We start from the raw sequence: 48,229 nt of genomic DNA, 5'->3' as shown, positions 1-48,229 counted from the left end.
TGCGAGAACGAGTGAAACGTTATATTCTTCCAGAAAAAAGAAAACGGCCCAAAAGTAGGACCGTTCGAATTTCAAAAACTCGGTACACCATTAAGTCAAAGCATGCTTAACTGAATGGTGTTAGCTCTTGGGCGGCTTTTAATAAAAACACAGGTGTTTCTATTTTAGGTTAACATGTAAAACAATCCCTTCTTCCTACTCCATTTTATTAAATCCAATAAAGGACATATGTCCTTAATATTAGAATTTTGCATCTAAATAGTGATAAAAACACGTGATTTTGTAGTTAAATGTTGCAAAAAAGTTTCTAATTATGTCTATATTTATGCAGTAAAATTGTCACACAATGGTATAATCTTAATCGTTCGTTCAGCCTTATAACATCGTTTTTGTACTCTCGGTAATAAGGTCCGCGCGCATGACGCAAGTCGCGAAAAATTGAACGAGCCCGCAATGAATACATTGCGCAACACAAAAAACCGTTGAACAAGAGTGCACAAAAAAGGTTAATACCCGACATGAAATCATTAAAGAAATCTGCAATAGCGACAATTATTAACGCTGCACTACTATCTGCTGCTGGCACATCTATTTCAGCATTCGCCGCTGAAGAAGAAACGGCTAAAAAAAGCAATCAACTAGAAGTTATTCAAGTTACCGCCCGTAAACGCGTAGAAAATGCACAAGAAGTACCAGTAGCAGTATCTGCACTACAAGGTGATAACCTTGATGCGTATAGCTCAGCTGGTATGGATATTCGTTTTTTAAATGCGAAAATTCCAAGTTTATCTATTGAGTCTTCATTTGGTCGTTCATTCCCACGCTTTTACGTTCGTGGTTTAGGTAATACCGATTTCGATTTGAATGCATCACAACCAGTATCACTTGTTGTTGATGAAGTAGTTCAAGAAAATGCAATTTTAAAAGGCTTCCCAGTATTTGATGTTGAACGCGTAGAAGTATTACGTGGACCACAGGGAACTTTATTTGGACGTAACACGCCAGCTGGCCTTGTTAAGTTTGATACTGTTAAACCAAGCCAAGAATTTGATGGTTATGGCTCTGTTTCATACGGTAGCCGTGGCGCTGTAGACACAAGTGGTGCTGTAGGTGGTGCTTTAACTGACCGTTTATCTGCTCGTGTTTCATTATTATGGCAAGATAAAGACGATTACATTGATAACCAAGCGCCAGGCTTTGAAGCTAAAGACGAGCAAGGTGGTTACACTGAAAAAGCGGCACGTGTTCAGTTTTTATATGAAGGCGATGATTTTACTGCTTTATTAAACTATCACACACGTGACTTAGATGGCTCACCAATTGCCTTTCGTGCGAATGTAATTAAAACGGGTACTAATGAGCTAGTAGATAACTACGAAAGTGATGTTGTTTATCAAGATGCGGCATCTCGCTCTACTCAACAAGTAGAATCTGAAGGCGCGAGCTTAAAGCTTGAGTGGGAACTTAAAAACCACACAATCACTTCAATTTCTGCATGGGAAAGCGCTGAAATATACTCGCGTGCTGATATTGACGGCGGTTACGGCGGCTTCTCAATAGATGGAGTTCCAGTTGCTATGGGACCAGGTTCTATTCCATTTTCTAATGAAAGTGCTGATGGCATTCCAGAGCACGATCAGTTAACGCAAGAGCTACGTTTATCTAGTAACTTTGATGGTGATTTAAATTATCAAGTAGGTGTATTTTACTTTGATGAAGAGCTAACGATTGAAAACTTCAGCTACGATACATTCTCAACACCTAATGCTGGTGCTTTAAATGGTTATGTTCGCCAACAACAAGACACAACTGCATGGGCTATATTTGGTTCTGTAGATTATACTTTTTCAGATGATTTAAAAGTAACAGCGGGCCTTCGTTACTCTGATGATGATAAAGATTTTGTAGCTGATCGTACACTTAGCCCAATTGGTGGCGGTGCATTACTTGTAGAGCGTGATGTTAGTGACGACCATGTTAGCTGGGATTTATCTGCAAACTATAAAGTAAACGACGATGTTAACTGGTACGGCCGTGTAGCAAACAGCTTCCGCGCACCTAGTTTACAAGGTCGTATTTTATTTGGTGATGACGTTACAACAGCTGAGTCAGAAACGGTAACATCGTACGAGACAGGTATTAAATCAGACGTGCTAGACGGCCAAGGCCGTGTAAATGCTACTGTGTTTTACTACACGATGGACGACCAACAGCTTACTGCTGTAGGCGGTGGTGCTAACTTTAACCGTTTAGTTAATGCTGATAAAACGACTGGCTATGGTTTTGAGTTAGATACGCAGTGGGTATTAAGCGATGAGTTTAATGCAACGTTTAACTTAAGCTACAATAAAACAGAAATTAAAGATAACGATTTAGCTGTCGCTGTTTGTGCTCAATGTACTGTAACTGACCCAATTAATGGTTCTGGTCTTGCTGTACTTGATGGTAATAGCTTACCGCATGCTCCTGAGTGGATCTCTAACTTTACGCTTCGCTACACTAAAGAACTTGCCGATGGTAACTTCTTCGCAAGCGGTGATATTTCTTATCGCAGTAAAATCAATATGTTCCTTTACGAATCAGTAGAGTTTGAAGGTAAAGAGCTTATTGAAACAGGTCTTCGTACAGGCTACACATGGTCTGAAGGCGATTACGAATACGAAGTTGCTGCTTTTGTCCGTAACTTATTTGACGAACAACAAGTTATTGGCGCTGTAGATTTCAATAACAATACAGGTATTGTTAACGAAGAGCGTTATGTTGGTGCTGAATTTAAAGTTAACTTCTTCTAGAGATAACCTTAAATTATATTAATTTTTAAAAGCCTGCCTTGTGCAGGCTTTTATGTTTTTATAAAGCTGGTAAAGTAGCGTTAATTAATTTAAAGAGATAAAAAGATGGCTGGATTTTGGAATTACCGTGTAATTTTTTGTGAAGCAACGAAAGACGAAGCAGCGCAATATCAAATACATGAAGTAGAATATAACCTAAATGGTAAAGTAACTAACTGGTCAGAAACTGGCGCAGCCCCTTTTGGAACAACCTTAGATGAGTTGAAAGATGACTCCGAGCGTTTAAAAACTGCATTTGATAAACCAGTACTTAAAGTTGTACGTAAAACGCGTGGCTACGAGCTTGTTGATGTTGAAACGGGTGAGGAAGCAACGGGTGAGCCGCCAGCAGGCTTAACGCAATAACTGCATTTATATAAAAGGTGCTTAAGGCGCCTTTTTTTATTGTCAAAATTTAGCTCAAGTTAAATAAGGAATGAGGATGACTTTAAAAGCAATATTATTTGATATGGATGGCACATTAGTTGATTCAGAAAGCATGCACTTTGTATGCTGGAGTAAATTACTTAAACCCTACGGCGTTAGTTATTTAGAAAATGATTTTTGTCAGCGCTTTTCGGGACGGCCCACTTTAGAAGCCGCAATCGAAATTAAGCAAGAGCATAACTTATCGGTAAGTGCACAGTTTTTAGCAGATGAAAAATACCGTTTATTTGGTGAATATGTAGTAACACATTTACCGCCACTGATGCCATTTACAGAGCAAACATTGAAAGCTGTAAAAGCGAGTGGCTTAAAAATGGCGCTAGTAACAGGCAGTGCTAAAAGTGAAGCTATGCCAATACTGAAAGGCTTAGGGTTTTATGAGCTGTTTGATACGGTGGTTACAAAAGATGATGTAACTAATCCTAAACCTGCAGGGGACCCATATTTACTGGCACTTGAGCAGATAAATATACAGGCAGGCAATGCAATTGCTGTTGAGGATACTTACACAGGGGTAACAGCTGCTAATAATGCTTTGTTACGTGTTGTAGCCATTGCCAATAGTCATACTAAAGATCACGACTTTAGCCAAGCTACCTATCAAATGAGCAACTTAGATGAGTTTTGGCAATGGGCGCAATCTCAACTATAGTTTAAGCCAACTTTTACGTGCTTGGATGCGCCAATGCTTACTATTAAACACCTGCTTTTAATTGTTATTGTACTTTTTACGCAATGCATAAGTGCAGCACAACCGTCTGTTTTACTGGCTAAAGTATATGACGAAACGAAGCATTATGATGTAAGTAAATATTTAGTCAGTGAAAAATATGATGGCGTAAGAGCTATCTGGACCGGCACGGAGTTTGTCACTCGTAAGGGTAATATTATCAATGCGCCAAGTTGGTTTACAGCGCCATTGCCAAATGTATGGCTTGATGGTGAGCTGTGGACTAAACGTGAGCACTTTTCTGCGCTTAGCGGCATAGTCAGAACTAAAAAACCTAATAATCATGATTGGCAAACTATTACTTATAAAGTATTTGATATGCCAGATAAAAATCTCCCTTTTAGCACTCGCTATAAAAACTATAATGAGCTTATCACTAGCCTAAACTCGCCGCACATTAGTGCTGTAGTTCAATATAGCTTTACAAATAATGAGCAGCTTACAGAGTATTTTGAGAACATAACTAAGCAGGGTGGCGAGGGCGTAATGCTTCATTTGGCCAGCGCGAAGCACAGCAATGGAAGAAGTAATGCATTACTAAAATTAAAACCTTATTTAGATGCAGAAGCGGTTGTAATTGCACACTTACCAGGCAAAGGTAAATATCAAGGTATGTTAGGGGCATTAAGGGTAAAAACAGCGCAGGGGCAGGTATTTTCTATTGGTACTGGGTTTAATGATGCACAGCGCTCCATCCCACCGGAGATTGGTAGTACTGTAACGTACCGATTTCATGGCTTAACAAAAAATGGGTTACCGCGTTTTGCCAGTTTTTTACGGGTCAGAGATAGTTTATAACATTTATAAATTTTACAAAGTGTGCTAAATTGCGCGGCCTTTTTGGTAATGTGTGGTGAAGTATGTTTGTAGGTTTTGATTACGGTAGTTCTAATTGTGCTATGGGTGTAATGAGCGAGGGTAATGTTCAATTAGTACCGCTAGAGCAAGGAAAACATTACTTACCGTCTACACTTTACACTCATCACAGCGCGTTGGTTGTTGATTTTGTTGCTAAGCATTTACATGGCACAGCCCATGAGCATGATTTTTTAACGCAGCGCCAAGCATTATTAAATACCTTACCTCGTATTAAGTCAGACCTTGATTTACAACCTTCAGATGAAACCCTATTTATTGGTCGTGAAGCGATTAGCGAGTACGTGCAGTTTCCTGAAGAAGGCTATTTTGTTAAGTCTCCTAAATCATTTTTTGGTGCAACAGGTTTAAAGCAAGGTCAAATTAACTTTTTTGAAGATATCGCAACCGCGATGATCTTAAAAATTAAGCAACGCGCTGAGCTCTCTTTAGATAAAACACTTACACAAACAGTAATTGGTCGCCCAGTAAACTTTCAAGCTGTGGGTGGTGAGCAATCAAATCAACAAGCGGTCGGTATTTTAGAGCGTGCTGCTAAACGTGCTGGTTTTAAAGACGTAGAGTTTTTATATGAGCCACTTGCTGCGGGTATCGACTACGAGAGTGATTTAACTCAGGATCAAAAAGTACTCGTTATTGATATTGGTGGTGGTACAAGTGACTGCTCATTTGTACAAATGGGCCCAAGCTTTAGAGGAAATAGTCAGCGCGATAGCGATTTTTTATCTCACAGTGGTAAACGTGTTGGCGGAAACGATTTAGATATTGCTTTGAGCTTTCATGGTTTAATGCCGTTATTGGGTTTAGGCAGTACGTTTAAATCAGGTCTACCTTTGCCTAATCAAGCGTTTTGGCAAGCGTGTAAAATTAACGATGTAAACTTACAAAGCCAATTTTATAGTGAAAGCCATACCCGAGAGCTAAACGCACAATTACGTGATGTAAGTGCACCTGAGCTTTATAAGCGCTTAATACATTTACAGCAAAACAAGCAAGGCCATCAGTTAGTGCAACAAGGTGAAGCGGCTAAAATAGCACTTTCGTCTGCTAGTGTGTTTGATTGTGATTTAAGCTTTTTAGATAGTGGGCTGAATAAAAATGTATCTGTAAGCGATTTAGCTGTTGCCGTCGAGAGTAGTATTAGCCAAATAGTTACTTTAGCAAAACAAGCAATCAGCGACGCTGCGACCACGCCAGACATTATTTACTTAACAGGCGGTAGTGCACAGTCACCATTGATTAAAGCGGCTTTAAGTGAGCACTTAGGTAATATAAAAATGGTTAACGGGGACCACTTTGGTAGTGTAACTGCTGGCCTGACTAAATGGGCCAGCATGCTTTATAAATAACCTAGATTACAATTGAGGTTTAAAGATCTATTTGTCGGGTTGCGAGGTATTTTTCGTAATCTGGCAATGTACGTTCAAGCTCTACATCCATAAGCGGTGAGCTTAATAACATATCTGCACTTACCTCATTACACGCCACCGGAATATTCCAAACAGCGGCTAAACGCAGCAGTGCTTTAACATCAGGGTCATGAGGCTGTGATGCTAATGGGTCCCAAAAAAATATCAAAACATGTATCTCATGTTCAGCTATTTTAGCGCCAAGTTGTTGATCGCCGCCCATAGGGCCACTTAATAGCTGAACTACATCAAGTCCCGTGGTTTTTTGAATTAAATGCCCTGTAGTACCTGTACCATATAAAGTGTGCTTACTTAGTATTTCTTTGTGCTTTTCACACCATAATTTTAATGCTGCTTTTTTACCGTCGTGGGCAACTAAAGCAATATTTTTTTGTGCGGGAAGAGATTGTGTTTTTTGTTCCATGCTGATTCTTTTTTATTAGTTAGCTTAAACTCTGGGTAATAAATCTCTTAACCAAAGTGCAGGTTAGTTAAAATAATAGATTGATAGCAAGGGCTATAAATACAATGCCGGTGATCCTATCAATCCAAAGTTGGCTATTTGGGTTACGTCTAAAAAACTGTGCAATTTTGTCGCCAAAATAAATATACGTGCAGTCAATCGGAAAAGCAAAAATAGGGTAAAGCAAGCCAAAAAAAGCGAGTTGAAAAGTAGCAGATGAAAGCGTTGGATCTACAAATTGCGGAATAAATGCAATAAAAAACAGCGCCACTTTAGGGTTTAGTACTTCAGTCATCATTGCTTGAAACATGACATTACTTTTTTTACTGGTACTTATATGCGGTTTATCGGTTTGCTTGTCATCAGATATAGGCTCTGGCTGCTTTAGCGTGCCTTTAATCATCATAAGCCCCAAATAACATAAGTATGCTGCGCCTACATATTGCACTGCGGCATAGGCACTTGGGGAAGCTTTTAGGACTGCGCTTAGGCCTACAACAGCAAATAGAGTATGAATAACCCCACCTAATGCAAAACCAAAAGCACTTTGCATACCGGCGCTTCGACCATTAGCAAATGTTTGTGCCATCAAAAATGCATTTGATGGCCCAGGTGCTACAGCCATTAAAAAGCTGGCTAATAAAAACGAGACTAAAAAATCAGGATTGATCATTGAGCGCTTTTAGTTGGGTGCAAAGTATGTGCTTTTTTGCTCATTAAAATAAGCCAAAGCGGAACTAGCAATAATAAGTGAAAAGCAATCAACCACGGTGTGCTTAGCCCTAAATATTGGGTTAAAACGACAAGTATACTTGCGCCACTCATTTGCATAGCACCGAGTAATGCAGAGGCTGTGCCTGCTTGTTTAGGAAAGCTCGACAGAGCCATACCTGCAGCAGAGCCTAAACTTAAAGCAAACCCTAATGCAGCAATTAAGATAGGTAGCATAAGCGCAAATGCTGTTTCTATACCGCTAAGGGCTAACATTAAAATGCCTGAGGAAACCAGTACACTCACACCGACACGCAAAGCACGTTGGCTATTTCGTTTAATGTAGGTTGGTAAAATAAAACTTGCGACAATACTTATTACGGCATTTAACGTAAACCAAAAAGTAAAGTCGGCTACGGTGCCGCCTAAATGTGTAATAAGCCAGCCTGGTGCGAGCGTTACATACACTAATATGGCCGACATTGAGACCATACAAATTAGGCTATTAAACAAAAATACCGGTGTTTTAATAATCGGTGTAAAGCGACGTAAATCTAAAATATGCCCCTGATAATGACTATCAGCAGGACGAGTTTCTCTAAAAAAGAATAGGGTAACAATAAGGCCCAAAATAGCAAACGCGGTTAAAAACATAAAGTTCATACGCCAGCCAAACTGTACGGTAAGCCAAGCCCCTAAAATAGGTGCCATTGCCGGAATAAAGCACACAATCCCGTTAAGGTAGGTAATCATTTGTCCGCTTCGTTCACTACCATATTTATCACGCACTATCGCAAATGCGACAACAAATGTGGCACACGCTCCAAACCCCTGAAAAGCACGTGCTATTAGTAATATCTCAAAAGAAGGCGAGTAATAGGCAAGTAATGCTGAGCCTGCATATAAACTTATACCCACTATAGCCACTGGCTTTCGGCCAAACCTATCGGCCAAAGGCCCCGCAATTAATTGGCCTAAACCTACTGTTAGCATAAAAATAGCAACGGTTTGCTGAACTTGTTGTTCTGTAACTGCAAATTGTTCTGCAATAGTAGGAAAAGCGGGTAAGTAAATATCGATTGCCATAGGGCAAAATATAACGAGTAACGCTAGGATAAGTAACAAAGTCATATTAGGTTTAGCGGGCTGTGTTTGCATTGAGTCTCCTTTTGCCGGGTATTTTAGGTGGGCACTCGTAAAAAAGAAAGGGCTTATGACCCCTGCATAGGTTGTCATTTTTATTTTTTGATTGGATTAAGCTAAAAAGGCAGCGTAAATGCACTTTTTAAAACTGGTCTGATGTGTTAATTTGAAAAAGTAACTGTTGATGGAAAATAATAATGAGTAATAAATCTGCACTTGTACAAACATGGCATAAATTTAAGCGCCTACCTTTTGGGAATTGGCTTTTTACTAAAGCTGTTTGCTTTAAAGCGCCATATTTTGGTTCGATGAAACCTTACGTACTCGATTTGAGAGAGGGCCATTGTAGTGCGGTGGTTAAAAACCGCCGAAGTGTTCATAATCATATTGGAACTATTCATGCTATTGCGCAGTGTAACTTAGCTGAATTGTGTGCAGGTGTAATGGTTGATGCAACAGTGCCAGTTAAAACGCATCGTTGGATTCCAAAAGGGATGACAGTTAGGTATTTGGCTAAAGTAGATACAGATGTACGAGCAGTCGCTGAAATTGATTTACCACATAAGTGGATTGATAAAGAAGACTTAGTAGTACCGGTTAAACTGTATAATACCCGCAATGAGCTTGTTTTCACTGCAGATATTACTATGTACATTACTGAGAAAAATTAATTTACGTAAAGCTAATTTGACTTAGCTTTTATCAGCGGCTTGTTTATTTACAAATGATAAGTCGCTGCCATCTTCTGTCAATAATGCTTTAACTTCTTTTGCGGGTTTTAGTTCTTTCGAAATTAGTTCCGGCTCTTCTTTTTCAAAGCGTTGCTTTAAACTGCCTTCAATTACTGCGCCTGCATCAATACTCAATGTATCGTGAAATACATCGCCATGAACATGAGCGCCACTTTGTACTTTTACTTCACTGGCATTAATTGACCCAATAACTTTACCTTTAACAATAACGCTTTTAGCTTCAACAATACCTTCAACAACTCCCGCTGAGCCAATAACTAAATGCTCCACTTTTATGTCACCATCAATACGGCCATCAAGCTGTACTTCACCTTGGCTAACTAAAGTGCCTGTAAGGCGTACGTCTTCAGAAATAATAGACGGTGTGTGATTCACTCTTTTTAAATTAGAGCTAACTGTTTTTTGTTTTTTTCTACCAAACACGAGAAAGCGCCTTTGTTATTTTTAGAGGATTGACTTGTTTACCGTTAAGCAATACTTCGTAGTGTAAATGAGTGCCTGTGCTTCTACCGGTGCTGCCCATTAAACCGATTACATCATGTTTAGTGATTGATTGACCTTTCTTTACTTTAATTTTATTTAAGTGTCCAAATCGAGTCACTAAGCCATTTTTATGTTCAAGCTCAATAAAGTTACCATAACCACCATTACGACCGGCACGAAGAACTACAGCGTCTGCTGGAGCGAATATTTCGGTTTTATGCCAACCGGCTAAATCAATTCCTTTATGAAAGGCATGATTACTATTCATAGGATCTTTTCTAAGGCCAAAATTACTCGAAATATAGTATTTAGCTTTAGCTAAAGGCAGGGTGTTTGGTAGCTCAGTTAAAAAGTTTTCTAAATTATTTAATATTAATAACTTATCAACTATGGCTAAAAAGTGGCTTGGAATTTTTGTTTCGTTAAATATATCAAGTGGCCCACCTTGTGCAGTTGTTTGGGCGCTTAATATTAGGTGTTGCTCAAGCGCAGACTCAATTCCTGCGCCTTTGACCATAGCTAAAATGGCTTGGTGACGTTCACTAATTTGGTTATCTAAATAGGTAAAGCTTTGCTCATAATGATTATTTAAGTTGGCCACTCTTGTTGCAAATGTAATTGGAGCGATTAACTGTGCTTGTTTACCTTTTTGATTTTCATCGACTAATGGTTCATGAAATTCATTGCCATTTTCATTAATAGGTACATCAAGTTCTGTATCAAGCTTAATGACATCTTTGCTAATTGAAGCGGGAAGGGATTCTATCATGTTTTGCAGTAGCGCCTGCTTTTGCTCAAGTATTGCAAGTTGTTCTAATTGCGTTGCTTGCAGGGCTTGCTGTTCACTGACTTTTTGTTGCCAAAGTGTTTGTTTGTTTATTTGACTTTGTTCTATGTCAGATATTTTATTAGTTTGTGTGTAAACACGAAAGCTCGAAATACTCAGCCAAACAAAAGTGGCTAAAATAAGCGATGCTACAAGAAGTTGAAACCAAGAGGCTAAAACAACATGCTTAACTTCGCCATTTTGGCGAATAAGTAGCTGACGAGCTGGGAAAAATTTATGATAAAAAGACTTTATAAATACTGACATGGCATATAAACACTGGCTATTAACCGAATTAAGATAGCAATTTGAGTTAAAAAAGCTAGAAAAAAATTGTAACTGTTCAAAAATTAATAAAAAAGGGCTGCTTTTAGTAAGCAGCCCTTTTAATAAATTTTTTAATATGCGTATTATTTTGCCGGCAGTACAGTACTCTCTACAGAGCCAAAACCTATACGTGCATAGCCTTCTTTTTCACACCAGCCACGCATAATAACGTTATCGCCATCTTCTAAAAAGCTGCGTTGTTCGCCATTACTTAGCGTAATTTTTTCTTTACCGCCACGAGAAAGCTCAAGTAATGAACCTGCTTCTTCGTGCGTTGGACCTGACTGAGTGCCCGAACCTAGCATGTCACCTGGCATAAAGTTACAGCCATTTACTGTGTGATGAGTAACCATTTGTGCCACAGTCCAGTAAGAGTGCTTAAAGCTCGATGTTGATACGCGCGTTGGGTTATGGCCTTCGCTACGCATTTTTTGCGTTTGAATTCTAACATCCATTTGAATATCAAAAGCACCTTGGTCGCGATTCGCTTTTGATTCTAAATAGTCCATAGGCTGTGGATCGTTTTCATCACGTGTCCAGCTTGTTCTATAAGGCGCTAATGCTTCGGTTGTTACAATCCAAGGCGATACAGTTGAGGCAAAGTTTTTAGCTAAAAATGGACCAAGCGGTTGATATTCCCACGCTTGCAAGTCACGTGCTGACCAATCGTTAAATACACAAAAGCCAAATACGTGGTTTTCAGCATTTTCGATAGCGATTGCATCGCCCAGTGCATTGCCTTTACCTAAGTAAATACCCAGCTCTAGTTCGTAATCAAGGCGTTTACAAGGACCGAATGATGGCACTTCTGCGTCTGGCGCTTTGGTTTGACCTTTAGGGCGATGAAATGTTTGACCCGATACGTCAATAGATGAAGAGCGACCATGATAACCAATAGGTACCCATTTATAGTTAGGTAATAATGGGTTGTCAGGGCGAAATAAACTACCCACAGCTGTAGCGTGATAAATAGAAGTGTAAAAGTCGGTGTAATCACCGATGCGACAAGGCAAAGAAAACTCTATATCGGATTGTGCAACCAATGTATCGCTAAGCGCTTGTTGGTGCTCAGAGCCTGCTCTTAGTGCTTTTGAAAGGGCTAGACGAAGGGCTGACCAATACTGCTTCCCTAAACCCATAAATGTATTTAAGGTTGCTTCACTTGCTGCATCTGCGGCTGTTTTAGCGTCACCTGTTAAAACGTTTAATTTACTTAGTTTTGCTAAATCGATTACTTGGTCACCAATTGCAACACCACCACGAAAGGCCTCATCAGACCCCTTACGACGAAATTCTGCAAACGGTAAGTTTTGAATCGGGAAGTCGCAATTATCAACATTAGCTGATTCTACCCAGCTGGTTAAATTAATATCGTGGGTTTCGTTAATTAGGCTCATTACATTTCCTTTGGATTTTACTGTATGGCAACAAGGTATAGTTTATTTAATCATACTTGTACTTGGCGCCATACTTTTTAAATATTAAAACGACAAAAAGCAGCGAAGTTCGCTGCTTTTAATTTACTCAAATATTTTATAAAACGCCGCGACGCTCTTGGTCACGTTCGATTGATTCAAATAATGCTTGGAAGTTACCTTCACCAAAGCCACCATCATCAACGCGCTGGATCATTTCTATAAAGATTGGACCAAATAAGTTTTTAGAGAAAATTTGTAATAAATAACAATTTTCACTTTGGCTATCTACGAGTATCTGATGCTTACGAATTTTTTCTTTATCTTCAGCTACCCAAGGTACACGGTCAAAAATAGTATCGTAGTACTCTGGGATAATATCTAAAGTGGCAATTGTTGATTTATCAAGCTTATCAAGAGAACTTACTAGGTCATCTGTTAAAAACGCTAAATGTTGAACGCCTGGGCCGTTGTACTCACCAAGGTATTCATCAATTTGGTTGTTATCGTTACCTTTACCTTCGTTTATTGGAATAGAGAAGGTGCCGCATGGCGATTTAAGTGCATACGAAATAAGCGCTGTTTTTTGACCTTTAATGTCAAAGTAGCGTACTTCTGTAAAACCAAATACGTCTTTATAAAAGTTAGCCCATTTTTCCATGGTGCCTTTATAAACGTTATTGGTTAAATGATCGATTCGGATAAAGCCTTTATCTTCTACAACATTTTGCGTTTCTAAATCTTCAAAATCACTTTCGTAAATAGTGCCTTTGTCGCCAAAATTTTCAATAAAGTAAATTAGGCTGTCGCCAATGCCATAAATTGCAGGGTAAGGCATGTTTTTATGTGTTGAATCAGTAGCTGGTTTTGCACCACGCTCTACTGCAGTTTCAAATGCTTTTTGCGCATTCTCAACACGCCAACCCATCGAACAAATAGCAGGACCATGGCTTTTAGCAAATTCTGCAGAAAAACCTTCACGCTCGTTATTCAGTAAAAAATGAATATCGTTTTGGTTGTAATAAACGATGTCTTTACCTTTGAATTTTTTAAGCTTAGAGAAGCCAAAATCAGTAAATACTTTATCCATATAATCAGCATCAGGTGTTGCGTATTCGGTAAATTCAATACCGACTAAACCTAAATAGTTATTTACTTCACTCATTATTATTACTCCCGCAATTAAGCACTGCGATTATGTGTTGTTGTCATATTGCAGTAGATAATCAACCAGATTTTTGATTTGGGGAAGAGGGGGGCACTATTTAGTGTGTAGTGTATGTGTAAATTTTATAGGACGGTTATTATAAAGTTACGTGTTTGTAATACAGTTAAGTAAAATGAAGTTATATGGTATAGGATTGAATAATGGTTTTTATTCTTAATGTGTTGTTTTTAAATAATAAAAAGGAGAGTTCACCTGCGTAAAGCCTCCTTTTAGAATGAACAAGCAAAAGCTTGGTTGTATTTAATTATTTACACTTTTAGAGTTGCCACCAAAGAACTTGTTACGTTGCTCAATCCATTGGTTTGTTTTTATCGCTGGCGCAGCTTGATAGTGACGTTCAATCGTTTTGTTTAACACTCGCGTCGGTTGCTCAAAGGACAACTTTTGTTGTGCGCCGCCCATACTTTTAATTTCGCCACGGGTCATAGCACGGCCCGCATAGAGTAAGGCATTTAAGTAACCAGGGACTGTTTCGTAGCCATTATCAGTAAATAAGAGCACTGCTTTGTTGAGAGCCCAACGTTGGTCTATTTCTCCAAATTCTTTTACACCCGTTAATTCACCATCAATATATACTTCAAATACACCATTTATTGGTGCTGTGTAAAACACAAACGCTACACGATGCCATGTTTCTGGTTTAGTATCACCAAAATATCCACTTTTAAACGTCGCTTCACCATAACCGCCACTGGGATCAATAAATATATCTGCATCGTTTTCTAAATAATCTACTGTTTCAGTTTGCATTATCGCACGATAAGAATCGCTATCTTCTGATGGCCAATATAAATCCATTATTAGAGTGTAGTCAGATACCATACCGTCATTAGCATAATCACCATTTGCTTGTGTGTTTAATTCAATTTTTAAACCCTCTGTAGGTGAGTAATCAGTAAAAGCCATTACACCAGAAGGACCATCAGTTAAATCCCCAATATTAAGATCAGTGGTTGTCTCATAGCGGGTGTCTTCGGGGCCCCAACCGTCATTTTCTGGGTCAAAGTAGTTTAAAACCGATGGACCAAAGTCTGGGGTCAGTGGGTTTGTTGGATCGTCAAAGTTCCAAATTGTTATATTTGCAACATCTTGGCAAGCATTAAGCTGTGTGTCTGTATCAAGGTGAAGACATTGAGTTGTTCTAAAGCGCGCGTATTGATCAAGTAGCCACCATGCTTCGGTAATTGGCTTTACATCATTAAAAGTAACACTGCTAAAAAATAAATCTGGATTAAGTGCTGCACCTTTAAATAAAGCGACATTATAATTTGTTGTTACTTGAATATCTTCTGGCTTTAACGCAAACCAATCGGGTTGGCTGGCAATCATTGTGTTTAAATCAGTTCCTGTAACAGTTACTTGATACAGTGAATTAAAGCCAGGTGTGTTTGAAGGCTGTCTTTCAACATAAAATGCTTTGTGAAAATCTTCTTGTGTAACAGTGCCTGGCGTCCATCTTTTTTGTACAAGTTCAGGGTTAAGCAGCGCTGCGTTAATTGAGCTTGAATGTTTAGTTGCAAGTGCTGTTATTTCTGCAACTTCAAAGCTACTTGGGTAGTTTTCTTAAATGGCAATTTCTGTATCAGCATCGGGTGCATATCGGCCCATTATTTCATCGATAGCTAGCTTGGTTTCTTCGTCAGGTTCTATAGATGTTCGCGTATCTACATGTTGATAATCGTAACGACTTAGTGCTTTATCTGCAGTATTAAATACTAAATTTAAATCGGTGACTCCGCGAGCATAAAATTCTGGTTGAATGACTAAAGCATTATTTTCAAGCTCTATAAAGTCTTCACCACCATGAGTATGCCCACCAAGCACTAAATCTATACCGGGCACATTGGTTGCTATCTCAACGTCAGTTCCTTTACCTAAGTGGCTTAGCATTATCATGTAATCAACATCACCGCTGTATTGGCTTACAATACTTTGTGCGATTTGTTGCCACTTCCAACTCATTTTAAATTGTTTTATAAAGTCAGGAATAGGGTCATCTTCAATTGGCTCGTCAAGTTCATCCCATGGTACTGACGTTATCCCAAACACACCCAATGTTATGCAGCCAACCTGTACTTTAGCAAAGTCCACACCGCCAAAGCTCTTATTTTGCTCTCCCTCAAATCGGGTATTACTTGCAAGTACAATGGCATTATCGTCTTGTGAAAACTAAAGCAGCTTTTCAGGACCCCATGCATAGTCATGATTCCCTAAAACACGTAAATCAAAAGCCATTAGCTTTACGGTTTCACCAGAGGCTAAGCCTTGTGATATTTGCTCTGCAACGGTCCCTTTTTCGTAATCATCGCCACCATCGGTAAATAATGTATGCGGAGATTCGCTTAACGCTTTTTTATAATAAGCCTTGATACGACTAAAATACTGCTCTTGATACCCAAAGCGAGCATGCATGTCGGCAACGTGAACAAATCGTATAGATTGCTCTGTTGCATTTGCATCACATGTAGGGCCAATATCAGAAAATGCCACCGTACGTTGCATTTCTATTGCATAGCTACCTAGTTGGTTTACTTGTGCACTAACAAAGCCTTGCGATACTGTTGAATTAGTAATACTTGACCAAGAGTCTCCGCTCAAACGCGCAATAGTTAATTGGCCGCCTAATACATAGTCGTCAGGTATTTTTATAGTGATTGTCATTGGGCTAGAAAGTTGAAGTGTATTCGGGGTAAGCGTATGTATATCTGAAATGATATTTTTTGCTTGATTATTCTCATCAAGGACTAGTTTTTCGTAGGTTATTTCGGTATCGCTAGCCACTATTTCCCCAGGGGCATTGATAGTAAAGTTACCTTCATCTAATGACGTTTGTAAGCCATTAGCATTGGTAATAATTAAGCCACTAGGCTCAGGCTCTACAGGATCATTTGGATTTACTGTAACTTGATCTTCGGCTCCACCACAGGCAGATAAAAAAATAAGGAGAAATGCTATTAGAGTGGCACGTAATAATGTTAATGAATGCATATACTGCTGTCCCTGAGTCTATTCAATAATCAATCAGGACATAATACCAGTTAACGAGAGTGGGGCAAAGTTGAATAAAAAAATTCCCCCATAGACGCTATGGAGGAATGTATCGGTTATGTTGTTATATTTAAAATAGATAACAATTAAGAGGCTTTCTCTTCTAACCCTTGTTTTTCCCATACTTTAGCTTTAAAAGTCATTAGTACTAAGACAGCACCAACACCAATGCTAAATAATGCAATTTGTAAGTATAAGTTAGGAATTTCATCAACATTGTTCGGATCGAAATTACCAGCAAGTAAACCTGCAATAATATTACCGATTGAGTAAGTTAATACAAATACACCCATCATTTGACCAGTGTAACGTTTAGGCGATAACTTACTTACAGCACTTAACGCTACAGGGCTTAAACAAAGCTCACCCACTGTATGTAAAAAGTACGTAGTAACAAGCCAGTAAGGCGCTACTTTTAAACCTTCAGCTGCGTAATGAGCCGCCATAAACATAACTAAAAAGCCAGATGCCATGATAATTAAGCCAATTGCACATTTAACGCTGTAGCTAGGTGACACTAAGCTTTTAGATAAGTTAATCCAAAGTGCTGCAAAAAATGGCGATAAAGCAATAATAAACAGTGAGTTTAATGATTGAAACCACGTTGTAGGGATTTCAAACGTACCAATAAATCGGTCGGTGTAATCACGGGCAAATAGGTTTAATGAAGAACCGGCTTGTTCAAAGCCAGACCAAAAACATGCAGAAGCAATACAGACTAAAAATAGTGCCCACATTCTTTGTTTTTCGGCATCGGTTAATTTACCTGTAAAGTAAATAACACCAAAATAAACAAAAAAGATAATAGTAAATACAATCGCTGTGTAACCTGCAACCACTGTTGGATTGATTACAATTGCGCCGGTCATTGCAGCCGTAGTAACTGCAGCAGCAGCAATTACAAATGCAGCAATACCAATCCATGCACGTGAAGTACCTTTAGGACCAAGTGGATTAGCAGGTAAAGCGCTGTGCTCTGGTAAGTTATTAAGTGTGAGTTTGTACTGAACTAAACCAATGGCCATACCGACAGCTGCTGCACCAAATGCCCAGTGCCAGCCTACGTTCTCCATAAAGTAACCACATACGTAGTAACCTATTAAAGAACCCATGTTAATACCCATGTAATAAAGAGCGTAACCGCCATCACGACGCTCATCTGTATCACTGTATAGTTGGCCGACCATTGCACTGATATTTGGTTTTAGCAAACCAGTACCTGTTGCTACAAATATTAAGCCAATGAAGAAAGAATAATCATGTGGAATAGCCAAAATAATATGGCCAATCATAATAATTATGCCGCCATACCATACTGCTTTTTGACCGCCAAACAATCTATCAGCTAGCCAACCACCAGGTAAGCCTAAAAAGTATACTGCGCCTGTGTACAAGCCATAGATTGCAGCAGCTGATGCAACAGTAAAGGCAAGGCCCTCTTCTTGTAAGCTTGCTGTCATGAATAATACGAGCATAGCTCGCATACCGTAATAACTCATTCGTTCCCACATTTCAGTGAAGAACAATGTCGAAAGTCCTTTAGGGTGGCCAAACCAGCCACTATCTGGAGCTGAACTCATATTTACTTCCTAACTTTAAGTATTGTTATGATGGCCTTATAATTTTTTGCTTTAGCTATTTTAGAGTTTTTTACACACTAAAATGCTCGACCATCAGTATAGTATTTGTAGCTAAGATAATGATTTGCTGTATGGCTATAACACCACAAAGTAAGAGACACACCCTTATCCTAGTTACAATTGCGCTCAAGTATACATATACCTCTGTGCTAGGGGAAGCATTCGCGATGTATCACCGTCCACCGCGTTAAAAGTCAGCGTAAGGAATAATCGGCGTGCCTGGAAACTCAAGTGTTCCGTACATAGGATTAAAGTAGTAACGTATATAAAGCTGACCAAAGTTTGGTTCGTAAAAGTCAGAACGATCGATGGCTAAATAACCACCAAAGAACCAATTCGGCGTTATTCTATACTCAAAACTACCTTCAAGATTATACGAAACACCAGAACTTGTTTCACCTTCAAATACAGGATCAACACCTGTTATTGACTCTCTATCATATGCAGCTATTTGCAAATCGCCATCATTAGGGAAAAAATCAATAGATTGAGTTTTTGTTTGCGAGTACGAAACACCGGTTTTTAATCGATAAACAAAATCATCGCCCCAACGCGCGTCATAAGTGACTCAGCCGTTAATTTAGGTGTTAGTGGTGTGCTAGTGAAACTTGAGCTACTACCAAGAATTGACCCTATTCATCCTTTGCATTTATTTCATATTAAGCGCGAAGGTGATGTATTTAGCATTGCAGATAATACAGTTTATTTATATTTGCATGCTTGTAGAGAAAATGACGTTGATAATGCAATTAAGCATTTGTTTAAATTAAAAACGAGCGATTTTTTTGTACAGCAAAATATAATTTCTGACCACTTTTACATTCAACAAGAATGTAAACAGTTAAGGCGATTTTATAAAGGTAAGAGTGTTGTAGATTTCTCGCAAAAACTTGCTGAGAATGATAGCTATAAATTTGCACCTGATATAGCAAACAGCGTTACTGAAAATATTAACACCCCAGAATTTTCTAGTAAAAGCCGCCCAGATGCTAAGCCTTTTATAATGAAACTAAGAGATAACTTATGAGTATGAATCAGCTTTTAATTACCGTGTTTCTTGCAATGGTGCTTGGCGCGGTGCTTTGTATGCTAGGCAAATACATTTTATCTCAAATAACAAAATATTATTATAAGCTTACTTTTAAACATGAAGTACTAGAGCCTTATACACCAAATACAGTAAAAAAGGATAAGCAGTGAAATTATCAGGTTTAGGGGTTTGGAACCTTTATTTTTTAGTTAAGTTTGCTCTGTTTTATTACGGTGCAATTGATTTTAACGTACTAACTAATGCCGCTTTTGCTGCATTGCTTGCGATTAAATTTAAACAGCCATTAATAGAGAAGGCAAAACATATAGTAGGTGCTGTGTTTGCTGTGGTGTTACTGTATCAAGATTCATGGTTGCCACCAATAAACAGGTTGACTAAACAAGCCGGTAACGTTCAAGATTTTAGTTTTGGTTACTTTATCGAGCTATTAACCCGAGTTATTAGCGTTGATATGTTGTTGGCTCTGTTCGTAATTAGTGTGTGTTTTTGGTATACATCGCAATGGATACGCTTTACCACCGTGACTATTGTTGGGCTGTTAGTTGTAGGGTGGCAAGGAAATAACTCTCAATCACAATTCGTTAATAATGTGGCAAACCCTGAACCGGTTACTCAAAATCAGAGTAATCCTCAAACGCAAGTGATCACTCAGGCAGCGCAATCTCCTGATCAAAAGCTCGCTGATTTTTACCAACAACAAAGCTTACTAATGAGCCACTTTCCAAACCAAGTGAATGGTGAGCTGTTTGATGTAATTATTTTGAACATATGCTCAATGGCTGTTGCTGATTTAAATGCTATTGGTGTAAGTGTTACTGATATGTATAAAGACTTTGATGTGGTGTTTTCAGACTTTAACTCGGCTACGTCATACAGTGGACCCGCTGCGGTAAGACTGCTGCGCGCTAGTTGTGGGCAAACGAGTCAAACAGCATTATTTAAAGAGGCACCTGAACAATGTCACTTGTTTAAAAACCTAGAGAAACTAGGTTATCAAAACAATGTTGTGATGAATCACGACGGACATTTTGATGAGTTTAAAGGCTTAATAAATAAGTACGGTGGTCTAGATAGCACGCCATTTAATATCGATTCAATGCCAGTGGCGCTACGAGGTTTTGATAATAGTCCTATTTACTCAGATGAAGCTGTGCTGGATGGTTGGTTAGAGCAAGCTGATGATTGTAAGCCGTGTGCGATGTACTACAACACCACAAGTTTACATGATGGTAATCAGCTAGAGAATCAACCAAGGGTTAATAGTAAAGAGACATACCCAATCAGACATAAAAACTTGTTTGCTGATATTAACCAATTTGTAAAAAAATTAGAAAAACGCGGTCGCAACGTTATGTTAATGATAGTGCCTGAACACGGCGCTAATTTAAAAGGTGACAAAGTACAGTTTGCAGGTTTACGTGAAATCCCAAGCCCAGCAATTGTGTCGGTACCTGTAGCAATTAAATTTATAGGCCCAGACGTACAAAACTACTCGCAAATTGTAGTTGATGATTCAACAAGTTACTTTGCGCTTTCAGAGCTGGTAAGTAAGGCGCTGCAAACTGATGTATTTGGTGGGAATAATAGTGTTGCTAATTTGCTTGAAAACCTACCTACAGCACCTAAGGTTGCTGAAAACGAAGGCACAATAATGATGTATGTTAACCAAAGACCATTTATACAATTAGATGGTGGTGATTGGTCTGCTTACCCACAAGGTAAGTAGTCACATAATAAGATTTAACAAATAGCACTGGTATAGTTAAATATCAGTGCTACTTTTCTTCATTTAATTACATTTCAACTTATCGCTTTCGCAGTCTGTTTCGTCCAAAAATGTTTACAATAAGCTACCTTCTCAAAGCGACTTAGCGTATTATTCAGCTAATATAGTTTTTCCTTCTTTGAGGATGTATGCGTCTAGATATTCACTGTGCTGATCGAATTGGTATTGCTCAAGAAATCCTTAATATATTAGTTAACTACAGCGTTGATCTAAAAGGAATTGAAGTTGATTCTGTAAATTGTCGTATGTACGTTAGTTTTCCCGAAATAGAATTTGAACAATTTCAAAAAATTATGCCATCGATACGTTTAATCGACGGTGTACATGATGTGCGTACCACTGCATTTTTACCATCTGAGCGTGAACACAACGAATTAAATACTTTACTACGTGCATTGCCTGATGGTGTTATCTCTATTGATGCCAAAGGTTGGGTACGTTTATGTAATGATGCAGCATGTAAAGACTTACAGCTAATTGAAAAAGACGTGATTGGTGCAAATATTAATAACCTGCTTAAAGGCTTTAACTTTACACGCTGGTTAGAAGGTAAAGAAGTACTCGGACAAACTACTCGCGTTGAAGTTGCTGGTGAGGATTTTATTGCAGACATTTTGCCAATTGCAGTTCCTCAAGGTATTGAAGGTGATGTGCTTGCTGGTGCGGTTATTAATATTAAATCGCAAAGTCGCTTAGGGCAGCAAGTCAGTGCATTTAGACGTTACGGGCAAGAAAGCTTTGCCACTATTCATAACTTTAGTACGGCAATGCGCCGAGTTGTGCGCGAAGCCCGAAAAATGGCGCAACTAGAAGCCCCTATTTTGATTACTGGTGAAACAGGAACAGGTAAAGAGTTATTAGCTAGAGCGTGCCATTACGCATCTAATCGTTCTGTTAAACCTTTTATTGCTCTGTCGTGTGCTTCTCTTCCTGATGATGTTGCTGAGTCTGAATTATTTGGTTATGCCGGGTACGAAGAAAATGCAGCGCCAAAGCGCGGTGTATTAGAGCAAGCCGATGGTGGAACTGTATTTTTAGATGAAGTTGGCGAAATGTCGACTCAACTACAAACTAAGTTACTGCGTTTTTTACAAGATGGTACGTTTAGAAAAGTAGGCGATGAGAACGAAGTTAAAGTAAATGTACGTATTGTTGCTGCTACTCAAAAAGACTTACCTGCAATGGTACAAGAAGGGGTTTTTAGAGAAGACTTATATTACCGTATAAACGTGCTTACTTTAGAAATAGCACCACTAAGAGATAGAAAAGCGGATGTAGGACCACTTGCAGAGCATTTTATTCAAAAATACGCGCAACAAAATGGTCATGCAATTCCTGTTTTATCACAAGAGTGTTTGAGCTTTTTACAAGAGTATCCGTGGCCAGGAAATGTGCGCCAGCTTGAAAATGCAATTTACCGTGCAGTGTCGTTACTAGATGATAGCGAGCTTCGCGTAGAGCATTTACAGTTACCCACTTTTACTCACGATTTAGGGTATTTAGAGTCTGATTTTGAAGGTTCGTTAGATCAAGCGGTTAAACGTTTTGAAGCGACCTTACTTCGTAAACTCTATCCAGCTTATCCAAGCTCACGCCAGTTAGCTAAGCGATTGGGCCTAAGTCACACCGCCGTAGCTAACAAATTACGTGATTACGGTATTAACCGAAAAACAGTAAAAGTGTAATTAACATAAAGACATTAAAATATGGGGACTAATTTTTAGTCCCCATATTTTTTGTAACCCCATCAATTGCAATCGTCTCAATACCTTCTTCATTAAAGTTCATTACAATACTGGCGTTATTACGAGTGAAAAAATAGCTACGGCCATTAAGTTCAATAACATAATCGCCTTTTACGGGGTCGCTAAATTGCTGCTTCTTTAAAGTGACCTTGTGTTCGCCAATTTGCCATTCAAATTCTTTAATAAACCCATTATTAAATTCTTGCACCCATACTTGGCTGTCATCTTTTGAAAGCGTTATAGCAACTGAATAAGAACTAGGGATCTGCTCCATATTATAACTTTTAGAGCCAATAATGAATTTTTCAGCTTTTTGTTGCCATTCAAAACCAAATTTAAACTCTTTAACTACACCGGTAGGGTAAGTAACAGAGCCTTTACCTGGTAATGAAAAGTCGGCAAACGCACTATAACTAGGTATTAATAAAGCTAGCGCAGTGATAATTTTACGTTTTGATTTCATGAGTTATCTTTTTATTATAATAATGATTTAAGATTAAAGTAGAATATTCGTCTTCGCAAGAGGCTATGCTACACTCGAATAAATTTAACTGGTAAGACCTTTTTTGTGAACTTATATATTCGACTTTTATTATTGTTTTTTAAAATTAAACGTAACAAGCAATATCAAAATTTACTTGATACGGTAGATATTGATTACAAAGCTTTACCTACTGATTGCGACATTAATTTACATTTAACGAACTCACGTTACCTTGCGATGATGGACTTATCTCGTACTTGGATGACAGAACGAGTTGGCTTATTAAAGCAAATAATGAAGCGTCGTTGGTTTCCCATTGTTAACGCAACGGCCATAACTTATATCCGCGATATTAAACCTATGCAGCGATATACAATAAGCACCAAGTTAGTGGGCTGGGATCATAAATACTTTTATATTGAGCAAAAGTTTCACTCAGAACGAGGCCTACATGCTATTGCTTATGTACGCGGTGTATTTAAAAGTAAAAAGGGTATTATAAGTATTGAAGAAATGCTTGAGGTTGCTGGTTTTGATGGGCAAACACCTATATTGCCAAGTGAAGTAATGCACTGGAAAGAAATGCTAGAGCAGAAAAAGTTAAGTAACTTACCAAGGTAATTAATACTCTCCAAATGAAAAAAAGGCCTTTCGGCCTTTTAACACACATTGTAATTGGGTAACTACGTACTATTTTATATATGCTTTAAAAGCTGTATCTAACACCGAACATAGCAACAACGGGGTCAAGCTCAACAGTTGATGTAAGTGCTTTTGCACCATTTGCATAAACAGTGGCATCGGTATCAATATCCATAATTGATACCATAGCGTGTAAACCCCAGTTTTTATCAATTTTATAGTTAGCACCTACCTGAGCCATAAAGCCAAACGAATCATCTAGCTTTACTTCTACATCGTCTGTTTCTAGCGTCGTTTTAAGTGCTTGAGAAGGTTGCTCATCAAAAAATGCAGTGTAGTTTATGCCTACGCCTATAAAAGGTCTTAGCGCATAGCTGGTATCTAAAAAGTGATATTGCGCAACTAAAGACGGCGGAAGTTGTTTTATATCAGCAATTTTGTTGCCAGCTAAGCCTCCGGCACCATTCACATCGTGTGAAAACGGTGTTGCTGCTATCAGTTCCAACACCCATTGATCGTTAAAAGCATAATCTACTGTGATACCTAGTTGGGTATCTGAATCACCTTTAAGACCCAGTGTCGGCGCCTCATTAATTGCTGAGCTACTGTTATCTGGATTTACGTTAATAGCGCCAACATTTACGCTAAAGTTAGCGTGTGCAGCTGGAGAGATTGCTAATAAAGAGGTTAATAATGCGATGCTAATTTGGGTTTTCATGTTGTTCTCCAAGAACTACTGTTTAATTGGCGCTATTATTACCGAGCAATAAAAATGAAAACCTGTTCTAGATCAAAGTTTAAAAAATATTTTAACCTTGTGAATTGTTTTATTGATTTAGATTAATTTTAGTGTCGTTCTGTCTTTGTAACGATTGACATATATATTTCATTAACAGTCATATGAATGTATTAAGGCTGACATCGCTTAGTCATAAACTCACGTTTTAATAAAGGTACATTAAATAATAAAGTGTGCTTACCATGTTTTTAGAAGCATTTGAAAAAAAATCAAAAACAACGGATATTCAAAAAGAAGTTGTAAAGCACTTACAAACACTAATTCGCTTTGAATCAGTAACCCCTAATCAAGCGGGTGCAATTGATTGGCTTGCAGATAAATTGGTGGATTTAGGTTTAAGTTGCGAGCAATTTACTATAAATGGTGTAACTAATTTAATTGCCTGCATAAAATTCAAAGAAGGCCCATGTGTTGCTTTTTCAGGGCACATTGATGTAGTACCAGCAACAAGTAGCGGTTGGCTAAGTCCTCCTTTTGAAGGGCGAGTGCTAAATGGTGCAATATACGGTAGAGGAGCAACCGATATGAAAGGTGGTGTTGCTGCTATGTTGAGTGCCACAAAAAAATTAATTGATAGTAAATCAGCTAAAGCAGGGACTCTTTACTGGCTTATCACGTCAGATGAAGAGGGAGAGGCTGAATTTGGCACTCAAGAAATAGTTAATAAGCTTGCCAAGCAAGGTGTTATATTAGATGGCTGTATTGTGGGGGAGCCAACAAGTGTGGCACAAGTTGGTGACACCGTTAAGAATGGCCGTCGTGGTGCGCTTTCAGCTCGGATTTTAGTTACTGGTAAGGCAGGTCATGTAGCTTATCCTCAAAACACACTCAATGCTGCTCATATTGCTGCAAAAATAGTAAATAGCTTGAGTGAACAGACCTGGTTACTCGATGTGGCTAGCTCAAAAACCACACTGCAAGTGACTGGAATTAACATAAATAATGTGGTCGATAATTTAGTGCCAAGTCATTGTGAAATCACATTTAATGTACGTTATAGCCATGGTTACAGTAGCGCAGCAGTTAAAACGCAATTAATGAAGACCCTAAACAAGTTTGCTGAGCATTTTACGATTGAGTGGGAACGCCCATGCGAGCCTTATTACACAAGCCATAATACGGGATGGAGTTTACTTACTCATATTGAGCAGGCTATTTATAAAAACACATCAAGTCACCCATTACTAAGTACAAATGGGGGGACATCAGATGGACGATTTTTTGCCAGCCCCCATACTCAAGTCATTGAATGTGGTGTACGAAACAATACGATTCATCAAGTTAACGAACATGTATCTATTAGTGATTTACTTAAAATTGAAGCTATTTATACAACTTTACTTGAGCAAGTATTTATTAATAATTAAATATAAATAGAGTACTTTATAGATATAAGGACTCACTTCTTGTTGGTTATTCTAAATAACGTTTGGCTTTATTTTCTTTTACATTTTCAAGATCGACCAATACCAATCCATCAATACAATTATTGAAATCGGGATCAATACTAAAGCTTAAAAATTGCACTCCACCTGGTTTACAAAGTTCAGTGTATTGCTTAAATAAAGTAGGCACTTGAGCACTCATATTTGCTAACACATGTTTTAACTCTACAAAATCCTCTTTAACGTCATCTCCGTTAAAAAGAGTATGGCACTGGGTTAGCTGTTGCTCAGTTAACTTAAACTCATTATTAGGCGTAGCTAATTCAATGCCACTTTTATAATAATGCTGATAATAATAAACGAGCATGGCCTTTGCTTGCTCGGGTAGAGCGTTTGATACACTTACAGCACCAAACAAGTATCTGTACTGTGGATAGTTTTTGATAAAAGCGCCAATGCCATACCATAAATAATCGAGGCTTTTACGTCCCCAATATTTAGGCTGCACAAAGCTGCGACCAAGCTCAATTCCTTGTTGTAGGTAAGGGGCCATATCGTCGGTGTAAGAAAATAAGCTATCAGTATATAAACCTTTGCGGCCGTGCTTTTGTATTATCTCTTGTGCGCAGGCTAATCGATAAGCACCTACCAGTTCTAGTTGCATGGGGTCCCACAGTACAAGGTGCTGGTAATCCATATCGTATTTATCTATATCACGACGTTTACCGCTACCTTCACCTACCGCTCTAAACGCGATTTCTCTCAGGCGCCCTAACTCTCTAAAAATAGGTGAGCTACCTACATACTGGTATAGATGAATATGCATACCGTCTTGTGTTTTACCAAGTAGCTGGCATTGCTCAATTGCTTTTTTTAGCTCCTTGCGGCACTCGGGAACAGCGATAGGTGTTTGTGTTTTTAGCGGCAGAGCTTTTTTTGTTGTAAGCCTATAAAGCTGTTTACGGATGAGGTTTACAACTTCTTTATCTTTAAGATTTTCTATTAAGTAAGATTCAGGAGGGATAGAGGCGCCAATCTCAAACTCTAAAGATTTTTGGCGCTGCTTAAACATTTCGGCCACTAATAGTAAACTTGCCAAAGGTTTATAAATCATTGATGTGCCATAAAAAAGTGGACTGTTTTTGGCTTTAATATAAATAGGTAAGATAGGGCAGTTAGCTTTTTTTGCCATACGTAAAAAACCACTATTCCATTTGCAGTCTTTAATGCCTGTTGGCCCTAATCGCGATACTTCTCCTGCCGGAAATATAAGTAATGCACCTTCGTCTTTTAAATGGTTTTGTATATTACTAAGCTCTTGTTTATTGCTCATGCCTGATAAGTTATCTACGGGGAGTAAAAGTGAGTGCATTGGGGTAACCGACATCAACATGCGGTTTGCCACTACTTTTAAATCTTGTCTTACAGTTGAAAGTACTTTAATGAGTGCTAGAGCATCTAATGAACCAATAGGGTGATTCGCAACGATAACAAGTTTACCCTCGTTAGGAATGTGCTCTATCTGCTTAGGTTTATAGCGGGTATCAAAATTGAGTTCATCAAGCACTTGTTCAACAAATTCTAATCCTTGTAGGTGAGGGTAGGCATCACCAAAAGCAACAAACTCCTGTTCATGCAATAAGTAGCCTAGACCTTTTTTTACTAAACCTTTTACTTTAGGAGAGTTCTCTAGTTGTGGTAAGTTTGCAGCAATTACTTTATCAACACTTATCATATTAACCTCATATTCCGTTTGGCCAATTCGCCATACATGTAAGATTAAAAAAAGGGTGTGACAGTTACTTTGCAGTAGTGTGACTTTTTAAAGTGCAAACTTATAAACAGTGTATTGTTAGGAGAATTTATGTCTGTATTAGTTGCTATTACTGGGCGTGACAACACAAAACTAATGACGAAGTTACAAGAGCGATTACCAAATACGCTGATAGAGCAATGGCCTGATTGCAAAAACGCACATGATGTGGATTTTGTACTTGCGTGGAAAGCGCCAGAATCTATGTGGCCACAGCTACCTAACTTAAAGGCTGTGTCGTCATTTGGTGCTGGCGTAGACAGTATCGATTTAACATTACTCGACGAAAGTGTTGAAGTAGTCCGCATTGTTGACAATCAACTAGCTGAAGATATGGCGGAATATGTACTGACACATGTGTTAGCTCAAAAGTTACGTTTAAAAGAGTATTACATTAAACAAACACAGCAAACATGGAAGCCAAAGCGGGCACATAGTAATAAACATGTCGGCATACTTGGGTTTGGTGAATTAGGTAAAGCATGCGCGCAAAAGCTTATAAATAATGGCTTTAAGGTAAGTGCTTGGACGCAAAGTAATAAAAGCGCAACTAATGTCGAAATTTTTTATGGCGAGGAAGGCCTTAATTGTATGCTTCCTGAGGTTGACTACCTTGTATGTCTATTACCCCTTACGCAAGCAACGACAGGCATTATTAATCACTCAATGCTCGCTAAGCTACCTTCACATGCTGTTGTTATTAATGTGGCACGTGGTGCTCATGTTGTTGAACTAGACTTACTAAGTGCATTAAATAACGATAGCTTACGCGCAGCTACACTCGACGTATTTGATCAAGAACCTTTAGCGTCGAATCACCCCTACTGGGGGAGCCCCAAAATAACGCTTACACCACATTGCGCGGCGATTTCTGATTTAAATAGTGTTATAGACCAAATAGCCGATAATATTGAACGTTTGAATAAGGGCTTAGCACTCAATAATTCAGTAGATAGAACTAAAGGTTATTAGCTGATAGCTAATTAGTTTAAAAAACAGCTTGTTAACATTTGTAATTTTCATTAGTGTAAAAGGTATTCTCACTAATAAAAATATAAAGAGGGTGTTATGAAATCGAGTCAAAGTGGCGTTAAATTAAGCCTAGTTATTGTTTCAATTATTATACTAGGTGTTTCAGCTTGGTTTAATCAGGCTAACGCTGAAGATAATCCATCTAAAATACAAACCAAAAGCGAGTTAACAGTAGCGGACTAACTTTACTTACTATGTATTCCTCAGTTTTCGTGCTTCTTCGCATCATTTTTTTGCAGCCCACTAGCACTACTTTCACAGTAGTGTTGGCGTGTCGCTTGAAGTTCTAATTTTCACCTTGGTTCAAAGTGCTTTTTAATATTTTTGAATTATTAATAAAAAAGCCCAGCAATGCTGGGCTATTAAATATTCTAGGGAAAAGTTGTTAACTTTGGGTTACATTAAACTGCCCAAATGTATAAACTTTAAACAAGTAAAAAGTATTGATCAACACTAAACTCATATTTGAAATAACACTCGACGACATAAGATCTAAGCTAAATGATAAGAATAATAAACCACACGCACTAATGGCGGCAACGCGCAGCAGTGTTATCTGGTTAATAAAGAATGCACCTAAACCTAGTGCAAGTAGTGTAGTATTTAAAAGCCAATCTAGCTCGTTTAGCATGGTCGTTTCAATAGTTCAGTTGTTGAAAAAAGGAGCGCCATTATGTTGATCTTTTGCGCACCTTTCAACCAAGTAATTTTAAATTTTCAGATTAGTTTTTTTAATGCTAAAAGTAGCTGCCGATTGCTGAAAATAAACCATTATCAGCAATTACTTGATACTTTTGGCAGCTCTGCGGTTTTTGTAAGTCACTGCATAAATAAAGGGACTCACGGCTAGAATCATAGGTGGGGTGTAGGTTTGAATCAATTAAAGTAGCCCCCTTGCCAAAGAATCCGGGCCAGTAAACACTCTCACTTACCATCCCTAATTTTTTATAGGTGAGTAAGGTAGGTTTTGGAAAAGCTAAAATTATTACAGCAACGACAGCGAGTGATATAAACAGTCCTTTTTTTTGCGTTGTTTTTTGGCTTGTATCATTCTTTGCACTGGAATTTAACTCTGCCGGTGAAGGGCGCTGAGTAGAACGCTGTGGTTTTCTTTTTTGCGCTGTGTTTTTTCTAGCCGGTGCTTTACCTAGCAACGATTGTTTATTTGGGGTTTTAGACATAAAGCAAATCTGGCCTTTTTTCCGTAGGTCTCTATAATTAAATGAGTAAATTTATATACTAAGCTAATTATTATGATAACTTAAAGTTAGCTTATAGCCTACGAGGAATAAAGATGAATACGCAGCTATCAATTTTAATTGTAGATGACGTTAGCACAGTGCGTAGTTTTTTGAGTCAAACGCTCATGCACTTAGGGATAGATAACGTAAAAGAAGCATCTACTGCCTCACAATGTATTAGTGAGTGCCAAGCTGCAAATTATAATATCATTTTTTTAGACATTGAATTGCCAGACGGTGATGGTAAAGATTTGATTGCACAAATCAATGAATTAAGCCCAGAGACAAATGTGGTTATGGTATCTGCACATTCAGGTATTGAGAATGTTAAGGATGCAATTGATAAAGGCGCTAAAGGGTTTGTAGTAAAGCCATTTACACCTAAAAAAATAGCGGCAATGCTTAAGAAGTTTTATCCAGATTTAGAAAATGTCTAATAAAGTAAGTACATTTAAAATTTAAACAAAAAAAAACCGGCAAAAGCCGGTTTTTTATATTCTATCAAAAACAAATTATAGAGCTTTAATCTTAGCTGCTATACGGCTCTTATGACGAGCTGCTTTGTTTTTGTGAATTAGACCCTTAGTTGCGTAACGGTCTAGGATAGGTGTAGCAACAGAAAAAGCTTGCTGTGCAGCTTCTTTATCGCCCGCTTCAATAGCAACAATTACTTTTTTGAAGTAAGTGCGCATCATTGAACGACGGCTTGCGTTGTGCTGACGGTTTTTTTCGCTTGTGATAGCGCGTTTTTTTGCAGACTTGATGTTAGCCAAGGTTTGCTCCTAACAATCTTAAAATAAAGCTTAAATTAAAGGCCGTGGAATATGCCTGTTTCTATCATGGATGTCAATTTAAATTTAACAATCCAAGAAAAACTGCACCATATAACGAGCATCAATTTGCCGCTTTAGCAGTTAATACCGACATTGTAACAAAGCACAGACCCCCAGCCTAGTGCTTTAAAGCGATTTATAAAAAAGACTGTGGCATAATCGCCTATCTTGAGGATTTTTGAGTAGGTTTAAGGTGTCAAAAGGTTTATTTCGCTCCGGTATGATTGTTAGTTGTATGACTATGATATCGCGTATTTTAGGGCTCGTTCGAGATGCGGTCGTTGCCAATTTATTAGGCGCAAGTGCGGCGGCTGATGTTTTTTTATTTGCTAACCGTATTCCTAATTTTTTACGTCGTTTATTTGCAGAAGGCGCCTTTGCACAAGCATTTGTACCCGTGCTGAGTGAAATTAAAGAACAGCAAGGCGACGACAAGGTCAGGCTTTTTGTTGCACAAGCAGCAGGCACATTAGGAACCATTTTACTGGTTGTCACTATTATAGGTGTTGTTGCTTCACCCGTTATTGCAGCATTGTTTGGCACTGGTTGGTTTATAGATTGGTGGCAGGGCGGACCTAATGCCGAAAAATTTGAGCTTGCAAGCTCATTACTTAAATTTACATTCCCATATTTGTTTTTTGTAAGCTTAGTTGCGCTCAGTGGTGCGGTAATGAACGTGTATAACCGCTTTGCTGTTGCTGCATTTACACCAGTTCTACTCAATGTTTCTATCATCACATGTGCAATTTTTTTACATGATAAATTTAGTGTCGGGGCTTATTCTCTCGCAATTGGCGTATTTATTGGTGGCGTTGTACAGCTATTGTTTCAACTTCCATTTTTATACCGTGCAAAAATGTTGGCGCGTCCGCGCTGGGCATGGCAAGACGAAAACGTAAAAAAAGTACGTAAACTTATGCTCCCTGCTTTGTTTGGCGTATCTATTAGCCAAATTAATTTGTTGCTTGATACCATGATTGCTTCATTACTGATGACAGGCTCGATTGCATGGCTTTATTATTCAGACCGTTTAATTGAATTTCCGCTGGGCTTATTTGGTATTGGTATTGCGACAGTTATTTTACCGGCGCTCTCTAAGTTACATAGCAGTAAAAAAAGCAGTGATTTTCAACATACCCTCGACTGGGGGGTGCGTTTTGTTATATTTTTAGGCCTACCAGCAATGATAGGTCTAATGATCATCAGCCCGCTTATTATCACCGTATTGTTCGACCACGGTGCGTTTAAAGAAGACAGTGTTGATCATGTTAAAGCAGTAAGTTTAGGCGTAGTCGCGTATTCAGTAGGGCTTGTAAGCTTTATGCTGATTAAAGTACTTGCTCCTGGCTTTTATGCTCGTCAAGACACAAAAACGCCGGTGCGTATTGGTATTATCACCTTAGTACTGAATATGGTATTTAATATTATGTTGGCTCCTTTCATTGGTTATTTAGGTTTAGCACTCGCGACTTCACTATCGGCTAGTTGTAATGCGTTTTTGCTGTATAGGCAGCTTAAAAAAGAAAATGTGTATCAGTTTTCATCAATGAGTATGCGCTTTACACTAAAATGTGTTGTTGCAAGTATTGTTATGGGGGCTGTTACATGGTTTGTGAGCAGTTACTATTACTGGGCTACATGGGCTTTTACACAGCAGGTAATATTATTAATGGTATTAGTGGCTTTGGCAGGTATTAGCTACTTTGCAATGCTATTTTTGATGGGCGTTAGACTAAATACGATAAAAAGTGTAGCAATTACTGAATCAAACTAAAAAAAAGATTATAATCGGCAACTCTGCGGCTTTAATAAATTTTTAGCCGTAATTAATAACTCGCTAAACAAGGCATTAGGTGGCATGGAGTTAATTAGAGGTATACACAATATTCGCCCACACCACTTTGGTTGTGTGTTAACTATTGGTAATTTTGACGGTGTTCATTTAGGCCACGCAGAAGTATTAAAAGGCTTACTTAGTGATGCTAAAGCGCATAGTTTGCCTAGCACTGTAATGCTATTTGAACCCCAGCCACAAGAATTTTTTGCTAAAAACAATGCACCAGCACGGCTAACACGCTTACGAGATAAGCTACGTTTGCTTCGTGATTTAGGTATTGAGCGAGTTATTTGCATTAGCTTTAATCAGCAATTTGCAAACATGCATGCTGAGCAATTTGTTAATGATATTTTGATTAAAAAGTTAGGTGTTAAAGCTCTCACTGTTGGCGATGATTTTAAGTTTGGGAAGCAGCGGCAAGGTAACTTTGACTTACTTGCTAGCATGGGCAAGCAAGCGGGCATGGACGTAAAAAGCACCGCGAGTTTTCGTCAATTAAATGCTAGAGTAAGCAGCACTTTAATACGAGATGCTTTGGCATCTGGTGACTTAGCAAGTGCTAAAATAATGCTTGGTCACGATTATGCTATTTCTGGGCGTGTTATACACGGCTGGAAAAGAGGACGTGAACTCGGTTTTAGAACGGCAAATATTGCCCTAAAACGCCAAGTGTGTCCTGTCAACGGGGTGTTTGCAGTGCAAGCAACGATTGCAGGAAAACAGATTTTTGGAGTTGCAAATGTAGGTAATAAGCCGACATTTAATGGAACTCGTGCATTATTAGAAGTTCACCTTTTTGATTTTGCACAGGATATTTACGGACAATTTATGCATGTGGAGTTAATAAAAAAACTTCGCAATGAAAAAAAATTCGAGACATTAACACAATTAACGGCGCAAATAGCAACTGATGTTGCTGCCGCTAAGCAGTGTTTTGGTTTAAATCAGGTAGCCGATAGAGACGGAATGTAGGATAAATGAGCGACTATAAACATACTTTGAACTTACCGGAAACACCGTTTCCAATGCGTGGCAATTTGGCACAACGTGAACCAAAAATGCTTAAAGCATGGTATGAAGACGACCTGTACGGTCAAATTCGCAGCGCTAAGAAAGGTAAAAAGACCTTTATTTTGCATGACGGCCCTCCGTATGCAAATGGCGATATCCATTTAGGCCACTCAGTTAATAAAATATTAAAAGACATTATTGTTAAGTCTAAAACATTATCTGACTTTGATTCACCATTAGTACCAGGTTGGGATTGTCATGGTTTACCAATCGAGTTAATGGTTGAGAAAAAAGTAGGCAAGCCGGGCGTAAAAGTAACCGCAAGCGAGTTTCGTGAAAAATGCCGTGCATACGCTAAAAAACAAGTTGAAGGTCAAAAAGTTGATTTTAAACGTTTAGGCGTATTTGCAGATTGGGATAAGCCTTACTTAACAATGAACTTTGACTTTGAAGCGAATGCAATTCGTGTACTTGGTCGTATTATTGAAAAAGGTCATTTGCACAAAGGTGCTAAGCCTGTGCATTGGTGTACAGATTGTGGTTCTGCATTAGCAGAAGCTGAAGTTGAATACCAAGACAAGCAATCACCAGCGATTGATGTACGTTTTACATTTGTTGATCAAGATGCTGTTGTAAGTGCATTTGATTTGGCTGATGGTCACAAGGGTGAAGGCAGTGTTGGTACTGTTATTTGGACAACAACACCGTGGACGCTTCCAGCAAACCGCGCAGTCGCTGTGCATGCCGATTTAGAATATGCATTGGTGCAGGTTGAAGATGAAGGCGTACAACAACGTCTAATTTTAGGCTCTGAGCTTGTTAAAGATGCAATGGACCGCTTTGGTTTTAATCACTTTCATGTATTAGGTTATGTAAAAGGTGCTGCACTTGAAAACTTAACTGTAGCCCATCCTTTTTATGATTTTGATGTACCCGTGATTGTTGCAGAACACGTAACGACTGACTCAGGTACCGGTGTTGTACATACAGCACCAGGACATGGTCAAGAAGATTTCGTGGCTGGTTTAAATTACAACCTTGAAGTAGCTAACCCTGTTGGCGCTAATGGTGTTTATTTACCAGATACTGAACTTTTTGCAGGTCAGCATGTATTTAAAGCAAATGCGAGCGTAATTGAAGTATTAAAAGAGCACGGTGCATTAATGCATCATCATGCTATAACTCATAGTTACCCACATTGTTGGCGCCATAAAACACCCATTATTTTCCGTGCTACACCACAATGGTTTGTAAGTATGGATCAGGCTAACTTGCGTCAAGATTCTTTAAAAGAAATTAAAAACACGCAGTGGTTGCCAGAGTGGGGCGAAAGCCGTATTTCAAACATGGTTGAAAGCCGCCCAGATTGGTGTATATCTCGCCAACGTACTTGGGGTGTACCAATTGCATTGTTTGCTGATAAAGATACCGGTGCACTTCATCCAAATACTCAAGAGCTAATTGAGCAAGCGGCACAGCTAGTTGAAAAGTCAGGTATTCAGGCATGGTACGATTTAGAACCAGCTACATTACTTGGTGAAGAAGATGCCAAGCAATACATGAAAGTGCAAGATACGCTAGATGTATGGTTTGACTCAGGTGTTTCACACGCATGTGTTGTAGACGCACGTGAAGACTTGGTTGGTCCAGCTGATTTATACCTTGAAGGTTCTGATCAACACCGTGGTTGGTTTATGTCATCAATGATGACATCAGTGGCTATTAATGGTCATGCGCCATACCGCCAAGTATTGACCCATGGTTTTACTGTTGATGAAAACGGCCGCAAAATGTCTAAGTCACTAGGCAATGTTATTTCACCACAAAATGTGATGAATAAACTAGGCGCCGATATTCTTCGTTTATGGGTTGCCTCTACCGATTACACGGCAGAAATGACTGTGTCGGATGAAATATTTAAGCGCTCTGCCGATCGCTACCGCCGTATTCGTAACACGAGCCGTTACTTACTAGCTAACCTAAATGGTTTTGATCCAAAAACAGATCAAGTGGCTATTGATGACATGGTTGAGCTTGATAAGTGGATTGTTGGTCGTGCTGCTCAGTTGCAAGACGAAATTTTAGCCGCATACGATAGCTACCAAATGCTATTAGTAACGCAAAAGCTAATGAACTTCTGTACAGGTGAGCTTGGTTCGTTCTACCTTGATGTTATTAAAGATCGTCAATACACAGCTAAGAGTGACAGTCATGCACGTCGTTCTTGTCAAACAGCGCTTTATCATATTGCAGAAGCTATGACGCGTTGGATGGCGCCTATTATGAGCTTTACCGCACAAGAAATTTGGGAAGCATTACCGGGCGAGCGTAGTGACTACGTATTTACATCAGTTTGGTACGATGGCTTACAAGCGCCAACTAATAGCCAATTTAGCAACGATGACTGGTTAGAAATTTTAACAGTGCGCGACGAAGTAAACCGCTTATTAGAAGCTGCACGTAAAGAAGAAGTCATTGGTGCAACGCTTCAAGCAACGGTTAATTTATTCACGGGTAAAGAGCTTGCCGCTAAATTAAATGCGCTTGGTGATGAGCTACGTTTTGTATTATTAACATCAGCTGTAAATGTTTCTGAAGTTGATAGTCAGCCTGCTGATACACAAGCTACCGAAATTGAAGGTTTATTCATTAGTGTTGCTGCAACAGATGCTGCTAAATGTGAGCGTTGTTGGCATTACAGTGAAGATGTAGGTGTTAACCCTGCTCATCCTGAAATTTGTGGCCGTTGTGTAAGTAATGTTGACGGCGAAGGCGAAAAGCGTCAATTCGCTTAGGAGTTATTCTTAGTGAGCAAACTAGCCCAAAAAAGTGGTTTAGTGTGGCTTTGGTTGAGTCTATTACTATTGGTAATAGACTTTGCCAGTAAAACACTTGTTGTAGGGACTATGGCTTATCAAGAGTCGATAAACTTACTCCCTGTTTTTAGTATTACTTATGTGCATAACTATGGTGCTGCTTATAGCTTTTTAAGTGAAGCGGGTGGTTGGCAGCGTTGGTTTTTAAGTGCGATTGCCATTGCTATTAGTGCTTTACTGGTGTGGTGGCTAAAACGCTTACCTGCAACAAACAAAGTACTATGCGGTGCTTATGCACTGGTACTTGCAGGCGCTATTGGTAATTTATACGATCGTATTGCGTATGGTTATGTAATCGACTTTATTCACGTATTTTATAAAGACTCACATTTTCCTGTATTCAATATTGCCGATTGCGCTATTTGTATTGGCGCAGCATTATTGTTATTTGACGCCTTTACCGGCGAGAGTCCGAAGGAGCATAAAGCATGAGCCAAGCTGTAATTGGTGAAAACTCGCAAGTTATCTTCCATTTTTCTATTAAATTAGAAGATGGCTCTGCCGCTGATTCTACCAAGGTGCATAATAAGCCTGCTAAATTAACAATGGGTGATGGTAGCTTAACGGCAAACTTCGAAAAATGTTTATTAGGGCTAACTGCAGGCGAAAGTAAAACGTTTGAATTAGAACCTGAAGATGCGTTTGGTCAGCCAAACCCAGATAATATTTACTACGTTGACCGTAGTAAGTTTGGTCCAGAAACACCAGCTAAGGTAGGTGCAATTATTGCGTTTACTCAACCTGATGGCACTGAGCTTCCTGGTTTAGTTCGCGAAGTGCAAGGTGAATCGGTAACGATTGATTTTAACCATCCTTTATCTGGTCAGCGCCTAACGTTTGAAGTGGATATTATTGAGGTGGAAGGTTAATGGAAATATTATTAGCTAACCCACGAGGCTTTTGCGCTGGTGTTGACCGTGCTATTAGTATTGTTGAGCGCGCTTTAGATATTTTTGAAAAGCCAATTTATGTTCGCCACGAAGTAGTACATAACCGCTATGTAGTTGATGGATTAAAAAGTCGTGGTGCGGTTTTTGTTGAAGAGCTTGATCAAGTACCTGACGACAGCATTGTTATTTTTAGCGCACATGGCGTATCGCAAGCTGTTCGTTCTGAGGCAAAACGTCGTGATTTAAAAGTATTTGATGCAACGTGTCCGCTTGTAACTAAAGTACATATGGAAGTTACACGTGCGAGTCGTAAAGGTATTGAGTGTATTTTAATTGGTCATCATGGTCACCCTGAAGTAGAGGGAACAATGGGACAATATGATAACTCAGACGGTGGTATTTATCTTGTTGAAACCGTTGATGATGTTGTTGCGCTTAATGTAAAAAATGCTGAAAATCTTTTTTATTGTAGCCAAACAACACTCTCTGTTGATGACACTGCTGATGTTATAGATGAACTGCGCAACAAGTTTCCATCAATTGATGGACCTCGCAAAGATGATATTTGTTATGCAACGCAAAATCGTCAGGACGCTGTTCGTGACCTAGCTGATAAAGTTGATGTGCTATTAGTTGTAGGGGCTAAAAACAGCTCTAACTCTAATCGCCTACGTGAACTTGCAGATAAAATGGGCACTGTAGCTTATTTAATTGATGACGCAACTGATGTGCAAGAGCAGTGGGTTTCAGGTTCTAAATCAGTAGGTGTAACTGCGGGAGCATCTGCGCCAGAAGTACTTGTACAACAAGTAATAAGCCGATTAAAAGAGCTAGGTGGTACACAGGTTGTTGAGAACCCTGGCGAAGCAGAAAATATAGTATTTGCTGTTCCTGTAGAGCTACGTTAATTTAAATATATTAAACATTTAGATTAAAGGAGAGTCGTTATGAGCAAGTCACTTAAAAATGATGGTTTGCTTTTTTCGGCTCTTTTTAATGAACGAGGCGTATTAGCCACGCTTATTGTTTCTCAAGTTATTGCTATTGTTTTAGCTTTTGCACCCAATGTAGAAGGAGATATTTGGTTACGACTTGGGATCATTAGTTTATTTTTACATTTAATTGTTTTAGTCGGCACCTCTTCTTTATATTTTTGTAGATCATTTTTACAGAACCGCACTCAAGCTTTTCAGTTAAGTCTATTTTTTGCCTCTTTTTTATTATCTACCTGTATTTTTAGTATTTTATTTTCTCATTTTGCTTTTGATATAGATGATACAAATAACCTAATTTATTTTACACTTCGTAATTGTATTATAGTGGCTTTACTAGCAGCTTTATTTGTCCAATTTTTATTAATTCATTTTGAAAAAGAGCAGCAAACTAAAGCACTTTCTCGTGCTGAGCTTGATGCCTTACAAGCCAGAATACGTCCTCATTTTTTATATAATAGTTTAAACACTGCTGCAGAGCTTACTCATCATGATGCTGATGCTGCAGAGCAAGCAATTTTAGCATTAGCCGCCTTATCGCAGGCTGCAATGCACTCAGGAAAAAACGTATTACTTGCGGATGAAATAACGCTGAGTAAGCAATATATCGCACTTGAAACGTGGCGTTTTGGTAATCGCTTAAGAGTTGATTGGCAAATCCCCAATGAGCTGCCAGCACTAAGTATTCCTTGCTTAACCCTGCAGCCATTAATTGAAAATGCGGTATGCCACGGCGTTGAAACAAGTGAGCATGGCGCTGAAATAAAAGTAGAGCTACATATCACTACCGGCTATATAACCATGATTGTTTCTAACCCTATAACAATTTCTAATACTCAAACTAGGCCTAATAACGGAATGGCGCTTGAAAATATTCGCCAGCGATTAAATATTTACTATAAAAATAAAGCGCAACTAACAATTACTAATAAAAATGATGTGTTTAGAGTAAAGGTCGTTATTCCTAAACTAATAGGGGGCAGTGTATGAATGTACTCATTGTTGATGACGAACCTTTGGCGAGATCTCGCTTAATTCGTTTGTTAGCACATGATAAAAGTATAGTTGTGCAAGGTGAGGCAAGTAATGGTAATGAAGCCTTAGCACTTGCTAAAAAGCAAACGCCCGATTTGATTTTTTTAGATGTTGATATGCCCGGTATGAATGGTTTACAAGTTGCTAATGAGCTCAATAGTTTAACCCTACCGCCTGCAGTTGTGTTTATAACAGCGCACCCTGAGCATGCCTTTGATGCTTTACAGTTAAGTGCTGCAGGTTATTTAGTTAAACCTATTACAGAGCAATCATTACAAAAGGTACTTCAGCAAGTAGGCCGTTTAAATAAAGTACATATTCAAAAACAACAAAATGTAAAAGTGTCTTATCAATTAGCGGGCACTCTTCGTAGTGTTGATATAAATGATGTTTTGTACTTTAGTGCAGAAGAAAAATATACCAAAATGATATTCTGTGGTGGAGAGGCTCTACTTGAGCAAAGCTTAAAGCAATTAGAACTGCAATATCCCGCATATGTTTTACGAATTCACCGCAATACGTTAGTTAATAAACAAAAAGTAATAGCCTTGCATTCAAAAGCGAATGGCAATCATATGATTGAGCTACAAGGGTGCAGTGAGTTATTGCCAGTGAGCCGCCGCGAGCTTAAATTAGTTAAAAATACGCTTTAGACTTATTTCGCAATTAAGTTGCCTCTGACTTAAATGCATTTACGCTTAATTACTACTGTTTTGTTGAATGAGCCGATTTAATTAACCGTTTATCAACAAATATAACCGCTTGTCTTAGTCCTCATTGATTCCTCAAATAAATAGCATAAACTTATAATCAGATAATTTTTATTTGGTTCTACTATGCAGTCATCTCAAACAAAAGTGCAAAGAGGCTTCACTCTAATTGAAGTGTTAATTGCATTTATTATTCTTAGTTTTGGCCTTTTAGGCGCAGTTGCCCTGCAAGCAAAAGCAAAGCAAGCAAGCTTTGATTCTATGCAACGTGCTGCTGCAGTTGCACTTGGTAATGATATTGTGCAGCGTATCCGAGCCAACGATACCATTGCATCTATTGAAAAATATGGAAAGGCGAAAATAGATAGTAGCGGTGCACTTGCTACAACTAAGGCTTGTTTTGGAAGTCCCTGTAATTCATCAGCAATAGCGGATATGGATATAGTGCAATGGAAACGTGCCATTCAAGCTCGTGAAAATACAGGTACTTTAGATGATGCGACAATATGTATAAATCCAACATCAGTGGCAGATACTGGAGGGAAAGGGTTCAACATTGAGGTAATTATATCATGGCAAGGGCGACAAGAGTTTAAAGCAAATACAGATACAGGAAAAATTACCTGTGGTGATAAAACTAACAATAAACGCCGTTTAGTGGTTTTAACCAGTTATATATATGTGAGGAGTTAACATGAAGCAAAAAGGGTTTACTCTTGTAGAAGTTATGATTTCACTATTTATTGGCGGTTTAATTTTAGGTGGTGTCATGTTTACTTACCTTGGCATGAAATTAACTACAAAGGACACGATGACAATTGGTGAGATCCAAGAGTCAGGACGCTTAGCTATAAATATTATGCAACGTGATATTGAGCAAGTTGGATTTTGGGGTACTTATTATGATGATTCATTTACTGCTATAAATACCACCGTAACCTCCAAAGTTAGTGGCAAAGATTGCGTTGAAGGAACTAATAATGGGAGCTTTCCTGATCTAACAAGTAGTAGTAATTTTCGTACTATATATGCAGAAACAGCTAAAAGTACAAGTGAGTTAAACTGTATAGCTGATGTAACTAAAGGGACAGACATTCTCCAACTTAAATTTTTACAAGGAAATTCCCAGTATAATGGTATTACAGGTACTAACAGTACAACCGATAACATAGATTATTTTATTGCCGAGCAAGAACAAGCAAGTTTTGTAACCGGTAAATATACTCCGACAAATATCAATGCAACTATTTGGCCATATAGTCACCATGTTTATTATATTTCAGAGCAAGAGTATGAAGTTAATAATAAAAAAATAAAAGTACCTGTATTAAAACGAAAACGATTAGTAAAAGGAAAAATGACCACTGAAACGATAATGGAAGGTGTTGAAAATATGCGTTTCCTTTTTGGCCTTGATACTAACAGTGATAGCAAGGTTGACACTTATAAAAGTGCTGCAGATATAACTGCTACAGAATGGGAAAACCGTAAAGGTATTTTAACCGTTCAACTTTTCTTATTAATTAGATCACTAGAACCCGATCCTGGTTTAAAAATTAAAAATAAAAAATACATACTTGGGGAAGGAGAGACTCCTAGGGAACTAAGTTTTGATGATAATTATAGGCGCACTGTTTTCACAACAACTATTCGTTTAAGTAATGTTGGAGGTAATCTATGGAAAATTTAAAGTTGTTACCAAGTAAGCAACAAGGTGTGGTGCTTTTAACCGCATTAATTATGGTGATAGCAGTTACCGGCATTGCAGTTACTCTTATGAGTAGTAGTACAATTGATATTAAAATTACTAATGCAGCGCAAGAACGAGAGGTTGCAGAAAATCAATTGATTGGCGAAGTGCAAAGAGTGATTGCGTCAGAAGCTAAAGAAGGTGCTGATAGTGACTTTTTTCTTACTCCTGATGAGATCGCTACAGATTCGGGTAAGCTTGATGCTGATGGTAATAAAATCACTATACCAGAGAAGGACATTACAGAGCCTGGACACGAAATGAAAAGTATAATGACGAACTTAAATAATGGTTTATTAGAACTTAATTGCCCTCGTAGTTATAGTTTTACAGCGGGTGTTTCATGCAACATGATTCAAGTATCTACTACGATAGAATATGGCTCTAAAAGCAAGCACCAGTTAACTATTGTGACAGGTATAGCTCAAGAGATGGCCAGTACGGGTAAGGGAATTTAAGATGAAATTTAAACTTTATATCGTACTCGTTTTATTATTTACATCAGTAATTAATATGCATGTATACGCTGAGGATATTGAGCTTTACGTAAATAAAGATGCTAATTCAGATGAAAAACCGCGAGTACTATTAATTTTTGATACCTCCGGGAGTATGGCTTTTTCTTCAAGTACAGGGGATGAGTGTAACGATAGGTGGTCAGGTAATCGAAGATTATGCTCTGATAGTAGACTTGAAGCAGCTCAAGGGGCTATGGATAAACTGGTAACTGACAATGCAGGTTCAATCGATTTTGGCTTAATGCGCTTTAATGGTAACGAAGGAGGTTATGTTTTAAATGGCATCGGTAGTTCGCCCGATTCCATAAAAGCATCTATTAATGATCTTCCTGCAAGTGGGGGGACTCCATTAGCTGAAACATTGTGGGAGGCTTATTTATATATTACAGGAAAAGAGTTGGACTATGCTTTTGATGTGAGCAGAAACAAAAGAGATATAACGATAGAAACTCCAATAGTTACGCAAGAAATTGTTAGAAAATGCAAAGATGTTCCTTATAGATATTGGAGTCGATGGTACAGTAAATGGGTTTGGGGGACTAAAGAGGAATGCACATCTGTTTTAGAAGATGTTGTTTCTAGCTATTCTTATATATCACCTTTTGCTGATAGTGTGGCTGAAGCAAAGCGGTGTGATAATTCAGTAAATATTATCTATATGACAGATGGAGACCCATCTTCGGGAAGTGATAATGGAAGCGATTATGATATTAGCGCCGAGCATAATAAGTATTTTGGTCGTGCTTTAACTGGCGATGATTATGTATACAGTAACCTTTTGCATCAATTAGCTAAAATCATTCATGGAACAGACGACACAATTGTCGATTTGTACCCTTCTACTCCCGATATTAATGAAACAGGGCGTCTATATACGATTGGGTTTGGCTCTGGTATGACTGCAGATGGTCAAAACTTATTAAAACAAGCCTCAACATTAGGTGGTGGTAAAAATTTGCCTGCAACTACACCAGAAAAGCTTTCTGAAGCTTTAAATAATGCTGTAGCAGCGATTAGACAGGAAAATAGTACTTTTACAGCCCCTTCAGTTGCAAGTAATAATGTAGATCAAACTCGGAGTCGAGATGCCATATACTTAGGTATGTTTTACCCTGAAAAGCATACAAGATGGCGTGGTAATCTAAAAAAACTGAAATTATCAGGTAACAAAGTTATTGATTCCAAAGATATTGAGGCGTTTGATAGTGATGGCCTTATAAAAACGAGTGCGCATACATTTTGGAGTGCTGATGGAACTTCCGATGGTAGCTCTGTAAAAGAGGGTGGAGTAAATGCTGCATTAATAAGCAGTGACAATACTCGCAAAATACTTACAAACGCAAATACTAATGCATTAATAGATTTTAATCTTGATAAAATTAAAAGTGCCTATGACACTAATAAAAAAGCTGCTGTTATTTTTGATGTAAATGAATCTGACTTAAAAAATACTATAGATTGGGCGCGTGGAGTTGATGTTGATAATGAATTTTCAACATCTGCAGTGCGCGGTGATATATTTGGTGATCCACTACACTCAAAGCCAGTTGCAATAGATTATGGTAACGGTGATATTCGTATTTTAATTGGCACTAATGCTGGTTTTTTACATATGTTTAAAGATGATGATACTAATAATAAAGTTAGTGAAAGTTGGGCGTTTATTCCCTCTGACCTATACAAAATCATTAAGCCTCTTCGTGAAAAAGAGAGTGGTAAAAAATACGGCATAGATGGACCTATTAGCGTTTATTTCAACAATAAGAGCCTAAATGATAAAGGTTTAAATGATGGAACTATTAACGCAAACAAAGGCGACCAAGTCTGGGCTGCTGTAGGTATGCGCAGAGGCGGTCGTAATTATTATGGCTTAGATATTACAAAGCCAGACTCCCCAAGTTTAATGTGGACTATTAAAGGCGGCGAAGGGAAATATAAAAACCTTGGCCAAACGTGGTCTAAACCCCAAGTTGCTTATATAAAATCAAAAGGAAATACCCCCCTTTTAATATTTGGGGCTGGTTATGATATTAATAAAGATTCGAATGATGCCGATAAAGCTAATATAAAAACTAAAGACAAAGTTGGCCGCGGTATTTATATCGTTGATGCAAAAACAGGTGAGAAAGTTTGGATTTTAGCACCTAAGGAAGATGCATCTAAGGATGCTGAGTTTAAGGGAGAATATAGTATTGCTGCTGATGTAACGTTATTGGATTCTAATTATGATGGCTATACAGACCGTATATATGCTGCAGATACCGGTGGAGGTATTTGGCGTATAGATATATCAGATGAAGGTGAATTTAGTCATTTTCAGTTAGCCGATCTTGGTAGTGATGCCGATAGACGCTTTTTTTACAAGCCCGTAGTGGCGAGAACTATGTTTAGTAAAGTAACTATAACCGATGATGGTGTAGTCACTCGATTAGATACACCTTATGATGCAATTGTGATTGGTAGTGGAAATCGTTCTAACCCTAATGGAGGAGGCACTGCTGATGAATTATTTATGATTAGAGATGAAAATACAGTTACTAAATTATTCGAATCTGCGCCTGAAGTTATAACGCCTAGTATGTTAATGGGGATGAATAATGATAAATTTGGTAGTGCATTAGATAATGTAACTGAGTTTGTAAAATTAGAAGATGAACTTGCGAATGATTTTGTTGGGTGGCGTTATAAACTCGCTACTGGTGAAAAGTCGTTAGCAGCAGCAACCGTTGTTGGTGGTGTTGCTTATTTTACATCTTTTACTCCGACGTTGGATTCATCAATTAAAAATCAATGTTCATTAAGTGGAGGAGGGGGCTCTCTTTACGCATTTCATTTGCACTACGGTACTAAAGTTTATGACGATCTGAAATTTGCTACAAGTACAGAGGTGCCAGATACGCCCCAACTTTATTTTGGTTCTTCATGTGCAGATAGTGATGATAACGGAAAGTGCGATGATGATCCTGATGAGGTAGTAAAAAGTCAGTTTTATTTAATTGGTCCGGGCATCAAAGGTGAAAATGCTGAAAACCCGCTCCAACCACTTGAAATTACAGGCCCAGGATTAAAAGTTGTAGATGATAAAATACAACTTGTTAATGACAAAGCATTAGGATTTGGGTTTAAAACACAACAAACATATATTTATAAACGTGAAGAAAATGATGAAAACATGCAGAATGAAGACGATTAAGGAGGTTTGAATGATAAAAAAACAACGTGGGTTTACCTTAATTGAGCTGATGATAGCTGTTGCTATCGTCGGCATACTTGCAGCAATTGCATTGCCTAATTATACAGAGTATGTGAAGCGTGCTTCGCGCGCAGAGGCCGTTGCTGCATTATTAGATGCAGCTAATAAGCAAGAGCAGTACTTTGTAGATAACAGAGAGTATACAGAATTAGCGAGTGATTTAGGGATTCAAAGTAAAACAGAGAATGGGCATTTCGAATTAGCGATTAAAGTAGTTGATAAAAATACTTTTACAATCACAGCAAAACCTATTGCAGGGCCGGTAAAAGGAGATGGTGATTGCACCGAGCTATCTATAACTGATATAGGTACTAAAGGCGCGCAAGGGGCAAAAACAAACGAAGGAAAGGATGTTGACTATTGCTGGGGTCGATAGCCAAGATTACTTCTTCTGACACTTATCAGTTGATTTGATGCGAATTCTACCCGTTTGACTTACAGATAAAGCCAATCCTTCGAGATTGGCTTTATTGCTATTGGGGCAATATATAAAAGTTCCATTTTGAAAACCATTTAAAGAGCCATCTGGACGAAATGTAATGGCGTTGCGGGGGTACTCTAAAGTATCGGCCTCATTAACATCCTCGAAAGTGCTTAAGAGTAGTTCATCATCATCTAGAGTCGTTGATTTATCTTTGTCGATAAACAGTGACATTTGACCATCCCATTCGTCTTTTGTGCATTGGCTGTCTTTTAGTGCGCAAAGCGTGACGTAAGTAGCATTTTCAATTGCGTAAAGGCGGCCGTAATTTATATTTCGGTGTAGTAGATTCACATGGTTATCTAATCGGTTTTTAGCCAATAAGTCTGGATAAAACCACATCGATAATTGACTGATTACACTGACAACAGCAATTGATACCATTAATTCGAGAAGTGTCACTCCCTTGTTTTTTGATATTGATAATCTCATCCTTGAAGACCTGAGTTAATAAATGATTAACTCAGTCTAGTAAATGATACAAATATGACAAGATATAATTGTACGTTTTTTAATCACATTTTTCAGCGGTGTCACCAAGGTAAAAAGCAGTACCAGATACTGATACATTCAGCGCTTTATTGTTTTCATTGTCATTATTGGGGCAGTATACAAAGCCCGTAAAGCTACCTGAGCCAGCTAAACTTGTCGTAATACGACCGCTCGTATTAAACCGAAGGCTATTATTACCAGAGAATTTTATTCTATCGCTAGACGGAGTTTCTGACATTACACGTAATAGACTATCGTTTGCGCTTTTATAACTTCCGTCATTATCAGTATCTATAAATAAAATAACGGTATTAGTTGATGCCCATTCACTTTGGCATGTGAGACTTGAGCTACTACTTGTAACTGTATTGGGAGCAGGGCATACAATGACTATTTCATCTGTACTTGCAGCTTGAGCACGGGCGTAGCTAATATTTCTTTTTAATTCCAACAAAAAATTCTCAGCTCTATTTTCTTCTAGCATATCGCTGCTATTCCAAATCGCAATTGATGCAATAATGCCAACGATAGCTACGGTTACCATGAGTTCTAAAAGGGTGAACCCGTTTTGTTTGTTTTTCATATTAATCTCATTTACTGCTAGTCATTTAAGTATAGCTATTTTTATATAATAAATTATATCACGATCGGTTGTTTTATCACCGTAATTCAATTGCTTTGTTTGCTATGAACACTATGATTGTCTAAAATCGAGGCAACTGAAGCTTTCAAAAGTAATTAATATGAAAAAAATAGAAGCAATTATTAAACCTTTTAAGTTAGATGATGTGCGTGAAGCGTTGTCTGATGTAGGTATTACGGGGATGACGGTAAGCGAAGTTAAAGGCTTTGGACGTCAAAAAGGTCACACAGAGCTATATCGTGGCGCAGAGTATATGGTCGATTTTTTACCTAAAGTAAAACTTGATATTGTATTGACTGATGAAGATGTAGACCGTGCAATTGAAGTTATTGTAAAAACGGCGCAAACAGGAAAAATCGGTGATGGTAAAATATTTGTCACAGATGTTGAGCGTGTAATACGTATTCGTACTGCAGAGGAAGATGAAGAAGCGATTTAAGCTTGTTTTTCTATGTAGTAAAAAGGCGCTTAGTAAGCTGTCTCTTGATCACAAGTCTGACTCAAGAGATTTTGCTAAATCGTAGCCTTCCAGAATGGCTTGTAACTTAAGCCATCCTTGCCATAACACTTTCACAGATGCACGCCCTGTGCGCTTGGTATC

Annotated in this window: 43 protein-coding genes and 3 pseudogenes; 28 read left to right on the top strand and 18 right to left on the bottom strand. The window is 38.4% G+C overall.

What is annotated here, in order from left to right; genetic code table 11:
- Positions 1-518 precede the first annotated feature (518 nt).
- From H4J63_RS08970 to yegD, 5 genes are all read left to right on the top strand, one after another.
- On the top strand, positions 519-2,792 hold the full coding sequence (locus tag H4J63_RS08970) for a TonB-dependent receptor (RefSeq protein WP_182196077.1): 2,274 nt from the start codon (positions 519-521) through the stop codon (positions 2,790-2,792).
- A 105-nt stretch (positions 2,793-2,897) separates the two neighbouring features.
- Entirely contained in the window at positions 2,898-3,197 is a 300-nt protein-coding gene (locus H4J63_RS08965; protein ID WP_002958185.1) for a hypothetical protein, read from the top strand.
- 76 nt (positions 3,198-3,273) lie between these two features.
- Positions 3,274-3,930 (top strand): HAD family phosphatase, encoded by a 657-nt coding sequence (locus H4J63_RS08960; protein WP_182196075.1) that lies wholly within the window; start codon positions 3,274-3,276, stop codon positions 3,928-3,930.
- 33 nt (positions 3,931-3,963) lie between these two features.
- On the top strand, positions 3,964-4,806 hold the full coding sequence (locus H4J63_RS08955) for a DNA ligase (protein ID WP_182196073.1): 843 nt from the start codon (positions 3,964-3,966) through the stop codon (positions 4,804-4,806).
- A 62-nt stretch (positions 4,807-4,868) separates the two neighbouring features.
- Entirely contained in the window at positions 4,869-6,233 is a 1,365-nt protein-coding gene (gene yegD, locus H4J63_RS08950; RefSeq protein ID WP_182196071.1) for a molecular chaperone, read from the top strand.
- A 19-nt stretch (positions 6,234-6,252) separates the two neighbouring features.
- Here yegD and H4J63_RS08945 read toward each other — a convergent pair whose 3' ends face one another.
- The 3 genes from H4J63_RS08945 to H4J63_RS08935 all read right to left on the bottom strand — a co-directional run bounded on the left by H4J63_RS08945 (position 6,253) and on the right by H4J63_RS08935 (position 8,625).
- Positions 6,253-6,717: a methylglyoxal synthase gene (locus tag H4J63_RS08945; RefSeq protein WP_002958191.1), complete on the bottom strand. Its 465-nt coding sequence runs from the start codon at positions 6,715-6,717 to the stop codon at positions 6,253-6,255.
- A 67-nt stretch (positions 6,718-6,784) separates the two neighbouring features.
- Positions 6,785-7,429 carry a LysE family translocator gene (locus H4J63_RS08940; protein WP_010555134.1) on the bottom strand — a complete coding sequence of 215 codons (645 nt, stop codon included), beginning with the start codon at positions 7,427-7,429 and terminating at the stop codon, positions 6,785-6,787.
- Positions 7,426-8,625 (bottom strand): multidrug effflux MFS transporter, encoded by a 1,200-nt coding sequence (locus tag H4J63_RS08935; RefSeq protein ID WP_182196070.1) that lies wholly within the window; start codon positions 8,623-8,625, stop codon positions 7,426-7,428. The genes H4J63_RS08940 and H4J63_RS08935 overlap by 4 nt, the downstream gene beginning before the upstream one ends.
- 182 nt (positions 8,626-8,807) lie before the next feature.
- Between H4J63_RS08935 and H4J63_RS08930 the strand changes: the two genes are divergently transcribed.
- Positions 8,808-9,281 (top strand): hotdog fold domain-containing protein, encoded by a 474-nt coding sequence (locus H4J63_RS08930; protein ID WP_024595671.1) that lies wholly within the window; start codon positions 8,808-8,810, stop codon positions 9,279-9,281.
- 21 nt (positions 9,282-9,302) lie between these two features.
- Here the strand turns inward: H4J63_RS08930 and H4J63_RS08925 are convergent, their stop codons facing one another.
- The 7 genes and pseudogenes from H4J63_RS08925 to H4J63_RS08895 form a co-directional block, all read right to left on the bottom strand.
- Positions 9,303-9,785, bottom strand: a complete 483-nt coding sequence (locus H4J63_RS08925; RefSeq protein ID WP_182196067.1) for a polymer-forming cytoskeletal protein — start codon at positions 9,783-9,785, stop codon at positions 9,303-9,305.
- Positions 9,775-10,938 carry a M23 family metallopeptidase gene (locus tag H4J63_RS08920; RefSeq protein ID WP_182196064.1) on the bottom strand — a complete coding sequence of 388 codons (1,164 nt, stop codon included), beginning with the start codon at positions 10,936-10,938 and terminating at the stop codon, positions 9,775-9,777. Before H4J63_RS08920 ends, H4J63_RS08925 begins: the two co-directional genes overlap by 11 nt.
- A 143-nt stretch (positions 10,939-11,081) precedes the next feature.
- Entirely contained in the window at positions 11,082-12,395 is a 1,314-nt protein-coding gene (gene fahA / locus H4J63_RS08915) for a fumarylacetoacetase (RefSeq protein ID WP_039487124.1), read from the bottom strand.
- A gap of 136 nt (positions 12,396-12,531) precedes the next feature.
- Entirely contained in the window at positions 12,532-13,578 is a 1,047-nt protein-coding gene (hppD, locus tag H4J63_RS08910) for a 4-hydroxyphenylpyruvate dioxygenase (RefSeq protein WP_010555129.1), read from the bottom strand.
- A gap of 303 nt (positions 13,579-13,881) precedes the next feature.
- A pseudogene (locus H4J63_RS08905) lies at positions 13,882-16,629 on the bottom strand (metallophosphoesterase).
- Between the two features lie 146 nt (positions 16,630-16,775).
- Entirely contained in the window at positions 16,776-18,269 is a 1,494-nt protein-coding gene (locus H4J63_RS08900; protein WP_182196061.1) for a peptide MFS transporter, read from the bottom strand.
- Positions 18,270-18,516: 247 nt separating this feature from the next.
- Positions 18,517-18,897, bottom strand: a pseudogene (locus H4J63_RS08895) (cellulose synthase subunit BcsC-related outer membrane protein); the annotation flags it as partial.
- Here H4J63_RS08895 and H4J63_RS08890 point away from each other — a divergent pair.
- The 3 genes and pseudogenes from H4J63_RS08890 to tyrR form a co-directional block, all read left to right on the top strand.
- Positions 18,886-19,356 (top strand): annotated as a pseudogene (locus tag H4J63_RS08890) (BcsE family c-di-GMP-binding protein); the annotation flags it as partial. The pseudogenes H4J63_RS08895 and H4J63_RS08890 overlap by 12 nt on opposite strands.
- A gap of 169 nt (positions 19,357-19,525) precedes the next feature.
- The gene (gene bcsG, locus H4J63_RS08885; protein WP_182196058.1) at positions 19,526-21,106 is read left to right on the top strand and encodes a cellulose biosynthesis protein BcsG; all 1,581 of its coding nucleotides are present in this window, start codon (positions 19,526-19,528) and stop codon (positions 21,104-21,106) included.
- 188 nt (positions 21,107-21,294) lie between these two features.
- The gene (gene tyrR, locus H4J63_RS08880) at positions 21,295-22,851 is read left to right on the top strand and encodes a transcriptional regulator TyrR (protein ID WP_182196055.1); all 1,557 of its coding nucleotides are present in this window, start codon (positions 21,295-21,297) and stop codon (positions 22,849-22,851) included.
- A gap of 28 nt (positions 22,852-22,879) precedes the next feature.
- On the opposite strand, the gene H4J63_RS08875 is transcribed toward tyrR, so the two are convergent.
- Positions 22,880-23,374, bottom strand: coding sequence for a hypothetical protein (locus H4J63_RS08875; protein ID WP_024603740.1), 495 nt, complete (start codon positions 23,372-23,374; stop codon positions 22,880-22,882).
- A 105-nt stretch (positions 23,375-23,479) separates the two neighbouring features.
- Between H4J63_RS08875 and H4J63_RS08870 the strand changes: the two genes are divergently transcribed.
- Positions 23,480-24,016, top strand: a complete 537-nt coding sequence (locus H4J63_RS08870) for a thioesterase family protein (protein ID WP_024603739.1) — start codon at positions 23,480-23,482, stop codon at positions 24,014-24,016.
- Between the two features lie 85 nt (positions 24,017-24,101).
- Here the strand turns inward: H4J63_RS08870 and H4J63_RS08865 are convergent, their stop codons facing one another.
- Positions 24,102-24,755, bottom strand: a complete 654-nt coding sequence (locus tag H4J63_RS08865) for an OmpW family protein (protein WP_182196052.1) — start codon at positions 24,753-24,755, stop codon at positions 24,102-24,104.
- Between the two features lie 263 nt (positions 24,756-25,018).
- Between H4J63_RS08865 and dapE the strand changes: the two genes are divergently transcribed.
- Positions 25,019-26,203 (top strand): succinyl-diaminopimelate desuccinylase, encoded by a 1,185-nt coding sequence (gene dapE / locus H4J63_RS08860; protein WP_182196049.1) that lies wholly within the window; start codon positions 25,019-25,021, stop codon positions 26,201-26,203.
- Positions 26,204-26,249: 46 nt separating this feature from the next.
- Here dapE and H4J63_RS08855 read toward each other — a convergent pair whose 3' ends face one another.
- Positions 26,250-27,956, bottom strand: coding sequence for a lysophospholipid acyltransferase family protein (locus H4J63_RS08855; protein ID WP_182196047.1), 1,707 nt, complete (start codon positions 27,954-27,956; stop codon positions 26,250-26,252).
- A 129-nt stretch (positions 27,957-28,085) separates the two neighbouring features.
- Between H4J63_RS08855 and H4J63_RS08850 the strand changes: the two genes are divergently transcribed.
- Positions 28,086-29,006: a glyoxylate/hydroxypyruvate reductase A gene (locus H4J63_RS08850; RefSeq protein WP_182196044.1), complete on the top strand. Its 921-nt coding sequence runs from the start codon at positions 28,086-28,088 to the stop codon at positions 29,004-29,006.
- Positions 29,007-29,102: 96 nt separating this feature from the next.
- The gene (locus H4J63_RS08845; RefSeq protein WP_171972335.1) at positions 29,103-29,249 is read left to right on the top strand and encodes a hypothetical protein; all 147 of its coding nucleotides are present in this window, start codon (positions 29,103-29,105) and stop codon (positions 29,247-29,249) included.
- 202 nt (positions 29,250-29,451) lie between these two features.
- On the opposite strand, the gene H4J63_RS08840 is transcribed toward H4J63_RS08845, so the two are convergent.
- Both H4J63_RS08840 and H4J63_RS08835 read right to left on the bottom strand, forming a co-directional pair.
- Positions 29,452-29,697: a hypothetical protein gene (locus H4J63_RS08840; RefSeq protein ID WP_002958222.1), complete on the bottom strand. Its 246-nt coding sequence runs from the start codon at positions 29,695-29,697 to the stop codon at positions 29,452-29,454.
- 106 nt (positions 29,698-29,803) lie between these two features.
- Complete coding sequence (locus H4J63_RS08835; RefSeq protein ID WP_182196041.1) at positions 29,804-30,247, bottom strand: hypothetical protein; 444 nt, start codon at positions 30,245-30,247, stop codon at positions 29,804-29,806.
- Between the two features lie 113 nt (positions 30,248-30,360).
- On the opposite strand from H4J63_RS08835, the gene H4J63_RS08830 reads away from it, so the two are divergent.
- Complete coding sequence (locus H4J63_RS08830; protein ID WP_002958224.1) at positions 30,361-30,744, top strand: response regulator; 384 nt, start codon at positions 30,361-30,363, stop codon at positions 30,742-30,744.
- 75 nt (positions 30,745-30,819) lie between these two features.
- On the opposite strand, the gene rpsT is transcribed toward H4J63_RS08830, so the two are convergent.
- Positions 30,820-31,080 carry a 30S ribosomal protein S20 gene (gene rpsT, locus H4J63_RS08825; protein WP_002958225.1) on the bottom strand — a complete coding sequence of 87 codons (261 nt, stop codon included), beginning with the start codon at positions 31,078-31,080 and terminating at the stop codon, positions 30,820-30,822.
- 295 nt (positions 31,081-31,375) lie between these two features.
- Here rpsT and murJ point away from each other — a divergent pair, with 295 nt between their 5' ends.
- From murJ to H4J63_RS08760, 13 genes are all read left to right on the top strand, one after another.
- Positions 31,376-32,914 (top strand): murein biosynthesis integral membrane protein MurJ, encoded by a 1,539-nt coding sequence (gene murJ / locus H4J63_RS08820; RefSeq protein WP_370660261.1) that lies wholly within the window; start codon positions 31,376-31,378, stop codon positions 32,912-32,914.
- An 84-nt stretch (positions 32,915-32,998) separates the two neighbouring features.
- A complete protein-coding gene (gene ribF / locus H4J63_RS08815; protein ID WP_076925461.1) occupies positions 32,999-33,949 on the top strand; it encodes a bifunctional riboflavin kinase/FAD synthetase in 951 nt (316 codons plus the stop codon).
- Positions 33,950-33,954: 5 nt separating this feature from the next.
- The gene (ileS, locus tag H4J63_RS08810) at positions 33,955-36,783 is read left to right on the top strand and encodes an isoleucine--tRNA ligase (protein ID WP_170072082.1); all 2,829 of its coding nucleotides are present in this window, start codon (positions 33,955-33,957) and stop codon (positions 36,781-36,783) included.
- Positions 36,784-36,795: 12 nt separating this feature from the next.
- Positions 36,796-37,296, top strand: a complete 501-nt coding sequence (gene lspA / locus H4J63_RS08805; protein ID WP_007376920.1) for a signal peptidase II — start codon at positions 36,796-36,798, stop codon at positions 37,294-37,296.
- Complete coding sequence (fkpB, locus tag H4J63_RS08800) at positions 37,293-37,733, top strand: FKBP-type peptidyl-prolyl cis-trans isomerase (RefSeq protein WP_002958231.1); 441 nt, start codon at positions 37,293-37,295, stop codon at positions 37,731-37,733. Before lspA ends, fkpB begins: the two co-directional genes overlap by 4 nt.
- Positions 37,733-38,662, top strand: a complete 930-nt coding sequence (ispH, locus tag H4J63_RS08795; protein WP_182196039.1) for a 4-hydroxy-3-methylbut-2-enyl diphosphate reductase — start codon at positions 37,733-37,735, stop codon at positions 38,660-38,662. The genes fkpB and ispH overlap by 1 nt, the downstream gene beginning before the upstream one ends.
- Positions 38,663-38,701: 39 nt before the next feature.
- On the top strand, positions 38,702-39,736 hold the full coding sequence (locus H4J63_RS08790) for a sensor histidine kinase (RefSeq protein ID WP_182196036.1): 1,035 nt from the start codon (positions 38,702-38,704) through the stop codon (positions 39,734-39,736).
- The gene (locus H4J63_RS08785) at positions 39,733-40,434 is read left to right on the top strand and encodes a LytTR family DNA-binding domain-containing protein (RefSeq protein ID WP_182196034.1); all 702 of its coding nucleotides are present in this window, start codon (positions 39,733-39,735) and stop codon (positions 40,432-40,434) included. Before H4J63_RS08790 ends, H4J63_RS08785 begins: the two co-directional genes overlap by 4 nt.
- Positions 40,435-40,617: 183 nt before the next feature.
- Complete coding sequence (gene pilV / locus H4J63_RS08780; protein WP_182196031.1) at positions 40,618-41,184, top strand: type IV pilus modification protein PilV; 567 nt, start codon at positions 40,618-40,620, stop codon at positions 41,182-41,184.
- 1 nt (position 41,185) lies between these two features.
- A complete protein-coding gene (locus H4J63_RS08775; protein ID WP_182196029.1) occupies positions 41,186-42,181 on the top strand; it encodes a PilW family protein in 996 nt (331 codons plus the stop codon).
- Positions 42,169-42,699 carry a pilus assembly protein PilX gene (locus H4J63_RS08770; RefSeq protein ID WP_182196025.1) on the top strand — a complete coding sequence of 177 codons (531 nt, stop codon included), beginning with the start codon at positions 42,169-42,171 and terminating at the stop codon, positions 42,697-42,699. Before H4J63_RS08775 ends, H4J63_RS08770 begins: the two co-directional genes overlap by 13 nt.
- Before the next feature lies 1 nt (position 42,700).
- Positions 42,701-45,952, top strand: a complete 3,252-nt coding sequence (locus H4J63_RS08765; RefSeq protein ID WP_220467186.1) for a PilC/PilY family type IV pilus protein — start codon at positions 42,701-42,703, stop codon at positions 45,950-45,952.
- Positions 45,953-45,962: 10 nt separating this feature from the next.
- Complete coding sequence (locus tag H4J63_RS08760) at positions 45,963-46,388, top strand: type IV pilin protein (protein WP_220467185.1); 426 nt, start codon at positions 45,963-45,965, stop codon at positions 46,386-46,388.
- A gap of 6 nt (positions 46,389-46,394) precedes the next feature.
- Here H4J63_RS08760 and H4J63_RS08755 read toward each other — a convergent pair whose 3' ends face one another.
- Both H4J63_RS08755 and H4J63_RS08750 read right to left on the bottom strand, forming a co-directional pair.
- Positions 46,395-46,925 carry a GspH/FimT family pseudopilin gene (locus tag H4J63_RS08755; RefSeq protein ID WP_182196022.1) on the bottom strand — a complete coding sequence of 177 codons (531 nt, stop codon included), beginning with the start codon at positions 46,923-46,925 and terminating at the stop codon, positions 46,395-46,397.
- Positions 46,926-47,004: 79 nt separating this feature from the next.
- The gene (locus H4J63_RS08750; RefSeq protein ID WP_182196020.1) at positions 47,005-47,568 is read right to left on the bottom strand and encodes a GspH/FimT family pseudopilin; all 564 of its coding nucleotides are present in this window, start codon (positions 47,566-47,568) and stop codon (positions 47,005-47,007) included.
- A 160-nt stretch (positions 47,569-47,728) separates the two neighbouring features.
- Here H4J63_RS08750 and glnB point away from each other — a divergent pair, with 160 nt between their 5' ends.
- Positions 47,729-48,067 carry a nitrogen regulatory protein P-II gene (gene glnB, locus H4J63_RS08745; protein WP_002962211.1) on the top strand — a complete coding sequence of 113 codons (339 nt, stop codon included), beginning with the start codon at positions 47,729-47,731 and terminating at the stop codon, positions 48,065-48,067.
- Positions 48,068-48,229 lie beyond the last annotated feature (162 nt).

Origin of the sequence: Pseudoalteromonas sp. 5Ae-yellow, from assembly GCF_014077565.1 — a bacterium.
Lineage (GTDB): Bacteria > Pseudomonadota > Gammaproteobacteria > Enterobacterales > Alteromonadaceae > Pseudoalteromonas.
The sequence above is the reverse complement of the archived record's forward strand: the minus strand, read 5'-3'. Positions and strand labels throughout refer to the sequence as shown.

Bases quoted from the DNA above. Each gene is read 5' to 3' on its own strand.
- ileS (WP_170072082.1), top strand. From the start codon at position 33,955: ATGAGCGACTATAAACATACTTTGAACTTACCGGAAACACCGTTTCCA.
- ispH (WP_182196039.1), top strand. From the start codon at position 37,733: ATGGAAATATTATTAGCTAACCCACGAGGCTTTTGCGCTGGTGTTGAC.
- H4J63_RS08960 (WP_182196075.1), top strand. From the start codon at position 3,274: ATGACTTTAAAAGCAATATTATTTGATATGGATGGCACATTAGTTGAT.
- H4J63_RS08955 (WP_182196073.1), top strand. From the start codon at position 3,964: ATGCTTACTATTAAACACCTGCTTTTAATTGTTATTGTACTTTTTACG.
- H4J63_RS08775 (WP_182196029.1), top strand. From the start codon at position 41,186: ATGAAGCAAAAAGGGTTTACTCTTGTAGAAGTTATGATTTCACTATTT.
- H4J63_RS08850 (WP_182196044.1), top strand. From the start codon at position 28,086: ATGTCTGTATTAGTTGCTATTACTGGGCGTGACAACACAAAACTAATG.
- H4J63_RS08760 (WP_220467185.1), top strand. From the start codon at position 45,963: ATGATAAAAAAACAACGTGGGTTTACCTTAATTGAGCTGATGATAGCT.
- H4J63_RS08970 (WP_182196077.1), top strand. From the start codon at position 519: ATGAAATCATTAAAGAAATCTGCAATAGCGACAATTATTAACGCTGCA.
- H4J63_RS08965 (WP_002958185.1), top strand. From the start codon at position 2,898: ATGGCTGGATTTTGGAATTACCGTGTAATTTTTTGTGAAGCAACGAAA.
- fahA (WP_039487124.1), bottom strand. From the start codon at position 12,395: ATGAGCCTAATTAACGAAACCCACGATATTAATTTAACCAGCTGGGTA.
- H4J63_RS08935 (WP_182196070.1), bottom strand. From the start codon at position 8,625: ATGCAAACACAGCCCGCTAAACCTAATATGACTTTGTTACTTATCCTA.
- tyrR (WP_182196055.1), top strand. From the start codon at position 21,295: ATGCGTCTAGATATTCACTGTGCTGATCGAATTGGTATTGCTCAAGAA.
- H4J63_RS08755 (WP_182196022.1), bottom strand. From the start codon at position 46,925: ATGAGATTATCAATATCAAAAAACAAGGGAGTGACACTTCTCGAATTA.
- H4J63_RS08920 (WP_182196064.1), bottom strand. From the start codon at position 10,938: ATGTCAGTATTTATAAAGTCTTTTTATCATAAATTTTTCCCAGCTCGT.
- ribF (WP_076925461.1), top strand. From the start codon at position 32,999: ATGGAGTTAATTAGAGGTATACACAATATTCGCCCACACCACTTTGGT.
- H4J63_RS08940 (WP_010555134.1), bottom strand. From the start codon at position 7,429: ATGATCAATCCTGATTTTTTAGTCTCGTTTTTATTAGCCAGCTTTTTA.
- H4J63_RS08790 (WP_182196036.1), top strand. From the start codon at position 38,702: ATGAGCAAGTCACTTAAAAATGATGGTTTGCTTTTTTCGGCTCTTTTT.
- H4J63_RS08845 (WP_171972335.1), top strand. From the start codon at position 29,103: ATGAAATCGAGTCAAAGTGGCGTTAAATTAAGCCTAGTTATTGTTTCA.
- H4J63_RS08865 (WP_182196052.1), bottom strand. From the start codon at position 24,755: ATGAAAACCCAAATTAGCATCGCATTATTAACCTCTTTATTAGCAATC.
- H4J63_RS08875 (WP_024603740.1), bottom strand. From the start codon at position 23,374: ATGAAATCAAAACGTAAAATTATCACTGCGCTAGCTTTATTAATACCT.
- murJ (WP_370660261.1), top strand. From the start codon at position 31,376: ATGACTATGATATCGCGTATTTTAGGGCTCGTTCGAGATGCGGTCGTT.
- fkpB (WP_002958231.1), top strand. From the start codon at position 37,293: ATGAGCCAAGCTGTAATTGGTGAAAACTCGCAAGTTATCTTCCATTTT.
- H4J63_RS08770 (WP_182196025.1), top strand. From the start codon at position 42,169: ATGGAAAATTTAAAGTTGTTACCAAGTAAGCAACAAGGTGTGGTGCTT.
- H4J63_RS08855 (WP_182196047.1), bottom strand. From the start codon at position 27,956: ATGATAAGTGTTGATAAAGTAATTGCTGCAAACTTACCACAACTAGAG.
- H4J63_RS08830 (WP_002958224.1), top strand. From the start codon at position 30,361: ATGAATACGCAGCTATCAATTTTAATTGTAGATGACGTTAGCACAGTG.
- dapE (WP_182196049.1), top strand. From the start codon at position 25,019: ATGTTTTTAGAAGCATTTGAAAAAAAATCAAAAACAACGGATATTCAA.
- H4J63_RS08840 (WP_002958222.1), bottom strand. From the start codon at position 29,697: ATGCTAAACGAGCTAGATTGGCTTTTAAATACTACACTACTTGCACTA.
- H4J63_RS08765 (WP_220467186.1), top strand. From the start codon at position 42,701: ATGAAATTTAAACTTTATATCGTACTCGTTTTATTATTTACATCAGTA.
- H4J63_RS08750 (WP_182196020.1), bottom strand. From the start codon at position 47,568: ATGAAAAACAAACAAAACGGGTTCACCCTTTTAGAACTCATGGTAACC.
- pilV (WP_182196031.1), top strand. From the start codon at position 40,618: ATGCAGTCATCTCAAACAAAAGTGCAAAGAGGCTTCACTCTAATTGAA.
- H4J63_RS08945 (WP_002958191.1), bottom strand. From the start codon at position 6,717: ATGGAACAAAAAACACAATCTCTTCCCGCACAAAAAAATATTGCTTTA.
- H4J63_RS08900 (WP_182196061.1), bottom strand. From the start codon at position 18,269: ATGAGTTCAGCTCCAGATAGTGGCTGGTTTGGCCACCCTAAAGGACTT.
- glnB (WP_002962211.1), top strand. From the start codon at position 47,729: ATGAAAAAAATAGAAGCAATTATTAAACCTTTTAAGTTAGATGATGTG.
- yegD (WP_182196071.1), top strand. From the start codon at position 4,869: ATGTTTGTAGGTTTTGATTACGGTAGTTCTAATTGTGCTATGGGTGTA.
- H4J63_RS08835 (WP_182196041.1), bottom strand. From the start codon at position 30,247: ATGTCTAAAACCCCAAATAAACAATCGTTGCTAGGTAAAGCACCGGCT.
- H4J63_RS08785 (WP_182196034.1), top strand. From the start codon at position 39,733: ATGAATGTACTCATTGTTGATGACGAACCTTTGGCGAGATCTCGCTTA.
- hppD (WP_010555129.1), bottom strand. From the start codon at position 13,578: ATGAGTGAAGTAAATAACTATTTAGGTTTAGTCGGTATTGAATTTACC.
- H4J63_RS08930 (WP_024595671.1), top strand. From the start codon at position 8,808: ATGAGTAATAAATCTGCACTTGTACAAACATGGCATAAATTTAAGCGC.